Annotated in this window: 53 protein-coding genes, 2 pseudogenes and 1 riboswitch (2 of these 56 cut by a window edge); of the genes and pseudogenes, 28 read left to right on the plus strand and 27 right to left on the minus strand. The window is 61.7% G+C overall.

Annotated features, from left to right (window positions below):
• The 5 genes from JOE62_RS13875 to JOE62_RS13895 form a co-directional block, all read left to right on the plus strand.
• A protein-coding gene (locus JOE62_RS13875) for a CoA-acylating methylmalonate-semialdehyde dehydrogenase (protein WP_204722792.1) crosses the window boundary here: on the plus strand, positions 1–992 show its 3' portion. Its footprint begins 511 nt before the window's first position; the window shows 992 of its 1,503 coding nt (coding positions 512–1,503); its start codon lies beyond the left edge, outside the window; the stop codon is at positions 990–992.
• A 4-nt stretch (positions 993–996) separates the two neighbouring features.
• Positions 997–2,364: an aspartate aminotransferase family protein gene (locus JOE62_RS13880; protein WP_204722793.1), complete on the plus strand. Its 1,368-nt coding sequence runs from the start codon at positions 997–999 to the stop codon at positions 2,362–2,364.
• 57 nt (positions 2,365–2,421) lie between these two features.
• Positions 2,422–3,780, plus strand: coding sequence for an FAD-linked oxidase C-terminal domain-containing protein (locus JOE62_RS16655; protein WP_204722794.1), 1,359 nt, complete (start codon positions 2,422–2,424; stop codon positions 3,778–3,780).
• A gap of 38 nt (positions 3,781–3,818) precedes the next feature.
• Positions 3,819–4,256: a hypothetical protein gene (locus JOE62_RS13890; protein ID WP_204722795.1), complete on the plus strand. Its 438-nt coding sequence runs from the start codon at positions 3,819–3,821 to the stop codon at positions 4,254–4,256.
• A 92-nt stretch (positions 4,257–4,348) separates the two neighbouring features.
• Positions 4,349–4,825, plus strand: a complete 477-nt coding sequence (locus tag JOE62_RS13895; RefSeq protein ID WP_239543386.1) for an HtaA domain-containing protein — start codon at positions 4,349–4,351, stop codon at positions 4,823–4,825.
• Between the two features lie 61 nt (positions 4,826–4,886).
• On the opposite strand, the gene JOE62_RS13900 is transcribed toward JOE62_RS13895, so the two are convergent.
• Both JOE62_RS13900 and JOE62_RS13905 read right to left on the minus strand, forming a co-directional pair.
• Positions 4,887–5,801: a hypothetical protein gene (locus JOE62_RS13900; RefSeq protein WP_204722797.1), complete on the minus strand. Its 915-nt coding sequence runs from the start codon at positions 5,799–5,801 to the stop codon at positions 4,887–4,889.
• A 119-nt stretch (positions 5,802–5,920) separates the two neighbouring features.
• Positions 5,921–6,733: a shikimate 5-dehydrogenase gene (locus JOE62_RS13905; protein WP_204722798.1), complete on the minus strand. Its 813-nt coding sequence runs from the start codon at positions 6,731–6,733 to the stop codon at positions 5,921–5,923.
• Positions 6,734–6,924: 191 nt separating this feature from the next.
• Between JOE62_RS13905 and JOE62_RS16335 the strand changes: the two are divergent.
• The 6 genes and pseudogenes from JOE62_RS16335 to JOE62_RS13935 all read left to right on the plus strand — a co-directional run.
• Positions 6,925–7,032: pseudogene (locus tag JOE62_RS16335) on the plus strand (NAD(+)--rifampin ADP-ribosyltransferase); the annotation flags it as partial.
• 50 nt (positions 7,033–7,082) lie between these two features.
• Positions 7,083–8,204, plus strand: a pseudogene (locus JOE62_RS13915) (copper amine oxidase); the annotation flags it as partial.
• On the plus strand, positions 8,161–8,640 hold the full coding sequence (locus JOE62_RS13920; protein WP_204722799.1) for a hypothetical protein: 480 nt from the start codon (positions 8,161–8,163) through the stop codon (positions 8,638–8,640). The pseudogene JOE62_RS13915 and the gene JOE62_RS13920, both read left to right, overlap by 44 nt.
• Before the next feature lie 276 nt (positions 8,641–8,916).
• On the plus strand, positions 8,917–10,362 hold the full coding sequence (locus JOE62_RS13925) for an NAD(P)/FAD-dependent oxidoreductase (protein WP_204722800.1): 1,446 nt from the start codon (positions 8,917–8,919) through the stop codon (positions 10,360–10,362).
• Positions 10,362–10,730: a cupin domain-containing protein gene (locus tag JOE62_RS13930; protein WP_204722801.1), complete on the plus strand. Its 369-nt coding sequence runs from the start codon at positions 10,362–10,364 to the stop codon at positions 10,728–10,730. Before JOE62_RS13925 ends, JOE62_RS13930 begins: the two co-directional genes overlap by 1 nt.
• Before the next feature lie 20 nt (positions 10,731–10,750).
• Positions 10,751–12,241: a gamma-aminobutyraldehyde dehydrogenase gene (locus JOE62_RS13935; protein ID WP_204722802.1), complete on the plus strand. Its 1,491-nt coding sequence runs from the start codon at positions 10,751–10,753 to the stop codon at positions 12,239–12,241.
• Between the two features lie 10 nt (positions 12,242–12,251).
• On the opposite strand, the gene JOE62_RS13940 is transcribed toward JOE62_RS13935, so the two are convergent.
• The 3 genes from JOE62_RS13940 to JOE62_RS13950 all read right to left on the minus strand — a co-directional run bounded on the left by JOE62_RS13940 (position 12,252) and on the right by JOE62_RS13950 (position 15,611).
• Positions 12,252–13,280, minus strand: coding sequence for a CDP-glycerol glycerophosphotransferase family protein (locus JOE62_RS13940; protein ID WP_204722803.1), 1,029 nt, complete (start codon positions 13,278–13,280; stop codon positions 12,252–12,254).
• A gap of 109 nt (positions 13,281–13,389) precedes the next feature.
• Positions 13,390–14,394, minus strand: coding sequence for a metal ABC transporter solute-binding protein, Zn/Mn family (locus tag JOE62_RS13945; RefSeq protein ID WP_204722804.1), 1,005 nt, complete (start codon positions 14,392–14,394; stop codon positions 13,390–13,392).
• Between the two features lie 68 nt (positions 14,395–14,462).
• The gene (locus tag JOE62_RS13950; protein WP_239543390.1) at positions 14,463–15,611 is read right to left on the minus strand and encodes a YibE/F family protein; all 1,149 of its coding nucleotides are present in this window, start codon (positions 15,609–15,611) and stop codon (positions 14,463–14,465) included.
• 289 nt (positions 15,612–15,900) lie between these two features.
• Between JOE62_RS13950 and JOE62_RS13955 the strand changes: the two genes are divergently transcribed.
• Positions 15,901–17,043 (plus strand): CPBP family intramembrane glutamic endopeptidase, encoded by a 1,143-nt coding sequence (locus tag JOE62_RS13955; RefSeq protein WP_204722805.1) that lies wholly within the window; start codon positions 15,901–15,903, stop codon positions 17,041–17,043.
• 90 nt (positions 17,044–17,133) lie between these two features.
• Here the strand turns inward: JOE62_RS13955 and JOE62_RS13960 are convergent, their stop codons facing one another.
• From JOE62_RS13960 to JOE62_RS13970, 3 genes are all read right to left on the minus strand, one after another.
• On the minus strand, positions 17,134–18,264 hold the full coding sequence (locus JOE62_RS13960; RefSeq protein ID WP_239543392.1) for a baeRF2 domain-containing protein: 1,131 nt from the start codon (positions 18,262–18,264) through the stop codon (positions 17,134–17,136).
• 140 nt (positions 18,265–18,404) lie between these two features.
• The gene (locus tag JOE62_RS13965) at positions 18,405–19,514 is read right to left on the minus strand and encodes an NADH:flavin oxidoreductase/NADH oxidase (protein ID WP_204722806.1); all 1,110 of its coding nucleotides are present in this window, start codon (positions 19,512–19,514) and stop codon (positions 18,405–18,407) included.
• 326 nt (positions 19,515–19,840) lie between these two features.
• Positions 19,841–20,617, minus strand: a complete 777-nt coding sequence (locus JOE62_RS13970; protein ID WP_338085828.1) for an IclR family transcriptional regulator — start codon at positions 20,615–20,617, stop codon at positions 19,841–19,843.
• A 149-nt stretch (positions 20,618–20,766) separates the two neighbouring features.
• On the opposite strand from JOE62_RS13970, the gene JOE62_RS13975 reads away from it, so the two are divergent.
• Genes JOE62_RS13975 through dhaL (JOE62_RS14000) form a run of 6 tightly spaced genes read left to right on the plus strand, consistent with a single transcriptional unit; the run spans position 20,767 to position 25,092 of the window.
• A complete protein-coding gene (locus JOE62_RS13975) occupies positions 20,767–20,976 on the plus strand; it encodes a hypothetical protein (RefSeq protein ID WP_204722808.1) in 210 nt (69 codons plus the stop codon).
• The gene (dhaK, locus tag JOE62_RS13980) at positions 20,973–21,965 is read left to right on the plus strand and encodes a dihydroxyacetone kinase subunit DhaK (RefSeq protein ID WP_204722809.1); all 993 of its coding nucleotides are present in this window, start codon (positions 20,973–20,975) and stop codon (positions 21,963–21,965) included. The genes JOE62_RS13975 and dhaK overlap by 4 nt, the downstream gene beginning before the upstream one ends.
• Position 21,966: 1 nt before the next feature.
• Positions 21,967–22,617, plus strand: coding sequence for a dihydroxyacetone kinase subunit DhaL (dhaL, locus tag JOE62_RS13985; protein WP_204722810.1), 651 nt, complete (start codon positions 21,967–21,969; stop codon positions 22,615–22,617).
• The gene (locus JOE62_RS16660) at positions 22,614–23,351 is read left to right on the plus strand and encodes an HPr family phosphocarrier protein (protein ID WP_204722811.1); all 738 of its coding nucleotides are present in this window, start codon (positions 22,614–22,616) and stop codon (positions 23,349–23,351) included. Before dhaL (JOE62_RS13985) ends, JOE62_RS16660 begins: the two co-directional genes overlap by 4 nt.
• Before the next feature lie 38 nt (positions 23,352–23,389).
• On the plus strand, positions 23,390–24,397 hold the full coding sequence (locus JOE62_RS13995; RefSeq protein WP_239543394.1) for a dihydroxyacetone kinase subunit DhaK: 1,008 nt from the start codon (positions 23,390–23,392) through the stop codon (positions 24,395–24,397).
• Positions 24,398–24,423: 26 nt separating this feature from the next.
• Entirely contained in the window at positions 24,424–25,092 is a 669-nt protein-coding gene (dhaL, locus tag JOE62_RS14000; protein WP_204722812.1) for a dihydroxyacetone kinase subunit DhaL, read from the plus strand.
• Between the two features lie 71 nt (positions 25,093–25,163).
• Here the strand turns inward: dhaL (JOE62_RS14000) and JOE62_RS14005 are convergent, their stop codons facing one another.
• From JOE62_RS14005 to JOE62_RS14035, 7 genes are all read right to left on the minus strand, one after another.
• Positions 25,164–26,573, minus strand: a complete 1,410-nt coding sequence (locus JOE62_RS14005; RefSeq protein ID WP_204722813.1) for an L-serine ammonia-lyase — start codon at positions 26,571–26,573, stop codon at positions 25,164–25,166.
• Between the two features lie 188 nt (positions 26,574–26,761).
• On the minus strand, positions 26,762–28,084 hold the full coding sequence (gene glyA / locus JOE62_RS14010) for a serine hydroxymethyltransferase (RefSeq protein WP_204722814.1): 1,323 nt from the start codon (positions 28,082–28,084) through the stop codon (positions 26,762–26,764).
• Positions 28,084–28,464, minus strand: a complete 381-nt coding sequence (gene gcvH, locus JOE62_RS14015) for a glycine cleavage system protein GcvH (RefSeq protein WP_204722815.1) — start codon at positions 28,462–28,464, stop codon at positions 28,084–28,086. Before gcvH ends, glyA begins: the two co-directional genes overlap by 1 nt.
• Before the next feature lie 60 nt (positions 28,465–28,524).
• Positions 28,525–29,652 (minus strand): glycine cleavage system aminomethyltransferase GcvT, encoded by a 1,128-nt coding sequence (gene gcvT / locus JOE62_RS14020; RefSeq protein WP_204722816.1) that lies wholly within the window; start codon positions 29,650–29,652, stop codon positions 28,525–28,527.
• Positions 29,653–29,665: 13 nt separating this feature from the next.
• Entirely contained in the window at positions 29,666–32,512 is a 2,847-nt protein-coding gene (gene gcvP, locus JOE62_RS14025) for an aminomethyl-transferring glycine dehydrogenase (protein ID WP_204722817.1), read from the minus strand.
• A gap of 164 nt (positions 32,513–32,676) precedes the next feature.
• Positions 32,677–32,774, minus strand: a riboswitch (glycine riboswitch).
• A 102-nt stretch (positions 32,775–32,876) separates the two neighbouring features.
• Positions 32,877–33,665, minus strand: a complete 789-nt coding sequence (locus JOE62_RS14030; protein ID WP_338085799.1) for an SGNH/GDSL hydrolase family protein — start codon at positions 33,663–33,665, stop codon at positions 32,877–32,879.
• A 35-nt stretch (positions 33,666–33,700) separates the two neighbouring features.
• Complete coding sequence (locus JOE62_RS14035) at positions 33,701–34,864, minus strand: serine hydrolase (RefSeq protein WP_204722818.1); 1,164 nt, start codon at positions 34,862–34,864, stop codon at positions 33,701–33,703.
• Between the two features lie 272 nt (positions 34,865–35,136).
• On the opposite strand from JOE62_RS14035, the gene JOE62_RS14040 reads away from it, so the two are divergent.
• Entirely contained in the window at positions 35,137–36,585 is a 1,449-nt protein-coding gene (locus tag JOE62_RS14040) for an APC family permease (protein WP_204722819.1), read from the plus strand.
• Positions 36,586–36,635: 50 nt separating this feature from the next.
• Here JOE62_RS14040 and JOE62_RS14045 read toward each other — a convergent pair whose 3' ends face one another.
• Positions 36,636–37,562: an RNase H family protein gene (locus JOE62_RS14045; protein WP_204722820.1), complete on the minus strand. Its 927-nt coding sequence runs from the start codon at positions 37,560–37,562 to the stop codon at positions 36,636–36,638.
• A 117-nt stretch (positions 37,563–37,679) separates the two neighbouring features.
• On the opposite strand from JOE62_RS14045, the gene JOE62_RS14050 reads away from it, so the two are divergent.
• Entirely contained in the window at positions 37,680–37,988 is a 309-nt protein-coding gene (locus JOE62_RS14050) for a hypothetical protein (protein WP_204722821.1), read from the plus strand.
• A 71-nt stretch (positions 37,989–38,059) separates the two neighbouring features.
• Here JOE62_RS14050 and JOE62_RS14055 read toward each other — a convergent pair whose 3' ends face one another.
• Positions 38,060–39,169, minus strand: a complete 1,110-nt coding sequence (locus tag JOE62_RS14055; RefSeq protein ID WP_204722822.1) for a glutathione S-transferase C-terminal domain-containing protein — start codon at positions 39,167–39,169, stop codon at positions 38,060–38,062.
• 123 nt (positions 39,170–39,292) lie between these two features.
• Complete coding sequence (locus JOE62_RS14060) at positions 39,293–39,868, minus strand: NADPH-dependent FMN reductase (protein WP_204722823.1); 576 nt, start codon at positions 39,866–39,868, stop codon at positions 39,293–39,295.
• Positions 39,869–40,011: 143 nt separating this feature from the next.
• Between JOE62_RS14060 and JOE62_RS14065 the strand changes: the two genes are divergently transcribed.
• Positions 40,012–40,497 carry a MarR family winged helix-turn-helix transcriptional regulator gene (locus tag JOE62_RS14065; RefSeq protein ID WP_204722824.1) on the plus strand — a complete coding sequence of 162 codons (486 nt, stop codon included), beginning with the start codon at positions 40,012–40,014 and terminating at the stop codon, positions 40,495–40,497.
• Here JOE62_RS14065 and JOE62_RS14070 read toward each other — a convergent pair.
• Entirely contained in the window at positions 40,494–42,353 is a 1,860-nt protein-coding gene (locus tag JOE62_RS14070) for an ABC transporter ATP-binding protein (protein ID WP_204722825.1), read from the minus strand. The two genes, JOE62_RS14065 and JOE62_RS14070, sit on opposite strands and share 4 nt — an antisense overlap.
• 106 nt (positions 42,354–42,459) lie before the next feature.
• On the opposite strand from JOE62_RS14070, the gene JOE62_RS14075 reads away from it, so the two are divergent.
• Positions 42,460–42,936 (plus strand): MarR family winged helix-turn-helix transcriptional regulator, encoded by a 477-nt coding sequence (locus JOE62_RS14075; protein ID WP_204722826.1) that lies wholly within the window; start codon positions 42,460–42,462, stop codon positions 42,934–42,936.
• 72 nt (positions 42,937–43,008) lie between these two features.
• Here the strand turns inward: JOE62_RS14075 and JOE62_RS14080 are convergent, their stop codons facing one another.
• Genes JOE62_RS14080 through JOE62_RS14090 form a run of 3 tightly spaced genes read right to left on the minus strand, consistent with a single transcriptional unit; the run spans position 43,009 to position 47,072 of the window.
• Positions 43,009–44,916 (minus strand): SIP domain-containing protein, encoded by a 1,908-nt coding sequence (locus JOE62_RS14080; RefSeq protein ID WP_204722827.1) that lies wholly within the window; start codon positions 44,914–44,916, stop codon positions 43,009–43,011.
• A gap of 3 nt (positions 44,917–44,919) precedes the next feature.
• Positions 44,920–46,026, minus strand: coding sequence for a FecCD family ABC transporter permease (locus JOE62_RS14085; protein ID WP_338085800.1), 1,107 nt, complete (start codon positions 46,024–46,026; stop codon positions 44,920–44,922).
• A complete protein-coding gene (locus tag JOE62_RS14090; RefSeq protein WP_204722828.1) occupies positions 46,023–47,072 on the minus strand; it encodes a FecCD family ABC transporter permease in 1,050 nt (349 codons plus the stop codon). The genes JOE62_RS14085 and JOE62_RS14090 overlap by 4 nt, the downstream gene beginning before the upstream one ends.
• 20 nt (positions 47,073–47,092) lie before the next feature.
• On the opposite strand from JOE62_RS14090, the gene JOE62_RS14095 reads away from it, so the two are divergent.
• The gene (locus tag JOE62_RS14095; RefSeq protein WP_239543398.1) at positions 47,093–47,893 is read left to right on the plus strand and encodes an MBL fold metallo-hydrolase; all 801 of its coding nucleotides are present in this window, start codon (positions 47,093–47,095) and stop codon (positions 47,891–47,893) included.
• A gap of 7 nt (positions 47,894–47,900) precedes the next feature.
• On the opposite strand, the gene JOE62_RS14100 is transcribed toward JOE62_RS14095, so the two are convergent.
• From JOE62_RS14100 to JOE62_RS14110, 3 genes are all read right to left on the minus strand, one after another.
• Entirely contained in the window at positions 47,901–48,959 is a 1,059-nt protein-coding gene (locus JOE62_RS14100) for an ABC transporter substrate-binding protein (RefSeq protein ID WP_204722830.1), read from the minus strand.
• Positions 48,960–49,150: 191 nt separating this feature from the next.
• The gene (locus tag JOE62_RS14105) at positions 49,151–50,476 is read right to left on the minus strand and encodes an FtsX-like permease family protein (RefSeq protein ID WP_204722831.1); all 1,326 of its coding nucleotides are present in this window, start codon (positions 50,474–50,476) and stop codon (positions 49,151–49,153) included.
• Positions 50,473–51,216, minus strand: a complete 744-nt coding sequence (locus tag JOE62_RS14110) for an ABC transporter ATP-binding protein (protein ID WP_204722832.1) — start codon at positions 51,214–51,216, stop codon at positions 50,473–50,475. Before JOE62_RS14110 ends, JOE62_RS14105 begins: the two co-directional genes overlap by 4 nt.
• A 132-nt stretch (positions 51,217–51,348) precedes the next feature.
• On the opposite strand from JOE62_RS14110, the gene JOE62_RS14115 reads away from it, so the two are divergent.
• Both JOE62_RS14115 and JOE62_RS14120 read left to right on the plus strand, forming a co-directional pair.
• Positions 51,349–51,609, plus strand: coding sequence for a glutaredoxin family protein (locus JOE62_RS14115; RefSeq protein WP_204722833.1), 261 nt, complete (start codon positions 51,349–51,351; stop codon positions 51,607–51,609).
• A 64-nt stretch (positions 51,610–51,673) separates the two neighbouring features.
• Positions 51,674–52,318 (plus strand): YqaJ viral recombinase family protein, encoded by a 645-nt coding sequence (locus JOE62_RS14120; protein ID WP_338085801.1) that lies wholly within the window; start codon positions 51,674–51,676, stop codon positions 52,316–52,318.
• Positions 52,319–52,389: 71 nt separating this feature from the next.
• Here the strand turns inward: JOE62_RS14120 and JOE62_RS14125 are convergent, their stop codons facing one another.
• Positions 52,390–53,484, minus strand: a complete 1,095-nt coding sequence (locus tag JOE62_RS14125) for a mechanosensitive ion channel family protein (protein WP_052254100.1) — start codon at positions 53,482–53,484, stop codon at positions 52,390–52,392.
• A 211-nt stretch (positions 53,485–53,695) separates the two neighbouring features.
• Here JOE62_RS14125 and JOE62_RS14130 point away from each other — a divergent pair, with 211 nt between their 5' ends.
• The 3 genes from JOE62_RS14130 to JOE62_RS14140 all read left to right on the plus strand — a co-directional run bounded on the left by JOE62_RS14130 (position 53,696) and on the right by JOE62_RS14140 (position 56,847).
• The gene (locus JOE62_RS14130; protein WP_204722834.1) at positions 53,696–54,241 is read left to right on the plus strand and encodes an AMIN-like domain-containing (lipo)protein; all 546 of its coding nucleotides are present in this window, start codon (positions 53,696–53,698) and stop codon (positions 54,239–54,241) included.
• Positions 54,242–54,336: 95 nt separating this feature from the next.
• The gene (locus JOE62_RS14135) at positions 54,337–55,335 is read left to right on the plus strand and encodes a PhzF family protein (RefSeq protein WP_239543400.1); all 999 of its coding nucleotides are present in this window, start codon (positions 54,337–54,339) and stop codon (positions 55,333–55,335) included.
• Between the two features lie 60 nt (positions 55,336–55,395).
• Entirely contained in the window at positions 55,396–56,847 is a 1,452-nt protein-coding gene (locus JOE62_RS14140) for a DHA2 family efflux MFS transporter permease subunit (RefSeq protein ID WP_204722836.1), read from the plus strand.
• Positions 56,848–56,918: 71 nt separating this feature from the next.
• Here JOE62_RS14140 and JOE62_RS14145 read toward each other — a convergent pair whose 3' ends face one another.
• A protein-coding gene (locus JOE62_RS14145; RefSeq protein ID WP_066141310.1) for a hypothetical protein crosses the window boundary here: on the minus strand, positions 56,919–57,051 show its 3' portion. The gene runs 50 nt beyond the window's last position; the window shows 133 of its 183 coding nt (coding positions 51–183); its start codon lies beyond the right edge, outside the window — the gene reads right to left on this strand; the stop codon is at positions 56,919–56,921.

Below are 57,051 nucleotides of genomic sequence, written 5' to 3' on the forward strand. Positions count from 1 at the left end.
GCAACACCGTGGTGCTCAAGCCATCGGAGAAGGACCCGTCGGCCGCCAACTGGCTGGCCGAGCTGTTCACCGAGGCCGGTCTGCCCGAGGGCGTGCTGAATGTGGTGCACGGCGACAAGGAAGCGGTGGACACCCTGCTGACCGATCCGCGGGTGAACTCGGTGTCCTTCGTGGGTTCCACCCCGATCGCGCAGTACGTCTACTCCACCGGAACCGCCCACAACAAGCGGGTGCAGGCCTTCGGCGGCGCGAAGAACCACATGCTGGTGCTGCCGGATGCCGACCTGGACCTGGCCGCCGACATGGCGGTCAACGCGGGCTTCGGCGCGGCCGGCGAGCGCTGCATGGCGATCTCCGTGGTCGTCGCGCTCGACACCATCGCCGATGAGCTGGTCGCCAAGATCGCCGAGCGCGCCAAGACCCTGCGCGTGGGCGATGGCACCCGCGGCTGCGACATGGGCCCGTTGATCACCGGCGAGCACAAGGCCAAGGTGTCCGGCTACATCGAGGCCGGCATCACCGCCGGCGCGGAGATGGTGCTCGATGGCCGCACCGGCACGGTGGACGCCGATGGCGAAGGCTTCTTCCTGCATCCGACGATGTTCGACCGCGTGGGCACGGACATGTCCATCTACACCGAGGAGATCTTCGGTCCGGTGCTTTCGGTGGTCCGCGTGGAGAGCTTCAACGAGGGCATCGAGCTGATCAACTCCTCGCCGTACGGCAACGGCACCGCGATCTTCACCAACGACGGCGGCGCGGCCCGCCGCTTCGAAGACGAGATCCAGGTGGGCATGGTCGGGGTGAACGTGCCGATTCCGGTACCGGTGGGCTACCACTCCTTCGGCGGCTGGAAGGCCTCGCTGTTCGGCGACCAGCACGCCTACGGACCGGAGGGCTTCAAGTTCTTCACCCGCAACAAGGTGATCACCAAGCGCTGGCTCGACCCGAGCCACGGCGGCATCAACCTCGGCTTCCCGCAGAACGACTAGGACCATGAGCGAGCAAATGACTGAAGAAATCACCGGCGAGCAGATCGCCGCCGGGAAGCGCGCCTACGAGCTGGACCGCGAACACGTCTTCCACTCCTGGCAGGCCCAGGGCCCGTTCACCCCGATGACGATCCTCAAGACCGAGGGCTCGTACGTGTGGGACGGGGAGGGCAACAAGCTCATCGACCTCTCCAGCCAGCTGGTGAACACGAACATCGGCCACCAGCACCCGAAGGTCATCGCCGCGATCCAGGAACAGGCCGGCAAGCTGGCCACCATCGCCCCGCAGCATGTCAACGACGCGCGCTCGGAAGCAGCACGCCTGGTTGCCAAGCACACCCCCGGTGAGCTGAACAAGATCTTCTTCACCAATGGCGGAGCCGATGCAGTGGAGCACGCGGTGCGCATGGCGCGGCTGCATACCGGCAAGCACAAGGTGCTTTCGGCGTACCGTTCCTACCATGGCGGCACGCACCTGGCGGTGAACATCACCGGGGATCCGCGGCGCTTCGCCTCGGATCATGCAACCGACGGGGTGGTGCATTTCTTCCCGGCCTACCCGTACCGCTCCTACTTCAATTCAACGACTCCCGAAGAGGAGACGCAACGGGCGCTCAAGCACCTGGAAGACACGATTCTGCTTCAGGGGCCGGGCACCATTGCCGCGCTCATCCTGGAATCCATTCCGGGCACGGCCGGGATCTACCTGCCGCCTCCGGGCTACCTTGAAGGGGTGCGCGAGCTGACTAGGAAGCACGGCATCGTGTACATCGCCGATGAGGTGATGGCCGGCTTCGGGCGCAGCGGTAAGTGGTTCGCGGTGGATCATGCCGGCGTGGTTCCGGATCTGCTGACCTTCGCCAAGGGCGTGAACTCCGGCTACGTGCCTTTGGGCGGCGTGGCGATCAGCCCGGAAATCTTCGAGACCTTCCGCGAGCGGGTCTACCCGGGCGGTCTGACCTATTCTGGCCATCCGCTGGCGTGCGCGGCGGCGGTAGCCACCATCACCGCGATGGAAGATGAAGGCATGGTGGAGAACGCCAAGCGGTTGGGCGAGGAGATCATCGGGCCGCGCCTGGCGCAGTTCGCGGCCGAGCACCCATCGGTGGGAGAGGTGCGCGGCACCGGGGTGTTCTGGGCGATCGAGCTGGTGAAGAATCGGGACACTCGTGAGCCGCTGGCTGCCTATGGCGGCAGCAGCCCACAAATGAACCAGGTGGTTGCCGCGGCGAAGTCCGCAGGGCTTTTGCCTTTCTCCAACTTCAACCGGCTGCATGTGGTGCCTGCAATGAATATCGAGGACGACGTGCTGATCGAAGCACTGGATCGCCTTGAGCAGGCACTGGCCGTGGCCGACACGTTCGTTCAATAATCCCCTACTGGCAGGACAGCACCGCTGTCCTGCCAGTTCTCTTAACAGGAGTCCACCGTGAATGCAGCCGCCACCCACGCCGTACTCAGCGCCCACCCGCGTGCCTCGCTCGATGAGGCCGAGCGCCAAACAGCCAGTATTGACCGCTCCGGCTATGTGCCCCCGAGCTTCGCCGACGGGGTGATCTTTGCCCAGAGCATCGATGACGTGGTGCTGGCGATGAAGCTGGCCCATGAGCATGGGGCGGAGATCGTGCCGCGCGGAGCCGGCACCGGGCTGGCGGCAGGTTCCAGCGCGCAGGCTGGGCAGATCGTGCTTGATCTGTCCCGGATGGACAAGATCCTCCAGATTGATCCGGTGGAGGCCACCGCGGTGGTGCAGCCCGGGGTGATCAATGCAGCGGTGAACCAGGCGGCCGGTGAGCATGGGCTGTTCTACGCTCCGGATCCGGCCAGCACCGCGATCTGCTCCATCGGCGGGAATATCGCCACCAACGCCGGGGGCATGTGGTGCGCCAAGTACGGGGTGACCCGCGAGTCGGTGCTTAGCTTGCTAGTGGTGCTGCCCGACGGGCAGCTGCTGCGCACCGGGCGGAGGACCATCAAGGGCGTGGCCGGCTACGACATGAATGCTCTGATGATTGGTTCGGAAGGCACCCTGGGCATCGTGGTCGAGGCGCTGCTGCGGCTGCGCCCCAAGCCCAAGCACACCTCCACCCTGGTCGCCTATTTCCCCGATGAAGATGCCGCGGCGAAGGCTGCCTCGGCGGTGATCGCCGAACGGCTGACTCCCTCGGTGCTGGAGCTGATGTGCGGCAAGACCTTGAAGGCGGTGGATGCGGCGCTGGGAACGGATCACCAGTCGCGCGGCGGCGCCTTGCTGCTCGCGCAGACCGATGGCTACGGCGCGCATCTGGAAATGCAGGCGCTGCAGGAGGCGATTGCCCCGCTGGCCGGGTTCATCGAGATTGCGAGCAACCAGGGACAGGCCGAGGCGCTCATCGAGGCCCGGCGGCAGGCCATCCCGAGCATGGAGCTGCTGGGCACCGCCTCGATCTGCGATATCGGCGTGCCGCGGCACCGTTTGGCCGAGGCGTTCGCCGGCCTGCAGCGCATCGAGGACGAGCGCGGAGTTTCGATCTTCACCATTGCCCATGCCGCCGACGGCAACCTGCATCCGATCATCGTGGTGCCCGAAGGACAATCGATCACCAGTGGTGCGCCGAAAGCGGCGCTGGGCGACATGTTCCACCTTGCCCAGTTGCTGGGCGGCACGCTGACCGGCGAGCACGGCATCGGCCTGCTCAAGCAGGATTGGCTGGCCGAGGAGCTGGGCGAGACCTCGCTGGCATTGCAACGGCGGCTGCGCGCGGTGTTCGATCCGCAGGGCATCTTGAACCCGGGGAAGGCGGTCTGACTCTGGAAGTCAGGCGCTGACGTGGGTAGGGTAAGTACATGGATGACTATCTACCAGTAGCCTTCGGCCTTCCGCTCATGTCCGTGGCGTTGTCCGTGGTCCTCCTGCTGATCGCGGTACCCTTGGCTGTACACGCGCTGATCCGGCGCAGGGCGTTCGCCGGCCTGCGTGACGGGGAGCAGACCTATGCCCGGCGCTCGTCCATTCGCACCGAATTCATTTCAGCCGGACTTGCAGCAGTCGCGACAGCCGTCTTCCTGGTCATGGGGATCACCGGCTACAGCACCGCGATGAGCAATCTCGAAGCAAATATCCACAAGGAATACTCGCCGACCAAGCTGGATATCAAGTACTGGAACGGGTCGTGGGCCACTGCGGACATCACCCTCCCCGATGGCACCAGCTACGAGGACGCCCAGATCTCCATGCAGGCCGAATACCGCCCGCTGGTCGAGCCCAAGATGACGAAGGATTAGCTGGCAGAGAACTGCGAACCCGGATCTGACTTCAGTGTGAAATACTGACCACAGCATTTATTCACGCCAATATCCTGTGGAGGGAAAAGACCATGATCGGAAGTGGCGCGCCAGCAGGCGATCCGTTCCAGCCGCATCTTGAATGGCGCCTGAAGGCTTCGTTCGTGAGCTACATTTCTTCCCTCGCCGACGGACGCATCGAGGCCGCCAACGGGGTGTGGCAGGCAGGCAACGCGTTGGCGTTCCCTGTCTCCTCCGCTACCGAGGTTCCGGAGAATGAAATCTGGTTCAACGGCCGTGTTTCCTTCTCCGGGCACGGAGGCATGATGAAGCTGGATCTCATTGAGCCGCGCATCGTGAACCACGATGACCGCATCACCCTCACCATTGACGAGGCCGGCGAGCGCGTAGCCATTGCCGAGCTTACCGAAACCAGCGTTTCGAACGCTTTTGGGTTGGTCAAGACCCGTTTCTCGGCGGTGCTCACCGAGGCTGGCTCGAAGCTGTTCAACGGCCAATATCCTGCCGGACAGCAGATGGAAGAAGTTGAGGTTGTGCTGCGCGGTTAGCAGCTGACCAGCGGTGAGGGCCCGGCGCGCAAGCGCCGGGCCCTCTTGCTTGCTTGACCGGTCAGGCGCTGGGAGCCTCTTCCAAAGAACGCAGGTAGGCAAGCCCTGGATGTCCTTCCAACCCACGTGCTCCACGTACTGCCCAGACTGCGGCTACGGCAGCGTATAAACCACCGGTACCTCCTAGTATCAGCGGCTGGGTATCCGGGAACTGCATGATCATCGTGCCCGTTGAGCTGTCGATGTCCATGCTGCTGGCTCCGTGGAAGTAGAAGCTTAGCCAAACGCCATCTTGGCGTCGGCAGATCACCCGGTGATTCGTGATCACTGCTAACACCTCCTGCTGCTCACGCCACTGTTCCTTTGCCAACGCTTCGGCTTGAGTACGACGCGTTCTGTTTCCCCACGCCATAGCCAGTACGCCAACTGCGACGAAAGTTGGATGCCCCATCAGGAATCCCGAACTCTGCATGTAGGTGACATCGGAACCGTAAAATCGCGCATAGTTGGCGTTGGCGGCGCAAATTACAAGTTCATTCGACTCCGTAACAACGTCCCATGGCGGGTCTTGAGGTCGCCATGTTCCGTCATAAAGGTCGCCCGCCAACTGGGCGGCAGCAATCTGTGCCCGCGCAAGCTCAGCTCTTTCATTCACGATCACCATTTCGGATTTCGTGTAGTGTCCCTTAGAACGGCGAAATGCCCGCCAGGCAAGTCGCATCTTCCCGAACGAAGTCATCAAGAAGAAGAGTCCAACACCGAACAGAATAATCGAGCCGAAAGCCATCCCGGCTAGGGCAGTGTTGTCAATCGTGTTGGTGAGCGAAAACGCATTGAGCAGAAGCAACCAACTGGCGCAGAAGAAGAGTAAGGCAGAAGCCACACGGAATATCCACGGCCGGTGGCGCTTCCAAGCTGAATAGTTGTCGTACTCCATTTCCTTGAGCGTTGATAATTTGCCGCGCAAACTGGCCACCCCCTCTGTTGCCTTGACTCTGTTCAGCTGGTTCCAATCACTTTATTCGTGTCACTGGAAAGTTTTCTACCTACTCCGTCTGCAATTGCCGAAATTGGCGCGGAACCGTAGCCTCGTTCCTACTGCCGTGAGAACTCCGACGCGCGCAGGACTTGTTCTTCGGTCAGCGGGTGCCCGGTGTACTTCTCGAACTGCGCCGCGGCTTGCAGCGCGATGACCTCGGCTCCGGTGATGACCTGCTTGCCGGCGTCTCGCGCGGCACGGATCAGCGGCGTCTGGCTGGGGAAGGCGACCACGTCGAAGACGCTTTGTGCCGAAGCAATATGCTCAGCGGTGAACGACAGCGTTTCGGCGTTCTCGCCGTCCATGCCCAGCGGAGTGACGTTGACCAGGATCTGGTGGCCCGGAACCGGATCTGCCGAAGCGTGGCGGTAACCATACTTGGCGGCCAGCGCTTTGCCTGCGCGCTCATTGCGCGCCAGCACCGTCACGTCGCTGAATCCGGCCTCACGGAAAGCGGCAACCACTGCCTTGGCCATGCCGCCGGAACCGCGCACCAGGACGCTGCTGCGCGCATTCAAACCATGGCGGGCAATCAGGGCGGCGATCGCCTCGAAGTCGGTATTCGATGCCACGAGCCGGCCACCGTGATTCACAATCGTGTTGACCGAATCGATGGCAGCTGCAGAAGGCTCGATTTCGTCTACCAGTTCCATGACTTCTTCCTTGAACGGCATCGAGACCGAGCAGCCGCGAATGCCCAGGGCACGTACCCCGGCGATTGCTCCTGGCAGGTCCTCGGTGGAGAAGGCCTTGTAGATGAAGTTCAGGCCGAGCTCGTCATACAGGTAGTTGTGGAAACGCGTCCCGATATTCGATGGACGCCCGGAGAGCGAAATGCAGAGGGACATGTCTTTGTTCAAAATGGGCACGCGGGGATCTCCAGTGGTGGTGGCCGGTTCATCTCCAATATACGTGCACTGACTGGTGCATCCCGCAAAGCCGCAACGGCAATCAGGGCACGTTTGGGTTGCTCTTTCGCTCTGCCAGTGCATCGGCTAAGCTCAGTGCGCATGAGCCAGGATCTTGACCAGGGACCTTTTTCCACGGCACCAAGGCAGCATTGCGCCCCGGGGATCTGCTATCTCCCGGTTTCCCCTCGAACTATCGGCCCGAAGTCACCATGAACCACATCTACTTCACCGTATTAGCCGATGGCGCAGGATTGGCAGCCGAAATCGCTGCATTGGACGGCACTGCGCATGTGTATGAGGTGGAGCCGACCGGGCCTCCATCGCGGAAATGGTCGTGCCCTACGGGGATCCGTCGCCGGTACGCAGCTGGCAGAACTACTTCGACACCGGCGAATACCTCATCGGGCGCCTGGCCAACTCCCTGGAGCTCGGCTGCGACTGCTTGGGCGAAATCCACTACATCTCACCGGTGGTCACCGATGCCGACGGCAATGCGCAGACGATCGCCAACGGCATCTGCATGCATGAGGAGGACGCCTCGATCCTCTCCAAGCATGCCGATGACTGGTCCGGAGTGAAGTACACCCGGCGCAACCGCCGCCTGGTGATCAGCTTCTTCAGCACCGTGGGCAACTACGACTATGGCTTCTACTGGTACCTCTACCTGGATGGCACCATCGAATTCGAGGCCAAGGCCACCGGCATCGTGTTCACCTCGGCCATGGGCGACGAGCGCTTCTCATCCGAGATGGCTCCGGGGCTGACCGCGCCGTTCCACCAGCACATCTTCGGCGCCCGCCTGGACTTCGCGTTGGATGGCGGTCCGAGCCGCGTCATCGAGGAAGAAGCCGTCCGCCTGCCGATCAGCAAGGAGAATCCGCGCGGCAACGCCTTTACCCGCAGCCATGCTGTGCTTGCCACCGAAAAGCAGGCGGTACGCGAGAACAACCCGACCGCCGGGCGCACCTGGGTGGTCACCAACCCCGAGAAGCAGAACTACCTGGGCAAGCCGGTAGGCTACAAGCTGATGTCCCAGGGACTCCCGACCCTGCTGGCCGCCGAGGGATCCTCCATCCACCGCCGCGCGGAATTCGCTTCCAAGGCCCTGTGGGTGACCAAGCGCCATGACAGCCAGCGCTACCCGACCGGCGACTTCGTGAACCAGAACCCTGGCGTTGACGGCATCGGCTCCTGGATCGAGGACGACAAGAACATCGATGGCGAGCAGATCAGCCTGTGGCACACCTTCGCGCTGACCCACTTCCCGCGCACCGAGGACTGGCCGATGATGCCAGTGGACAAGGTCGGATTCACCATCCGCCCCGAAGGATTCTTCGACCGCTCCCCTGTGCTTGATGTCCCGGCACCGGTCCAGCACGGCTGCTGTGCCACTACGGAATCCGACGGCTGCTGTGGCAGCGGCGACTAGTCTCACTGCCAGGGTTTCCGCCGGGCACCGCGCGCTGGGCATCGGCTCGCTGTGCCTGGCGGCGGCCCACCTGCTGGTGCTGACAGTGCTGCCGCACACGCTGTGGGGGACCCTGGCCTTGCTGGCAATGGCGGTCTGGTGCGTCAAATGCTCCTGGTGCGTGCTGCGCGGCGGCTCTCCCATGAGCCTGCTGGTGATGAGCGCGCTGATGGGTGCTTCGCACGTGGCGATGGTGATCGGGATGCCCTGGTTCACCGGCCATCACGGAGCGCATGCGGGGCATGTCACGCACCATGCGCCGGTGATGCTGGGCATCGCGGCTGCCGAATTCCTCGTGATGTTCGGCGCCGCTTGGCTCAGCCGCCACACCGCAGGCAGCGTCCCACGCCGTGCCGATCAACCGGATAGCTCAGAACCCGCGGCTCTTCCCGCCTAGCCAGACCCGGTCTTGAATGCAACGCTCCGCTGTTCTCAAGGCCGGGTTTCTGCCTGCTTCCGGATCTTGACAACCCCGAGTTGCACGGGCTTAGATGAGTAATGAATCACATTCAATTTGTGTTCAACTTTTCCGAGAAGAGGGATAGCCTTGACCGCCGACAGGCACTCATCTGGCATCCTCGGTGCCCAGCAGACCGCAAAGCCGCAAGGACCATTGGTCGTTCCCCTGCATCGATAGCGTCCACCGAACCAGCTATCTTCGAGGAAAGTACCAATGGCCACCAACAATGAATTGACGTTCGACAGGCATGAAGCCGAAGTCTCCCCCGCCCTGATCGCCCGGGCACTGGCAGATGCCAAGCGCACCAGCTACTGGCTGGACAATAGCCAGCGCCCCACTCCACATCCGGCACTGCACGGGTCAATCGCCACCGACCTGCTGGTTATCGGTGGCGGCTACACCGGATTATGGACCGCGCTGCAAGCCAAGGAACGGGATCCTTCCCGCAAAGTGGTGCTGATCGAGGGGCAGTGCTTGGGCTGGGCCGCGTCGGGTCGCAATGGCGGATTCTGTGAAGCATCGCTGGTCCACGGCGAAGCAAACGGCGCAAACCACCTGCCGGAAGAAAACGAGCTGCTCGCCGAGCTCGGGGCGCAGAACCTCGACGAGTTCGAAGCAACGGTGCAGCGCTACGCCATGGACGTGGACTTCATCCGCCAAGGCTCGATCAACGTGGCCACCGAGCAGCATCAGATCGCTTGGGTGGCCGAGGAAGCTGAAGCCCCGGGCGTCGACTACCTGGACGCCGACGCGGTCAAGCAGCTGATCAACTCCCCGGATTTCTTGGCCGGCTCCCGCGACAATCATTCCACCGCGCTGATCCACCCGGCCAAGCTCGTCTGGGAACTGGCCCGCGTGTGCCGCGAACTGGGCGTTGAATTCTACGAGCACACCCACGCCTTGGAGATGGAGAATACCGGCACGCAGGTCCAGGTGCTCACCGCCGACGGCCAGATCACCGCCCAGCGCGTAGCCCTGGCCACCAACGTCTTCCCCTCGCTGCTCAAGCGCCACCGCGCACGCGTCATCCCGGTCTACGATTACGCGCTGATGACCGAACCGCTCACAGCCCAGCAGCGCACAGCCATCGGCTGGGCGGACATGGTGGGCCTTGCAGATCTGAACAACCGCTTCCACTATGCCCGCCCCACCATCGACGCCGAGGGGAACTTCCGCCTTCTCTACGGCGGCTACGACGCGGTCTACCATTTCGGCGGCAAGGTCCGCTCCAGCTACGACACCAACCAGCGGACCTTCGAAAAGCTGGCCGCGCATTTCTTCGGCAGCTTCCCGGACCTGATGGATGTGAAGTTCTCCCACGCATGGGGTGGCGCCATCGATACCTGCTCGCGATTCTTCACGTTCTTCGATCTGGCCTATGGCGGCAAGGTCGCCTACTGCGCAGGCTTCACCGGCCTCGGTGTGGGCGCCACGCGGTTCGGTGCCAAGGTCATGCTGGATCTGCTCTCGGGGAAGAAGACGGAGCTGACCGAATTGGAACTAGTGCGCACCAAGCCGATCCCTTTCCCTCCCGAGCCTGCCGCATGGGTGGGCGTGAAACTCATGACCAGCCAGCTGGCCAAAGCCGACCGCAATCACGGCGAGCGCTCAGCCTTCTTGAAGCTGATGGACAAGATCGGAATGGGGTTCGATTCCTGATGTCGTCCAAAGATCTTCGAGCCAGTATGGTCCAGGCCGGCGATGTGGAGCTGAGCCACGAACCGATCGGCGAAGACCAGCGGGCTGATGGTCAGGCACCCGCGACCACAGGCTATGCGGTACTGGGCACCCTCGGGAATGCGGAAGTCGGCATCTGGGAAATGTCTGGCGGCGCCATGCGGGATATCGAATCCGACGAATATTTTGTTGTGCTTTCCGGCCGCGCCACCGTGCAGATCCTGGAAGCCGGCGGCTTCGGCGCCCAGGAACTCCGGCTGGTTCCGGGCAGCGTTGCCAGGCTTCATGCTGGCATGAGCACGCTCTGGACCGTCACCGAAACCCTGCGCAAGATCTACTTCACCCTCTGAGCATCCCTAGGAGAATCCACATGGCCTACTACGATAGTTCCCTCGGACACCAGTTCATCAACGGCCAGCAAGTCCGCGGGCTCGGCCCAGTGCTGGAACGCGTGAATCCTGCCACCGGGAAAAAGCTGCTGGACGTCGATACCGCAAGCCTTGAGCAGGTTGACCAGGCAGTGCACGCGGCAGCCGAGGCCTTCACAACCTGGTCCAAGCTCACCCCGGGCGAGCGTGCCGACCACCTGCTGGCCTTCGCCCGCGAACTTGAGCAGCATGCCGATGAGATTGCCGCCGTGGAGACCGCGCAAACCGGCAAGAGCATCCGCATGTCCACCCAGTTCGATGTGCCGGGTTCCATCGACAACGTGAACTTCTTTGCTGGCGCCGCACGCAACCTGCAAGGCTTGGCCGCCGGGGACTATGCCGGGAACACCACCTCGATGATTCGTCGGGAGGCCATCGGCGTGATCGGCTCGATCAGCCCCTGGAACTACCCGTTGCAGATGGCTGCATGGAAGATCCTGCCTGCGATCGCCGCCGGCAACACGATTGTGCTCAAGCCCAGCGAGCTGACCCCGGGCACCTCTGTGCTCTTTGCCCGGGCTGCCAAGGATGCAGGATTGCCTGACGGGGTGGTCAATATTGTGGTTGGCGACGGTCCCAGCGTCGGTGCGCCGTTAGTGCGCCACCAGCTGGTGAAGATGACCTCGTTCACCGGCTCCACCACGGTGGGCCTGAAGATCATGTCCATGGCCGCCGAGAGCGGTACCCGGGTGCATCTGGAGCTCGGTGGGAAGGCCCCGCTGGTGGTCTTCGATGATGCGGATATCGAAGCCGCCGCGCACGGTGCGGTAGCCGGCTCGACGATCAATTCAGGCCAGGATTGCACCGCGGCCACCCGCGCCTATGTGCATTCCTCGGTTTTCGAGCGGTTCACCAGCCGTGTGGCCGAGCTGATGGAGGCCATGGTGGTGGGAGATCCCACCGACCCCGAAACCGACATGGGCTCGATGATCAGCCAAGCGCACCTGCAGAAGGTCTCCTCGATGGTCCAGCGGGCCAAGGATCAAGGAGCGCAGGTACTGGCTGGCGGCCGTCAGCTTGAGGGCGATGGCTTCTTCTACCGTCCTACCTTGGTGGTTGGAGCCGCCCAGGATTCGGAGATCGTGCAGCAGGAAGTGTTCGGACCGGTTCTGGTGGCTCTGCCGTTCAGCACCGACGATGAGGCCATCGAACTGGCTAACGATACCCCGTATGGCCTGGCGGCGAGCGCATGGACCAAGAACGTGGACCGGGCGATGCGTGCCAGCGCGGAGATCCAGGCCGGTTGCGTGTGGATCAACGAGCATATTCTGATCGTTTCAGACATGCCGCATGGCGGCTACAAAGCTTCCGGCATGGGCAAGGACATGAGCCAGTATTCTTTCGATGAGTACACCAACGTCAAGCACGTGATGATCTCCCACGATCCCCGTGCCCACCGTGAATGGCAGGATACGGTTTTCAAGCATCGCTAGGCGCGAAATACTAGAGACTGGAAAGCAGCTGGTTCAGCTTCTTGGTTGCCACCCCCGGTTCGGTGGTGGCAAAGAAGTACTGGGCCAGCTGTTTTTGCGCCCCGGCCACGGGCGAGGCGGCCAGGTCAGCTACCTTCTGGGCCAGGGCGTTCGCGTTGCCCAGCCGCTGGTTCAATGGCAGCCCGGCATGGAGCTTGCTTTCGGGATCCCCCGACAACAGCAGCGGGATGTTCAGCGCTACCGCGTCATAGGCCATCGCCGAGGTGTCGCAGATGGCCACGTCCGCCCACACCAATGACTGCGCAGCATCGCCGATCGGGTCCAACGTGGCGGCATAATTGCTCTTCAGGCCGAGGACTGCCTTCTTCGCTTCAGCGGAAACATCTCCGGTCTTCGGATGAGGTCGGAAACGCACGTCGAAGCGTTCATCGTTACTCAGCTGGGCGAGGATCCGCTCCCCCAATGTGGCCACGGACGAGTAGGCCATGGCCTGGGAATCGCCTTCCCATGTCGGCGCGTAGAGCACCCGGATCTTCTCGGATGGCTCGGGCCATTCCAGGCTGTCGAGCTGCGGGCGGCCGATCTGCACCAGATGCGTTGGGTCGAAACGGGCAATGCTTTCGGTGATGCGCTCGACCGCAGCGGCACCCGCCACGCAGGCGAAGTCGTAGGCCTTGAGCTGGTTGGAGACCATCGACGCCTTTTCACTTTCACCGTGGTTCAGGTGAATGTGCGCCGGCCCATTGAAACGCAGCATCGTGAAGTTCCGCTGGGCGTTATTCACATAGTTGATGGATTTGGCATCCCACTCGCGCAGCTTGTTCTCGATCTGTTCCATGGAACGCGAGAACATGATCGGCAGAGTCGTCGCTTCCAGCGCGTGGCGTGCGCTCAGGGCGTCCATGAGCACCACTCCAATGCTCAGGCCCTGGGCAGCCAACCGCTCAAAGGTCCCCAGCCAGACTCCGAGCTGGTAGAACTGGCCGGGGCCTTCGGCGAAGAACAGCACATGGTCGGCTTGTTCGATTCCCCGGTCCAAGTGGGCGATTTCTGCTCGGACTGACCGCTCCGCGAGGAGGGAGCGTGCTTTTCCTGTCGCTTCAGTTATCTGGGAGGAGAACAATGCCATGCATTTAGTCTACGTAGGTTTAGCCGTTGATCGCGGAAGCCAAGTCGGAAATGTTGGATTCCATCCAGTCGAGGTAGCTGGAGTCATCCTGGATGGTTTCTGCAAAGTCAACCACGGGGATCTGCCCCTGCTCTGCGCTCTTCCTCAGCGCCTTGGTTTCACTGCCTTCAGTCTGCACGTTGTAGGCAAGTACGTCAGCATTGCCTGCGGAAAGAAGGTCTTCGGCCTTCTTCATGGTCATCGGTGCAATGCCTTCGCCCTCTTCAATGGCTTCACTCAGCCCTTCCGGGGTGGCATCTTCCATGCCTGCAGCATGCAACAGGTGGAACGGTACAGGCTCGGTCATCACGAAGCTCTTGCCATCCAGCTTCGCGGTTTCGAGCTGTTGCTCCAGTTTGTCGATTCCTTCGTTGAAGGAAACCGCATTCCGTTGGTACTGCTCGGCGTTGGCGCTATCGGCTTCTGCGAAGGATTCAGCCAGCGCATCAGCCAGTTCGCCCATGGATTCCAGGTCATACCAGATGTGCTCGTTGTAGGCCGCGTGGTCGTGGCCCTCATGCGGATCCTCTTCGGCGTGCTGCGCATGCTCTTCGGCGCTTTCACCCTCATGCCCAGCTGCTTCCGAGTCCTCGGCTACCGGCGAGGAATCCACCGCGTGCACGAGCGTGATCTCGCCAGCCTTGCCTTCTGGAATCGAGGAAACCAGGGAGTCCATGAACTGGTCATACCCTCCGCCATTAGCCAGCACCAACGAGGCATTGGAGATCGCCAGCTTATCTCGGGCGGTTGGCTCGTAGGAGTGCGGATCCTGCGCAGCCGAAGTGATGATCTCGCTGACCTCCACGCTTTCTCCGCCAATGGCACGGGCGATCTGTCCGTAGACGTTCGTCGTGGCCACTACGCTGATCGCAGCAGAATCCGCTTCCGTTGATTCGCTGGCTGTGCTGCTACCGCATCCGGCGAGGATCAGTCCAGCAGCAGGCAGGGCGACAGCCGCTGCGAGCAGCGAGCGGTGGTTCTTCATGGGTGTCTCCATCTAAATCGGATCGCTATTGAGAACTATTCTACATTACATATGAGAATGGTTCGCACCTAGGAGTCGGAACCCACGCGTTGCAAGGAGCGTTTGCCGTGGGCACCGCCGGTGCCGGTCGCCTTCACGACCATGACCGCAATTGCCGTCGTTACCGGAATTGCCAGGACCAATCCAATGGAGCCGATCAGAATGCGGATGACTTCTTCGGCCATGGCGCCGGAGCCCAGGGTGACCCCGAAGCTCTGGTTGCTCAATGCGGCAATGGCCAGGACTGGCAGGGCCGCACCAGCATAGGCGAAAGCAATCGTGTAAACAGTCGAAGCGATATGATCGCGGCCTATGCGCATGCCCCGGAAGAACAATTCCCTGGCAGAAGCCTTGGGCGAGCTCTCGGCCAATTCCCACACGGTGGCCGATTGGGTAATCGTCACGTCATTGAGCACACCCATGCCGCCGACCAGTACACCGCAGATCAGCAAGCCGGGCAAGGATATTTGCGGGGCCACCGTCGACAAGGTGATTGCCGATTCATCATTGGCCCCGGTCAACGCGGCCGCATCGGTCAACCAGAGCACCATCCCTGCCGTCACCGCTAGACCGAAGAGCGTTCCCAGCAGCGCTGTGGATGTCTTCGCGTTAAGTCCATGGGCGAAATACAGCGCGACGAACATGATGGCGGTGGAGCCCGTGAGTCCCACCAAGACCGGATTACCGCCTTCAAGCAAGGCCGGAACCATGAAGACGATCATGAAGGCGATGCCGCCGATCAGTCCGATCATGGCCCGGGTGCCGCGCCAACCGGCGACGAGCACCACCACCACGCCGTAGGCGATGGCCAGCAGGGCCATGGGCAATGTCCGGACGAAGTCAACGAACACGTACGGGCTACCGCTGGTGGTGTCGACCGCGGAGAGATCTAGGTAACGAATGCTGTCGCCCGCGCGCGCATCCCGTGATTGCAGCATTTCCGGCGGGATCTCCAACTGGATTTCAGCGCCACCAGATTCGGGCATCACATAGGTGACCTGGCATTCGAGCACCTTGCCGCCTACTTCTTCCAACCCTTGGGAGGAAGGGCAATCCTGGACGGCGCTGCGCGTAACGGTGCCAACTTCCATCGTCGCTCCGCCGGTAGTATCCATGGCTCCGTTGAGGGCGAACTTGTCGTAGTTGCCTTGCGGCCACAACAGGATGACCATGACCATGGCCAAAGCACCTATGGGCGCAAGCAGAGCCCAAAGGATGATAGAGGCACGCCGTCGGCGCTTGGGATCCTGCAAAATCGGTTCGTCATGGTGATGATGGCCCACGTGGCGCTGCTCCAAATCAATAAAGGCGATTCGTCCTTACCAAGTCTAAGAGCTGGCCCCTGGGAGTTTCATATGGACGCAGTCCGCGTCTTCCCGCGCTGTGCGTGGACGCTCAAAAGGATGACGCGATAAATCCTCCCCAAGGTTCATGCTTTCCAGCATCGCGGAACGAGAGAATTGAACCATGAGCTTGCCAATGAATTTGCCACCCTCGCCGCAGGGCGCCGAAGGTGAAATGAGCTATCCGTTCCATCGCCTGATGAGACGCAGTGCGAACTATCGCTGGTGGCGTCCGCTGGCGTTCTCCGGCGTCGGCATTGGCTTCTACCTCGCAGCTTTGCTCATTGCAATGCTGGCGATGTTCGCCGCACTGCTCATGAACCCGATGACGTGGGCTGCCGATAATCCGGAAGAGGCCCCCGACCAAGTCCTCATGGATCCAATGCTGAATATGGCATCGGCGACGGACTTCTCGATGACCATGGCCTCATTGATCATCATGATCCCTGCGGTCTTTTTCGCTTATTTGCTTATCGGGCCGAAGCCTGTCGGCCTGTTGATTTCGGTCACCGGCAAATTGCGCTGGCGATGGTTCGGCCTGGCGTTGGCTGCCAGCGCCGTTTCGTTCGCCTTGTATTTCGGGGTGAACTTCGGGCTGGGCGCAGTGGGAATTGGCGCGTCCGAGCCCGTGCCTGCCAGCAGCCTGCCCACGGATCCGCTGTTCTATGCCCTGCTGGTTATCCTCTTGACACCGTTCCAGTGCGCAGCCGAAGAGCTCGTCTTCCGTGGTGCGTTCATGCAGGTCATCGGCAGCTGGCTGAAGCATCCCTTGTTCGCCATCCTGCTTCCGGTGCCGCTGTTCACCATCGGCCACCTCTACGACATCTGGGGGCTTCTCGATGTGGCAGCCTTCGCTATCGCGGCAGGCTATCTGACGTGGCGCACCGGCGGCCTGGAAGCGGCGATGGCCATGCACATCATCAACAACACCTTCTTGTTCCTGCTCGGCGCAGTGGGCGTTGTCGATCTGAACGCCACGGAATCCAACCCGGTTTCATTAGTCTTCTCGGTGTGCTTCATGGCCCTGTTGACCTTCATGCTTGTCAAGCTTGCGGACAGGCAGGGCATCGCCCGCACGGCTGGCCCGATCCCGGTAGCAGACCGCCGTCCGATGCTGCAGCCATGGCAAATGAACCAGCCGTCGCTTCACCCTAACCAGCCATACTGGGCTCCTCCGGCATATCGGCCAGAGCAGCAGCCGAACGCCGGCAACCCGCCGGTGGACTCCCCACCAGCGCCTCGGGCACCCGACCCATCGGACCGCTAGGCATCACGCAGCTCAAGCGCAAAAAACGATCCGCACAGGAGCTCCTGTGCGGATCGTTTCGTTTCCTGCAATTTCATCTAGTGTGCTTATTCAGGACTTTGCCCAGCGCAGCAAGGCCGCGATTCCTGCTCCGTCAGGGATCATCGATTCCGGTACGTATCGGATGCTGGCGTCCGTCAGCGCGGTCGCGCGCAAGAGCACTTCCGGCGCTGGCCACTCGCCGACCACCAATTCTGCATGGTCATCTCCGTCTTGATGGGCAATCCACGGTTCTGCGCTCAAGGCCCGCAGGGTATGCTCGCTTTGGTATTGCCCAACCAGCACCATTTCGGCTTGCGCCGATTGGAGTGCAGTGACGACTTCATTCAATCCGACAGCCAATTGAGCTCGGCCGTTGCCGGACTGGGCGGCAACCTTCGACTCCAATTCAGCCAGATCCTTGGCTTTGACCTCCTCCACCAGCTTGGTGATCTGGGCATCGACCTGCTTGGCGTCCGCACCTCCGGTACGCGTATGCGAGTCGATGACTTCTACGTATTCCTTCAGTGCCACCGGAAGTGCCCCGAGCACTATTTCACGAGCCTTGATATCGCCGGAAAGAATGACCAGACGGACGTAGTTCTCGGTGGACATCTCGCTGATTAGGCTGGCGACCTCATCAGCATTTCGACGTACCATCTCATCGGCGGCTGCCTGGGCCTTCGGCTGGTCATATTCGCCGGGCACCTTGCGCGCATGGTGGATTTCCTCGGGCAATCCGACAATGCCACGGCTACCAAGGCGTTCAGGGGACGCAGTGTTATAGAGGTGCACTTCACCTCCGTCCCTGCTGACTTCGGCTACGAGGTAGGAGAACGATCCGCCACGAGCGCGAGCCAGCGCCGTGAAGTTCGGGAATGGACCCACATCCACCGATGGAGTTTGGACCTTGAGTCCTGGAATGATTTCGTTGAGCACGACTTCGCCGTCATGAACGGCGACGAATCTTGCTACGGGTGCTCGCAGGCCCTCGGCTGGTTCCAGTGCGCCGATCAGTGCTTGGACATCGTCCGGCTGTGCCTGCTGGCTCTTGAGCAGCTTGGCGACTTCGTCCGGAAGCCGATCTGCGGCTTCTTGGGCGGCAGTGGTTCCCAACGATGCGTCCACGAGGGCGGTGCTCCACGAGCCGTTTCTCCGATAGAGCGAAGCGTCGATTCCGTTAGAATCCGCGCGTAGTGCCATGCTGACTCCCTTCCGCACGCGAGCCTTGGCCGCGGTGCGACTAGATCCGTGGCACTAACCTAACATCACTATTCAGTGGCTGGAAGAGGTAACCAGAAACTATGTCGTTGTTTGGATGAAATCAGCATGACAGCAAGTGTTTACCAGCGGCCGCGCCAGTACTGCGGAGGGTGTGATTTCTCGGCTCCAAGCAGCTGCGCGGCGTGATTCGGCCACTGCGGATTGCCCAGGGCGGCCCGTCCGATGCTCACGCCATCGGCCTGGCCCGAGACCACGATATGTTCTGCCTGGATGGCGTCGGTGATGACTCCCACCGCGGTGACAAACGCGTCTTCAGGCAGTGCCTGCTTGACTGCCTGCGCCAGCGACACCTGGTAGCCGGGTCCGGTTGGGCCATGGAATGCGCCGATGCCCGCGCTGGAAAGATCAAAGGCACGGACACCAAGCTCATACAATTCTTGGGCCAGCTTGACCGTATCGGCAATGCCCCAGCCTTCCTCGACCCAGTCCTCGCCGGAGAAGCGGATTCCCAGCGGCTTGTGGGCCGGCCAAACCTTGGCGACAGCCTGAACTATTTCGCGTAAGTAGCGGGTTCGGTTTTCATAACTTCCACCATATTCGTCGGTGCGCTTATTGGTCAGCGGAGAGAGGAACTGGTGGATCAAGTAGCCGTGGGCCGCATGGATCTGGATCAGATCAAAACCTGCAGCGTCGGCACGCTGTGCGGCAGCGGCCCAGTCCTGGACCGAAGCAGCGATCTGCTCGGTGCTCATTGCCGTCGAGGGCTTCAAACCGAAAATCTCGCTGGAACTTGCGGTGACCGTATCCCAGCCACCTTCTTCTGCACTGATACTGCCGAGCTTGCCGGCATCTTCTAGCTCTTCGAGCCATCCATAGGTTGAAGCCTTGGCGCCGGCATGAGCCAACTGAACGCCAATGGCAGCGCCGTGCGAACGCACATACTGGGTCACAGGCTTCCACGCTTCAACCTGTGCCTGGTTCCACAGCCCAGCGTCTCGGTCTGAGATTCGACCTTCGGCAGCAACTGCGGTGGCTTCGGTGATGACCAGAGAGAATCCGCCGTGTGCCATGGAGCCCAAATGGGCTAGGTGCCAGGTGGTTGGAACGCCGTTGCGCTCATCAATGACGTACTGGCACATTGGTGGCAAAACAACGCGGTTGCGTAGCGTCAGTCCTTCGCCGGACTTGGTTGGAATGGTTACGGGGCTAAATAACTTGCTTTCAGGCATACCTGATACGACATTGCGCGCGCAAGTATTATTCCCGCGCTTGCAACGAATTTCAAAAAACGCTCAACAGGATCAGCAATAAAGCGTTTTACCTCTGACTCAACGGTCAGAAAAACAGCAACAAGTCCACCCCAACAGCCAGAGTCCGATTTAACGCTCACTCCCGAGCAACGAACTGAAAAGTCAACCGGTTTTCAATTCCACAATTCATCATACTCCCGGTGATTCCGCGGTTTCCCCCAAAGAACCACAGACATGGGCACGAACAATATTCAGTAGATTAGTCACTTATCAAAGTGAAGCAAAAGAACAGCGGGAACCCCTGGCTATTCTCCGGGGTTCACAGCTCGAACCTGCGCTCCCAGCTCCTTGGAAATCGTCCGTGCAGCATCACGAAGATCTTGAACTATTTTCTCGTCGACTGGCCACTGGTTAGCCGGAACCACCAGAGACAGGGCGGCGACAATCATAGAATTCTCACCAAACACCGGCGCCGCCAGAGAGGACTCACCAATGACGGCTTCCTCATTTTCCAGCGCAATTCCGTTAAAGCGCACTTGCTCAAGTTCGGCATTTAGGAGTTCTGGTTCAGTGATCGTACAACCGGTAAGTTCGGTCAACGGGCGGCTGTGCACGTCGAGTTGCATCTCTGGGATGTGCGCAAGCAGGACCTTGCCTAGAGCGGAGGCATGAGCTGGCAGATTGAGCCCCGTTTCAGGCATCTGTTCGGTTCCATCTGGGCGAGGATCATGATGAATGATCAGTACTTCACCAAGCAGGTTCACACCGAGTCGCGCGGCAAAACCTGTGCTCCGCGACAGTTCGTGCATCCATCGCATGGCACGGGCCCGAACATCGAGCGTATCAAGATAGACACTGGAAAGTTTGAGTAGTGCTGGGCCGAGAACGTAGCGATTTCCTGTTGCTTCTTGGGCCACCAATCCATGGGCCTGAAGGGATTTAACTATCCCGTGAACCGTCGATGGCGGGAGCTCTAACGCAGATGCTAATTCCGAGATACCCAGACGTCTTGCGCCCTGGAGTAGACCGAGTATTTTCGCTGCACGGTCAATTGACTGAATCACAGCGCATGCTCCCATCATCCGTTGACTTCGTTGTTCAACATATCCGTTGGAACCCTTGACAACCAAGGAACCCGAACGGCATTATTTGATATTACCGAATTGAATTCGACATTGTCGAATTTTATTTTTCGTCGTTGACGTTCGTTGTTCAAAGGAGAACCGAAGGCATGGGTGAAAACCGTATGCAGCGCCAGAGTTCGACCAAAGTGATCGGTACAGCTCAGCGCGTTCTTGTTGACACACCAATACTTTCTGCTCCTACCTCCTCCCCCAGCGTCCAGCATTTTGCTGACTCAATTCGGGAAACCATTAGGGGCACCGAGGCAAACCTTTTTCACCAGTCACGTCTTTTGACTATGCAGGGCGTGAAGGTATGAACAGACTACAAAATTCAGCGAGCACGCTGATCGCGGATTCGCTTCGAGGATTCAGCGCTGCTTACCCACAGCTGATGGTCGACGTTGAACAGCGCATTATCTTCAGCACCATAAGCCGTGCCGGTCGAGTCGGCATTGTCGCCGGTGGTGGATCTGGTCATGAACCCATGCACGGTGGTTTTGTCGGAGCAGGCATGCTGGACGCCGCTTGTATCGGAGAAATCTTCACCTCACCAACCCCCGACCAGATCCTCTGTGCAGCACTGAAGGTAGACACCGGTGCTGGCGTATTATTCGTAGTCAAAAACTACACAGGGGACGTACTCAGCTTCGAAATGGCTGCAGAATTAGCCCAAGCACAAGGCATTCATGTCGCAACCGTAATCGTTGGTGATGAAGCAACACCCGAGGCTATTAGCGACGGCCCAGGCCGACGAGGAATGGGAACCACCCTGATCGTTGACAAGATCGCTGGCGCTGCCGCGGCACGAGGTTTGCCTTTGGAGCAGGTCCGAGAAATTGCCCAACAAGTCGCGGATTCTGGACGCTCAATGGGTGCGGGACTTTCCAGTTGTAGTCTCCCGGCTCTTGGCCGACCAACCTTCGATCTCCCGGAGGGGCAAATGGAACTAGGAGTCGGCATCCACGGTGAGCCTGGACGACAAAGAGTTCCTTTGCAGTCCGCCACCCAACTTTCCCAAACGATAGTCGAGTCGATTACCGCTGAGAGATCATTTCAAGGCCGGCAAGTGATAGCCATGCTCAGTGGTCTAGGCGCAACACCCCTGATCGAGCTGTATTCAATGTTTGCCGAACTTCACGACCGACTGAGCGAACGCCAAATTCCCGTGGCACGTTCACTTGTCGGTAACTACATGACGAGCCTGGACATGGCAGGGTGTTCTTTAACCTTGGTTCCGGTGACTGACGAATTGCTTGACCTATGGGATGCACCCGTAAACACACCTGCACTGCGTTGGAAGGATTAACATGTCCGAGAATCTGACTTTAGAAGCAATCGAAGGGTGGATGCACCACTTCTCCACCGAGATCATCAACAATGAACCCTGGTTGACCGAACTTGATTCTGCCATCGGGGATGGCGACCACGGAGTTAATATGGTTCGCGGAGCTCAATCAATTTCGTCATTACTTGCTAAGGGGTCACCGGACACTATCCGCGAATCGTTCAATGTCGTGGGTATGACCCTGATTTCTCGTGTTGGCGGAGCCAGCGGCACATTGTACGGAACGTTGTTCCTAGAGATGAGTACTAGCAGCCCGAGCGGAACACAGATTCAGGCCTCAGAATTTCAGGTAGCTTTCCGCGCCGGAGTTAACGCGGTGGTCTCCCGCGGACAGGCAGTCATTGGCGACAAGACCATGATTGACACACTGGAACCCGCGTCGTTAGTGCTCACAGAATCAATAGCGAACGGCGTGGGACTCAACGACTCGATCGCAGCAGCGGTCAGTGCAGCCAATGCGGGCACCCAGAGTACCTTCCCGCTGGTGGCCCGCAAGGGCAGGGCCTCGTATTTAGGCGAACGCAGTGTCGATCATATCGATCCGGGAGCAGCATCTGCGCATATCCTGCTTCATGCACTGCACGCCAGTATTCGGGCAGGATCAGTCCTGTGATTGGCATCGTTCTCGTTTCGCATAGTTTGGCACTCGCGCAATCAACGATGGTACTGGCATTGGAGATGATTCAGGGGCAACCACCACCGATTCGGATTGCTGCAGGAGCTGATGGAGGATTCGGTACCGACGCCACGGCCATCGCTCAAGCCATTGATGATCTGGCCGAAACCCAGGGTGTGGTGGTCATGACCGATCTTGGATCGGCGCAACTGAGTACGACGCTGGCCATGGATCTTCGTACTACCAACCACCCGGTGCTCATCAGCATCGGACCATTTATTGAAGGAACCATGGCAGCGGTGATTGGTGCAAGGTCGGGAAGAACCTTAACCGAAGTTGCCTATGAGGCGGACAACGCGCTGGCGGCCAAATCCACGGTCGGCTCCGGTGCAGCAGCCGATGTTGCTAGCTCGAATATGCCCCGGGGCACCGAGGTAGCCAGCAGCCAAGAGGTACTGATCAACCAATTCGGAATCCATACCCGCACTGCTTCTGCGCTGGTGCAACTGGCAGCCGAGTATCGCTCTGAGATCTGGTTGAGCGATACCACTTCTGGACGAGGACCAGCCAACGCAAGCAGTCTTATTGAGCTTCTTTCCCTCGGAGCCCAGAACAACGACAAAATCCTCATCAAAGCCCAAGGCATTGATGCCACCCAAGCCGTGCAGGCCATAAAAAACTTGGTTCGTCAGGGTTTTGGCCAGCTATCGCCTAACCCCGTCCGACCATAAATCCCATTTCACCACGCAATAGGAATCGGAGCAGTCCAATGCCCAACGCAGTGCGTCGTCACATCATCAACAACCCACAAAATGTCATCGATGAAGCTTTGGAAGGCTTCGCCTTGAGCAATCCTCATCTGGTGAATTTTGATCCAGAAAACAACCTGATTTTGCGCAAGAATCCGGCGCAAGGAAAAGTCGGGCTGGTCTCCGGAGGAGGCTCTGGCCACGAACCATTGCATGCCGGATTTGTCGGTAACGGCATGCTGGACGTCGCAGTCTGTGGCGCAGTCTTTGCAAGTCCCACCGCTGCTCAAGTGCTAGCTGGCACCGTCGGCGCAGACACCGGAGCAGGTGTGGTGCAGATCGTGAAGAACTACACCGGGGACGTTTTGAACTTTAGTATCGCCGGCGAATTGGCTGACGATGAGAACATCGCTGTCGAGCAGATCATCGTTGATGATGATCTGGCCTCGCAGAAAAGTGAGGGTGGGCCCGGACGTCGTGGGACTGCCGCGGTGCTGACCGTCGAAAAAATCTGTGGAGCGCTGGCCGAACGCGGAGCTGACCGTGCAACTATCGCTACGATCGGACGCGATGTAGTTTCTCGTTCGCGCAGCCTGGCCATCGCTTTGGACGCTGGCGCACACCCGGGTGAGTCCACCGCAGCCTTTGAACTTGAACCACATGAGGTCGAATTCGGGATTGGCATTCATGGTGAACGCGGTACCGCACGCATCAACTACGCCAGCGCAGATGAACTAGTTGAACAGCTGGTCACCCCATTAGTGGAAAGTTTGGAAATCAAACGCGGTCAGTCGGTAATCGCGCTCGTGAACGGACTCGGAGGAGCCTACCCACTCGAGCTATCCATCGCTGCCCGCAGGGTGCACGGGCTGCTGAACGCCAGCGGTATCAGCGTCGCTCGTTCACTGGCCGGTAGCTACGTGACCTCACTGAATATGCACGGATTATCGGTGACGCTCACTGTCGCCGATGACGAATTGGTCAAGCTCTGGGATGCTCCGGTACGCACCAGTGCCCTGAGCTGGTAACCACCACTACTTATCAAGGAGAGAACATGACTACGCAAATCAACGGAACTTTGGCTCTGGCTTGGTTCACGTCCTTTGCCCAAGACTTCGACTCGGCTCAGGCAAGTCTGACTGAGTTGGATCGACTTGCCGGTGATGGCGACTTCGGGACGAATATATCCTCGGCCCTGGGTAGGGCCCACGAGGCTCTACCGGCTGAATCCGAGGCCACTTTCACTTCCGTGTTCAAGGGCGCAAGTAGTGGTTTCATGGCCACCGGCGGCACCAGCGGTCCACTATTTGGCATGTGGTTCCGCTCAATTGCCAAGAGTGCCACCGATGAGAGCGCTTCTCTTTCAGACCTCGCGGCAGGTATCGCTGCTGGTCTGGCGACCATCCAGAAACTTGGTGGCGCCAAGGTGGGCGACAATACGATGGTTGACGCGTTAGAACCGGCATCTGTAGCCCTGAGCGCTTCGGCAGAACAGGGCAGCACGCTGGCCGAAGGTCTTCTGGCTGCGGCGCAGGCTGCTCGCAAGGGAGCCGAATCCACCGAAGAATTGATTGCCGCCCGCGGGCGTGCTAGCTACGTGGGCGAATTGGCCCGCGGTGTGCTGGATCCAGGAGCGGTCACCGTTGCACTGTTTTTCCAGGCAGGTGCCAACACTATCGGCGAGCCCCAAGAATGGACGCCCCTGATAACGGCCAAATCCTAAAGCCCCTCAACCACCAAAAACGCAGCGTGCCACCGGAGAAATCCGGTGGCACGCTGCGTAGTTTTAGCGAATTAGCATTCGACCACGTTGACGGCCAAGCCACCCATCGCAGTTTCCTTATATTTGTCGCTCATGTCTTTGCCGGTCTCGCGCATGGTGATGATGACTTCATCGAGGGTGACGTGGTGTTCGCCGTCGCCCATCAGTGCCATCTTCGCCGCATTCACTGCCTTCGAAGCGGCAATGGCGTTGCGTTCGATGCATGGGATCTGGACCAAGCCGCCGATTGGGTCGCAGGTCAGGCCGAGGTTGTGTTCCATTGCGATTTCCGCGGCGTTCTCCACCTGGGCTGGGGTGGCGCCAAGGATTTCGGCCAGGCCACCGGCGGCCATCGAGGAGGCCGAACCGACTTCGCCCTGGCAGCCGACTTCCGCTCCGGAAATCGATGCCTGTTCCTTGTACAGCACGCCGACGGCGCCTGCGGTGAGCAGGAAGCGTACGACTGCGTCGTGCTTTTCCTCCTCGTTCCAGTACTTCGCGCCCGGCGCGTAGTGGGTGGCGTAGAACAGCACTGCCGGGATGATGCCGGCGGCGCCGTTGGTGGGAGCGGTGACAACCCGTCCGCCGGAGGCGTTCTCCTCATTGACGGCCAGCGCGACGAGGTTGATCCATTCCTGCCAGTAGACCGGATCGCGGTCCTTGTCTTCCTTGCGCAGGCGTTCATGCCATTCTGGAGCGCGACGGCGGACCTTCAGGCCGCCGGGCAGCACGCCGGTGCGTTCCAGCGCGGAGTCCTTGCAGCCTTCCATCACTTCGTAGATGTGGATGAGGCCTGATCGGATCTCCTCGCGGGTGCGATAGGTTTCCTCGTTGGCCATCATGATCTCGGCAATGGACAAGCCGGTTTCTTTCACATGTTCCAGCAGTGCGGCTGCTGTCGTGAACGGGTAAGGCTGCTTGTTCAGCTTCTCTTCGAGGTTCTTCTCGATGCGGTCTTCGGCGCCTTCGCGCACGATGAAGCCGCCGCCCACGGAGAAGAAGGTCTCGTTGGCGATTTCGTTGCCTTCGGCATCCAGGGCAATGAACTTTACCCCGTTGGTGTGGCGCGGAAGCACGGTCAGCGGGTGCTGGATCATGTCCTCGACCTTGTAGTCCAGGTCTTTGCGCTGGTCCAGCTGTTCGGCCAAGCGCAGCACGCCGGTGGCTTCCATGTCTGCCAGGCGCTGATCGACCTGTGCTGGCAGCACCGTTTCAGGTTCGAAGCCTTCGAGCCCGAGCATGATGGCGGTGAAGGTGCCGTGGCCGCGGCCGGTAGCAGCCAGGGATCCATAGACGTCCACACGGATATTTTCCAGTGCGTCCAGTTGGCCTTCTCGGATTACTTGGGCAATGAATGCGTGCGCTGCACGCATTGGTCCCACGGTATGGCTGGACGATGGTCCAATGCCAACCGAGAAAAGATCGAATACGCTAACCGCCATGCGGGTCACATCCTTAGAACTTTGGTAATCCGAGAGCTTGGGCCCCGGATCTATGAAGTGTGGTTCCAAATTCCCCCCGGGCCGCTGCAGGTATCGCGGCGGCTGGTGGAACTTTGGATGGTGAGAGACTGCGGGCCCGAAAAGCGCCTAATTCCACCTTCCGGGCCCGCATCTTCACTAGCTTGCTGCTACTCGGAAACCTTTGGCAGGTCCGGGTACAGTGGGTGGGCTTCAGCCAACGCCAGAACACGTTCCTTCAGCTCTGGCAGTGCAGCCGTATTGCCGTCAGCACCAGCAATCAACGCCTGCGCAATAATCTCCGCAACCTCAGCAAACGCAGCCTCGGAAAAACCACGCGTCGCCAATGCCGGAGTACCAATGCGCAGGCCCGAGGTGACCATCGGCGGACGCGGATCAAACGGAACCGAATTACGATTCACCGTGATCTCCACCTGCGCCAGCAAATCCTCAGCCTGCTGGCCATCCAACTCGCTGTCACGCAGATCCACCAGCACCAAATGCACATCGGTGCCACCAGTCAGCACGCTGATGCCCTTGGCAACAACGTCCTCCCGGGTCAAACGCTCAGCCAAGATCTTCGACCCAGCCAAGGTACGCTCCTGGCGCTCCTTGAACTCCGGCGACCCAGCAATCTTGAACGCCACAGCCTTGCCAGCAATCACATGCTCCAACGGACCACCCTGCTGACCAGGGAACACCGCCGAATTCAGCTTCTTCGCAATCTCCGCATCATTCGAGAGAATAATGCCACCACGCGGACCAGCCAACGTCTTGTGCGTCGTGGAGGTCACCACATGAGCATGCGGCACCGGCGACGGGTGCAACCCGGCGGCCACCAAGCCAGCGAAGTGCGCCATATCCACGAACAGGTACGCGCCGACCTTGTCGGCAATCTCGCGGAAACGCTTGAAATCCAGCTGGCGAGGGTACGCCGACCAGCCGGCAACAATCATCTTCGGCTGGTGCTCAACCGCAAGGCGCTCCACCTCATCCATGTCCACCTGGTAGGTTTCCTCATCCACGCCGTAAGGCACGATGTTGAACAGGCGGCCCGAGAAGTTCAGCTTCATCCCGTGGGTCAAATGCCCACCGTGGTTCAGGTTCAACCCGAGGACGGTATCACCCGGACGCACCAGCGCGTGGTACACCGACGCATTAGCCTGCGCACCGGAGTGCGGCTGCACGTTCGCGAACTTCGCCCCGAACAACTCCTTGAGGCGCTCAATCGCCAACGTCTCGATGACGTCGACTTCTTCGCAGCCGCCGTAGTAACGGCGGCCCGGGTAGCCCTCGGCGTACTTGTTGGTCAGCACCGAACCCTGCGCCTGCATAATGGCCTGCGCGGTGTGGTTCTCCGAGGCGATCATTTCCAGGCCGCGCTGCTGGCGAGCCAGCTCAGCGTCAATGCGCTGCGCCACCTCCGGGTCCAGCGATGCCAGCGACTGGGTCAGCGAGCTCGAGGCAACGGTTTCAAAGGTCTGGTTACTCATTACTCGACGTTTCCACCGTTCGCGCTTGCGTAGTCTGCTGCCGAGAGCAGCGGTCCTTCTTCGGTGACCTCAACGGTGAACAGCCAGCCGGCACCGTATGGGTCCTCGTTCAGGATGGCCGGGTTGTCCACGGCTTCCTGGTTGACCTCAACGATGGTGCCGGTCACTGGCGAGTACAGGTCGGAGACCGACTTGGTGGACTCGACCTCGCCGCAGGTCTCGCCTGCGGTCACGGCGCCGCCAACCTCTGGCAGGTCGACGTAGACCACGTCGCCCAGGGCGTCAGCGGCAACCTGGGTGATGCCGATCTTTGCTGGGGACGATGCATCGATCCACTCGTGCTCAGCCGAGTATCGCAATGACGAAAGAACTTTACTCACGGTATTTCCTCTCCCAAGGGAATTAGCGGGCGCTTAGCTTAGCCCTACTGATGTTTAACGTTACTTGGCTCGGGTGTAGAACGGCAGTTCGACTACGACAAATGGCAAAGTCTTACCGCGCAGATCGACCTCCAGCTCGGTTCCGGTCCCAGCGAATTCGGCATCGACGTAGCCCAGTGCCACCGGGTAGCCGAGCGTTGGCGATGGCTGTCCGGAGGTGATTTCGCCAATGACGGCGCCGTCCTTGACGATGGCGTAGCCGCCGCGGCCGGCGCGCTTGCCCAGTCCCTTGAGGCCCACGAGCTTGCGTGGCGGGGTGGTGCCGCGCAGCGCTTCCAGTGCCTCGCGGCCCACGAAGTTCTCTTCCTTCTTGAAGGAAACCACCGGACCGAAGCCCGCATCGAATGGGGTGCGTTCCAGGGACAGCTCGTTGCCGTACAGCGGCATGCCGGCTTCCAGGCGCAGAGAGTCGCGAGCTGCCAGGCCGCAAGGAACCAGCTCGTGGTTCTTGCCTGCCTCAACGGTCTTCTCCCAGAGGGCTGCCGCATCCTCGTTCTCGATGATCAGCTCGAAGCCGTCCTCGCCGGTGTAGCCGGTGCGGGCCAGCAGCACGTCGATGCCGCCGAGCACCAGCTTCACAGCCGCGTAATACTTCAACTCTGCGACGGCCTGGGCGGTTGCCTCATCGGCGGCCAGCTTGCTCACGATCGCCTCGGCGTTCGGACCCTGGACCGCGATCAGCGACTGCCGGCCCGATGCGTCATCGACGACAACATCGAAATCAGCGGCGCGGGCTGCCAGCTCTGCTGCGACCACCGGTGCGTTGCCGGCGTTCGGCACGACGAGGAACTTCTCCTCCTCCAGGCGGTAGACGATCAGGTCGTCGATGATCTTGCCCTCGGCGTTCAGGATCAGCGAGTACTTCGCCTTGCCGACCTTCATGATGCTCAGGTTGCCTGCCAGCGCGGTGTTCAGCGCGACGCCGGCTTCCGGGCCGGTGAGGTAGACCTCGCCCATGTGGGACAGGTCGAACAGGCCGGCGGTGCAGCGCACAGCCTTGTGCTCTGCCAGTTCCGAACCGTACTTCAGCGGCATGTCCCAGCCGCCGAAGTCGGTGAAGTTCGCGCCCAAAGCTTCGTGCTGGGCGTGCAGTGCGGTGTGCTTGAGTGCTCGGGTAGTCTCAGTCATCTCTAACTCTTCCTTAGTCTTCGAAGGCTTCGGGAGCCGGGCAGGAGCAGATCAGGTTGCGGTCGCCGCCGGCACCGTCGATGCGGCCCACGGTCGGGAAGTACTTGTCGAACTTCAGGCTCGCTACCGGGAAGGCTGCCTGCTCCACCGAGTACTTGCGGTCCCAGTTGCTGTTGACCACTGCCGAGACCGTGTGCGGGGCGTTGCGCAGCGGGGATTCCTCGATGCTGTAGGCACCGGAGAGCACCTCGTCCATTTCCTGGCGGATGGTGATCATGGCTTCGATGAAGCGCTCGATCTCGGCCAGGTCTTCTGACTCGGTCGGCTCCACCATCAGGGTGCCGGCGACCGGGAAGGACAGGGTTGGCGCGTGGAAGCCGAAGTCGATCAGGCGCTTGGCCACGTCCTCGGCGGTGACCCCGGTCTTGGCGGTCAGCTCGCGCAGGTCCAGGATGCACTCGTGAGCGACCAGGTCCTGGTTGCCGGTGAACAGGATCGGGAAGTGCTCGCCCAGGCGCTTGGCGATGTAGTTCGCGTTCAGGATCGCGTGCTTGGTGGCTTCGGTCAATCCGTCGCCGCCCATCATCGCGATGTAGGCCCAGGAGATCGGCAGCACGCCGGCCGATCCGAAGGCGGTAGCCACCACCGGCACGCCGTCGCGCTCGGAGTAGGTGCCCGAGGCGTCGCCTGGCAGGAATGGCAGCAGGTGCTCGCCTACGCCGATCGGGCCAACGCCCGGACCGCCGCCGCCGTGCGGGATGCAGAAGGTCTTGTGCAGGTTCAGGTGCGACACGTCGCCGCCGAACTTGCCCGGCTGGGCCAGGCCCACCATGGCGTTCATGTTCGCGCCATCGATGTACACCTGGCCGCCGGCGGCGTGGACCTTGTCGCAGACCTCGCGCACGTCGGCGTCGTAGACACCGTGGGTGGATGGGTAGGTGATCATGATGGCGGCAAGAACGTCCTTGTTGGCCTCGATCTTGGCATCCAGGTCATTGGCGTCGATGGTGCCGTCGGCCGCGGTCTTCACGACGACCACGCGCATGCCTGCCAGCACCGCCGAAGCGGCATTGGTGCCGTGCGCCGATGCAGGGATCAGGCACAGGTCGCGCTGGCCTTCGCCGCGCGAACGGTGGTAGTCCGAGATGGCCAGCAGGCCGGCGTACTCGCCCTGCGAGCCGGCGTTCGGCTGGATGGAGACGCCTGCGTAGCCGGTGATGGCGGTCAGGCGGCCTTCCAGGTCGGTGATCAGCTCGCGCCAGCCGGCGGTCTGCGCGGCAGGTGCGTAGGGGTGGATGGATGCGAATTCAGGCCAGGTGATGGATTCCATCTCGGCGGCCGAGTTCAGCTTCATGGTGCACGAGCCCAGAGGGATCATGGTGCGGTCCAGTGCCAGGTCGCGATCCGAGAGGCGGCGCAAGTAGCGCATCATCTGGGTCTCGGAGGAGATCGAGTTGAAGATCGGGTGGGTCATGAAGTCGCTGGTGCGCACCATCGACTCGGGCAGCTCGAAGCCTTCCGGAGCCGAGAGTTCCGCACCGAAGACCTCCAGCAGGGTCTTGACCACGGCGGAGGTGGTGGTTTCGTCGGTGGAGATGCCCACTTGGGTTTCGCCGACCTTGCGCAGGTTGATGCCTGCTTCGACGGCCTTGTCGATGATGGCATCTGCGTTCTCGACGTTCACCACAACGGTGTCGAAGAAGGTATCCGAGGCCAGGGTGAAGCCGCCTGCGACCAGCGAGCTGGCGACCACGCGGGCGTGGTTGTTGGCACGGGTTGCGATCTGCTTCAGGCCGGCTGGGCCGTGGTAGACGGCGTACATCGATGCGCAGATGGCCAGCAGGGCCTGCGCGGTGCAGATGTTGGAGGTGGCCTTCTCGCGGCGGATGTGCTGCTCGCGGGTCTGCAGCGCCAGGCGGTAGGCGGGAACTCCGGCGTCATCGGCCGAAACGCCCACCAGGCGGCCTGGCATGGAGCGGGTCAGGCCGTCGGCAACAGCCATGTAGGCTGCGTGCGGTCCGCCGAAGAACAGCGGCACGCCGAAGCGCTGGGTGTTGCCCACGGCGATGTCGGCGCCCTGCTCGCCCGGAGGGGTGATCATGGTCAGCGACAGCAGGTCGGCGATCACGGTCACCATGGCGCCGGCTTCCTTGGCGGCGGCGATGATCGAGGCGTGGTCGGCGATCGAGCCGTCATTGCCCGGCTGCTGGAGCACGATGCCGGAGATGTCGCCCTCGGGCAGGCCGGCGGAGAGGTCGGCGACCTCGATCTCGAAGCCCAGCGCGTCGGCGCGGCCCTGCACGACCTTCAGGGTCTGCGGGAAGATGTTGGAGTCCAGGACGGTCTTGCCCTTGGCCTTCTTCTTGTTGGCGCGGCGCATCATCAGCACGGCTTCGGCGGCGGCCGAGGATTCGTCCAGCAGCGAAGCGTTGGCGATCGGCAGGCCGGTCAAGTCCATGACCATGGTCTGGAAGTTCAGCAGGGCTTCGAGGCGGCCCTGGGAGATTTCTGGCTGGTACGGGGTGTAGGCGGTGTACCAGGCAGGGTTTTCCACGATGTTGCGGCGGATTACCGCTGGGGTGATGGTGTCGTAGAATCCCTGGCCGATCATCTGGGTCTTCATGACGTTCTTCGAGGCAAGCGCACGCAGGTGGGCCAAGGCTTCGGTTTCGCTCAGCGCATCAGGGATATCCAGTGCGGAGTCCTGGCGGATACCTGCCGGAACGGCGGTATCGATCAGTGCTTCCAGGCTGTCGTAGCCCAGGGTCTGAAGCATGGTGGCAACGTCGGAAGGACGCGGGCCGATATGGCGGGAGACGAATTCAGTATTCGCTGGTGCCGAAGTCTGCGTGATGGTCATGGTGCGGGTATCTCCATGGGATCTGTCTTGGCGCATGCCAAAGGAAGGTCTTTTTACCTCCCCATCCCTGTTTCATAACCTGAGAGTTTTACGCATCCAGCAAACCAAGCCGGGTACTTGCACCTTCGGTGAACCGGAACGGGCCGGTTTCTTTCCAGAGTTGCCTCATGATGGCGGTACGGGTGCCTGAGAGTTTCCTGGGGAGGAATTGCTCCTACGGCGCCCGTCCATGGTGTGAACGGGACTCTCCCGCCATCCGTCTATGGCGTGTACTGCCGGCCGGAGACCTGCAGCACACCACCATGTTACCCGCCTCGCCCCCAACGTCAAACAGGAGCAGGAACAGGAAAAGTCATAAACGCGTTCAGTTTGCGCCGGCAGTTAAACGGATGTAATCGGGATACTTCGCTGATAAGGAATCTCCCGATGAGGTGCCGGTGAGCCGTCGCTTGATCCACGGAGCCAAATGCTCCCTGGCCCAGCCCAATTCCTGCTTCAGTTTCTCGCCGCGCGAGTTCACCGCCAGCTCCGGCAGCGACGGCTGGTGGATCTTCGCGGACCAGTTCTCCTCGGTGATCTGCCCGGCGCCGAGCACGTTCAGGACCTTGGAGGCCATCAGCGTGTGACCCAGCTCATTCATGTGCAGCCGGTCCGGCGCCCAGTAGCGCAGGTCAGAGAATTCGCGCCATCGCCAGTAGTCGGCGATCAGCGCACCGTATTCGTCCGCGATTTCGCGGACCTTCTCGTTGTAGACGGCAGTGCGCGGACGGGTCTTGGAGAACAGCGGCGAGTCCACGGTGTCGAAACCGGTGAACAGCAGCACCGTGCTTCCGGCTTCGGAAAAGCGGCGCACCATGCCGGCATAGCCGCGCATCAGCGCATCCAGGTCGGCCTTGGGCCGCAGGATGTCATTGCCGCCGGCGTAGATGGAGACCAGGTCCGGGCCCAACGCAAGGGCCTGGTCCAGCTGCTGGTTGATCACCTGGCCGATCTTCTTGCCGCGCACGGCCAGATTGGCGTATTCCCATTCTCCTTCGGCGCAGAGCACCTCGGCCACCCGATCCGCCCAGCCGCGCACCTGGTTAGGGCGGACCGGATCCGCGTCGCCAACGCCTTCGGTGAACGAGTCACCCAGTGCCACAAACTTCTTCACTTCGCTCCTGCTTCGTTCCTTGCCCGGTGGGGCGGCTATGCGTTGTTGCCGGCAGACTGGGCCGCCATGTTCTTCTGCATGATCAGCTGGCGCGCCAGCTGGCTGAGCTTCACCCCGGTGGAGGTCTCCTTGAGACCTTCATTGCGCGAGGGGATAAATCCGAAGCCCAGCTGGTGGGCCGGATCGGCGAAGGCCAGCGAGGAGTTCGCACCGTCATGGCCGTAGGCGAAAATCGAGCCGTAATTGTTGCTTGCGGTGGCCTTCATGAATCCCAGGGCGAAGGCCTGCAGCAGTCCATTGGTCCGGTCATGGCCGTAGACCAGTTCGGTGGATACCTGGGACCAGGTGTCGGCGGAAAGGAATCCGCGCGTGGTTCCCAGTGCCGGAACTGCACCGAAGGAGGCGGCATAGATGGCGGCCAGGCCCTGGGCGTTGGCCACCGCTCCCATGGATGCCGGACCCAGTTCGCGCACCTGCGGCGCGTTGGCCAGTTCGTGCCAGTTGTAGACCGGGCCGGTTTCCAGCGCGAACCCGGAGGCCGAATTCACCGCCAGACCGGCCGGGGAAAACGGGTCGAAGAATTCGGTGGCAGCTTCGGCAGCTGGCAGCACATCGCGGTAGCGCGATTCCAGCGCTGGGTCCTGGCCAATGTAGGCCTCGGCGCCCAGCGGCTTGCGGATGCGCTCCTCGAAGACCTCCTTGAGCTCCTTGCCGGTGACCCGGCGGACCAGTTCTTCCATGAGCACGCCCATGGTGATCGCGTGGTAGCCGACGATATTCTGCCCCAGCGGCCAGACACTGGGCATGGAAGCGAGCACCTTGGCGTACTCGGCGGAGTCCAGGAGGATCTTGCTGGGCACGCCCCCGGGAACGCCCAGCACGCCGGCCTGGTGGCTGAGCACCTCGCCGACGGTGAGCCGGGATTTCCCGTTCTCGCCGAATTCAGGCCAGTAGGTGGCCATGGGCGCATTCGGATCAATCAGGCCATCTTGCACCAGCAGTGCCACGACCAGCGCGCCAAGGCCCTTGGTGCAGGAGAAAACACAGGTCAACGCGTCGCCCGAGAGGTGCTCTCCGACGGTGTGGCTGAGCACCAGTTCTCCGCGGTGGTATACGGCCAGCTGCGCCGAGTAGCCTTCTTCCTCAGCGGCACGCGCTTCCAAAGCCTGGGCCAGGGGCGCGAAATCCTCAGTGATCACCGATTGCATCTAAATCCTTAAAGTGCTTGTTCCTCAACAACCAACCCTAACCGCAGTGCTCCCATTTCCCGAAGGTTCCACATGCTGTACACCACCCAGCATATAGGTAGGTCAGCTCACACCTTTGAAGCAATTAAGCCACTCGCCGACGTAGCAATGCCTTTCGTCCCGCGATTCTGTGAGCCAGCTCAGATCCCGGTTTGCCCACTTCATGCGCTGACCCTAAAGTTGTAACGTTTGCCTACAAATTTGAAGGAGATGATCTCGATCGCATGACTGTGAACAGTGACACGGCCGTTACCGACGGCAAGGAAACAGAACTCCACCGGGTGATTGGCCCGAAGCTGCTGCTATTCCTCATCATGGGCGATATCATCGGCGCCGGCATTTTCGCCATTACCGGCAAGGTTGCCGGCCAGGTGGGTGGAGCCGCGTGGCTGCCGTTCCTGATCGCCTTCGCGATCGCGACCCTCACCGCCTTCAGCTACCTCGAACTGGTCACCAAGTACCCGCACGCAGCGGGTGCCGCCCTGTACATCCACAAGGCCTTCGGCATCCACTTCGTGACCTTCCTGGTGGCCTTCACCGTTGCCTGCTCGGGCATCACCAGCGCCGCCACCTCGGCCACCCTGGTCGGGCGGAACCTGCTGATCGGCATCGGCCAGTTCGTCGAGGGCGTTCCCAACACGCCCGAAGCGGGCATGTGGGCGGCTATTGCGGTGATCGTCATCCTCGCCATCGTCAACTTCCGTGGTGTCGGCGAGAGCGTGAAGTTCAATCTCTTCCTGACCGTCGTGTCGCTGGCCATCATGGCCGCGATCATCGGCATCGGCTTCGCCGTGATCGCCTCGGGCCACGGGGACATCTCCCGTCTGGTGGTTTTCGAGACCCCGACCGATCGCAGCGTCTTCGCCGCAGTGACCATGGGTACCGCCGTTGCGTTCTTCGCCATGGTGGGCTTCGAGGACTCGGTGAACCTGGTGGAGGAAACCAAGAACCCGAAGAAGGTCTTCCCGAAGATCATGCTCATTGGCCTGGGCATCTGCGCGGTGATCTACATGCTGGTGGCCGTCACCGTTATCATGGTGATCCCTACCGGTGATCTGCTGAATCCGAAGAACCCGGACGCCGGCATCCTGCTGGATGTGGTGCGCATTGGCCTGCCGAATTTGCCGGTTGACGCGATCTTCCCGTTCCTGACCGTCTTCGCGGTGGTCAACACGGCGCTGATGAACATGCTGATGGCCAGCCGCCTGCTCTACGGCATGGCCCGCCAGGGCGTGTTGCCGCAGTTCCTGGGCAAAGTGCACTCGACCCGACGCTCCCCATGGGTTGCAATCCTGTTCAGCACCGCGCTGGCCATCGCACTGATTGCCTACGTGAACCTGGATAACGGCAGCAGCATCGTCGGCTCGCTGGGCGGCACCACCGCGCTGCTGCTGCTGTGCGTGTTCGCTGTCGTGAACGTCGCCCTGCTGGTGCTGCGCCGCGACAAGCCGGAGCCTGGCGCATTCCGTGCGCCAACGATCATCCCGATCCTCGGCGTGGTCTTCTGCCTGTTCCTTGCCGGCCCGTGGGCTCGTGCGCGCGAGGACTGGGTACAGTACGAGATTGCCGGCCTGCTGCTGGTGATCGGTGTTGCACTGTGGGCCGTCACTTGGCTGGTCAACCGGATCAGCTACAAGAAGGGCGTCATTGAAACCCGCCCGGGCCAGTACTGATCCCTGGTTCTTGACGTAGCGATGCCCGCCGATTGATTCGGCGGGCATCGCTACGTTAAGCGCGTTTTCTGCGCCGTCTGCTCGACGGTTTCCTGGCGGAAACGAAGCTTCAGGCCCCGTTCGGTGCGCTGCCACCACGACGAGACCACGAGCACCGGGGAATCCGCGGGCTTCATGCGGTAGGCAAGCAGCACCATCTGCGCATCCACTTCACGCGCGGCAAGCACCTGCACCGCACCGGTGCTTGGCAAAGTTGCCCCGGATTCCAGCATGGATCGGACCGTCGCCACATCCAGCAGACCACCATGGCGGGTCACTTCCTGGTACCCAGGATGCAGGAAGTCAGTGAGCTCGGCGAAGCTGGCGCGGATCTGCGGGTCGAGAAAACCCTGCTCCAGCTCGTAGACGGCGGCCGCGATGTCCATGCCGGGTTCTGGCGTGGCAGCGGTTTCTTCCACCGGTGCCGGTGCCGCATCCGCCTCGGCCGGTGAGCTGGAAGGGGCTGATCCACCGGCAGTGTAGCCTGGTCCAGCCTCTACTGCCGTACCCTGCTGGTGCGCGGTGGCTGCTGCGCGGGCGTGTCCGTCTGCTGCTTCATTCAGCTCATGGCCGGCATGGCCCTTAACCCATTCAAAAGTGTATTTGCGCCCCGAGATAGCCTGATCCAGTTCCTTGAGGATGTCCTGGTTCAGTACCGGTTTGCCGTCGGCCTTCTTCCAGCCCTTTTTCTTCCACCCTGGCATCCATTTGCTGATGCAGTTGATCGCGTACTGCGAGTCGCACAGGATCTTCAGTTCTTCGTCTGGCAGGTGCTCGGTGGCCCGGAAGAGCTCGAGCACCGCCTGGAGCTCGCCCATGTTGTTGGTTCCGTGGTCCCAACCGCCAGCGGCCCAGTTGTCCTGGTCCACGTACCAGGCCCAACCTGCTGGTCCGGGATTCCCTAAGGCTGATCCATCCGCCGCTGCAATGATTGTCATGGTTTAATCCTGCCACGTTCACCGCACCTCGGGGTTTCAGGCATAGGGCCATGTCGCCAGCGAATTCCTGCAGAGAGGATCGCAGCATCCCAGCTGATCCACGCGTAGGATTGGGTTGTGAAGAAAATTATGCCTGTACTGGCCACCCTAGCCTTGGCGCTCACCGCTTGCGGCAGCCCGTCGATCGATGAGCTGCGCGAGCAAGATCCGCAGGGCCATACGGCGTGCGTGCACTTTGGCGGGGGCATGGTTGACCCCGAGGGCATGGGCGCGACGAACATGGCGAAAGCCGCTGAGCATGGAGCGAAGGCAGCCACCGGAGAAATCAGCGCCGCCGTGGCCACCGATAACGCCGGCACGCCGAAGATCACCGACTTGGAAGCATTCCAGAAGGCATGCGAAGCGCAGGGCTTCGACTTCGAATAAAGCACAGCGGCCCGGGATCCGCTCCTTAGTATGGAGCGGATCCCGGGCCGCCAGGCTGGTTCTTCCGGAGCCTAGGCAGGGTACAGCGGGTTGTGTCCCGCCTGGACACGTTCCTCGGCACGGACTTCGTCCGGTGCCGTGCCGTTCAGGAATGGGCCGTGCTCTGCCAGTTCTTCCCGGTCAGGGGCTTCGAGCCAGTTCGCCAAGTCCGGTCCCTTCGGAATGATCCCGGTCGGGTTGATGTCTTCGTGGACCACATAGTAGTGGGCCTTGATCTGCTCGAAGTCGATGGTGTCGCCAAAGCCTGGTGTTTGGAACAGATCCCGGGAGTAGCCCCAGAGGTTGGGCATGTCGATGAGCTTGTTGCGATTGGCCTTGAAGTGGCCATGGTAGACCGGGTCGAATCGCACCAGAGTGGTGAACAGCCGCACGTCGGCCTCGGTGATGTAATCGCCCATGAGGAAACGGCGGGTGGATAGCCGTTCTTCGAGGTGGTCCAACGTGGTGAATAGCCTGTCGTAGGCGTCGTCGTAGGACTTCTGGTCCCCCGCGAACCCGGCACGGTAGACGCCGTTATTCACCTCGGTGAAAATCCGCTTGATCAGCGGCAGCATCTCATCGAGCTGGTCATGGGCAACGAGATCCGGTGCGCCTTCACGATGGAATTCCTTCCACTGCGTGGACATGTCCCAGGTGATTTGCGGGTAATCGTTGGTGACAACCGCGCCGGTGGGGATATCGACAATGGCCGGAACGGTGATCCCGCGTGGATAATCGGCAAAGCGCTTGAAGTAGTTTTCCTGGATCCGCTCGGTGCCCAGCACGGGATCCTTGCCCTCCGGGTCCAGATCGAAGGTCCAGCTGCGCGCATCGTGGGTGGGACCGGGCAGTCCGATGGACAGCGCGTCTTCCAGGCCGAGCAGGCGGCGGACTATCAGGGTTCGGTTGGCCCATGGGCATGCGCGGGCAGCCACCAGATGGTAGCGGCCGGCCTCCACCGGCCAGAGCTGGGCACCTTCGGATATCCCTGCGTCGGGATGCCCGATTTTGCTGTGGCTGTCCTTATGCCCATAGTGCTCGGCGCTGGCATCAGCGACGATGCGATCCTGGATGTAGTTGGTGTCCCGGGTGAATTCTCCGCCGGTGACGTAGGAGCCCTTGGTCGAGTATTCGTCGCTCATCGCATTCCTTCCAAAGAATTTTGCGGTCCCGTGCATAAACCATTCATGTCGAGACTATGGCAGTTGGACAAGTTTGGAAATGGCAGGGTGCCGATTGCCAGCACCCGCCATATTCGACCTTCCTTAGGCGTTGACCGAGGCGCTGTCGCGCACGGTAGCCATGGCCTTGCTCCAGGCAAGAAGTTGCTCGAACATCGGCTGCACGCTGCCAGCGGACTGCTCGGTCGGTGCGAAGGTTGAGAAGTTCTCGAAGTCGGTGAACAGCGAGAACATGCCGGTCTTCTGCACATGGGCGAGCTGCAGTTCGGAGAGGATTCCACGCAGGTGCTCCACCGCGCGCGAGCCCATGGCGGAGCCGTAGCCGACCATGCCTGCGGCCTTGTTGTTCAGCTCGGCGTTCAGGTAGCTCAGTGCGTTGGCCAAGGCAGGCTGGACAGAGTGGTTGTACTCGCCAACAATGAAAATGTAGCCATCGAATTCGCTCATCTTGGCGGCGAAGGCCTTGGTGTGCTCGTTCTGGTAGTTCTGGTAGGCGGCCGGGAACGGCTCATCGAGCATCGGCAGGTTGAAATCCACGATGTCCACCAGCTCGTAGTCGGCACCGCCGAATTCCTCGGCCTTGGCCAGAACCCAATGCGCGACAGACTGGTTGACGCGGCCTGGACGGGTGGACCCGGTAACGATAGCGATCTTCGACAATTCAATTCTCCTTGGAGCTCTGCGGCCAACCAATTTAGTTGACACGTCATCATCTCTTGCCAATTCCCACTATACAGGAGATAATTGATGCGTCAACAAAATTTCAACATCCCCGTTGGGCAGAACATGGTTAGGAATAGAGAATGAAGAGCGAAGAGACCCGCTGGCTCACCGATAGCGAGCAGGACCTCTGGCGCACCCTGCGCGAATTCCTCTGGCAGTTCCCCAGCGCCATGGACCGCCAGATGCTCCGCGATTCGAAGATGCAGACCGGCGAATACTCGGTGCTGGCCGTACTCTCGGAAACGACCGAGCCGAGCCTGCGCCCGGCCGACGTGGCCACCGCATTGCGCTGGGATCGCTCCCGCCTCTCCCACCTGCTGCGCCGCATGGAAGCCAAGGGCCTGATCAGCCGCTGCTCGGATGAAACCGACCGCCGCGGCCACCAGATCACGCTGACCGCCGAAGGGCGCCAGACCATCGAAGAGGCCGCGCCAAGCCACGTGAACTTCGTGCGTGAAACCATCTTCGACTCGCTGGACCCATCCGAGCGCGCCGCCTTCGAATCGGCGCTGCCCAAGATCCTGGCTTCCCTGGAGCAGCAGGGCCTGAAGCCGGACGGGTACTAGCTGGCCTTTTGGGCTAGTTCGCTCTGGGCTAGTTCGCTCTGGGCTACCAGCTGGGCGAACTGGCCCCGACGCTGGACCAGTTCATCAAAGGTACCGGATTCGGCAATCCGGCCATCCTCCAGCACCACGATGCGGTCTGCCCGCATCACCGTGCTCAACCGGTGCGCGATGAGCAAGGTGGTGCGCCCCACCGCCAGCTCATCCAGCGCCCGCTGCACCAGTGCCTCGGTGACAGTATCCAGCGCACTGGTGGCTTCATCGAGCACCAGCACCTTCGGCTTGCGCAGCATGGTGCGGGCAATGGCCAGTCGCTGCTGCTCACCACCGGAGAAGCGGTGCCCGCGCTGCCCCACCTGGGTGTCCAGGCCGCGTGGCAGGCTGCGGATCAGTGGCGCAATCTGCGCGGCTTCCAATGCATCCCAGAGCTCTTCTTCCGTTGCCTCCGGCGCCGCCCACAAGAGGTTCTCGCGAATCGAGGCATGCAGCAGGTAGCTTTCCTGAGCCACCACGGAGACTGCCTGCGCGATCCCCTCGGGGTCGAATTCCTTCAGATCAATGCCGTCGAGCAGCACCTGGCCCTCGGTGGGATCAAGCAACCGGGGCAGCAAGGATCCCAGGGTGGATTTGCCCGAGCCGGTCGCGCCAACCACCGCGGTGATGGTCCCGGCTTCCAGCTCCAGATTCAGCTGATCCAGGGTGGCGCGATCGGCTTCGGGGTAGCGGAAGCTGACATTGCGCAACTGCACTTCGCCGCGCAGCTTCTCGGGCTCAATCACCCGCGGGTGCTCGGGTACCGGCAGCGCTTGGTCGGTATCGAGGTATTCGAAGACGCGGCTGAACAGGGCCAAGGCCGAAATCCACTGGACCGAAATCTGCATCAGCCCCATGACTGGACGGAAGATCCCGGCCTGCAGTCCGGTGAAGGCCACCAGGGTGCCGATGCTCATGCCCTGCCCGGTTACGGGCAGGCCAGCCACGATGTAGAGCACCGCGGGGATGGCAGCGAAGATGATGCTCATCGTGGCCATGCGCCAACGCCCGGCCAAGGCGCTTTTCATTTCCAAGTCGATGAGCTTGCGGCTGGAGTCTCCGAAAGCTTGGGCATCGGCGGTGCCGGTGCCCATGATCTTGGAGAGCCGGACCCCGGAGATGCTCAGGCGTTCTTCGATCAGCGAGGTCAAGTTGGACATCTCGCGCTGGCGCTTTCCTGTCACGGCGCGGCGCAGCTTCGCGGTTTGCTTGGCCAGCAGCACAGCTGGCGGCAGGACGACCAGTGAGATCAGGCTCAGCTTCCACGAAATCGCCACCATCGCGCAGGCGGTGGCAACGACCGTGGTCAGGTTCGAGGCAATGCTCGTGGCCGAATTGGTGATCACCGATTGCATCTGCCCCACGTCGTTGACCAGGCGGGACTGCACGTCCCCGGAGCGGGAGTTGGTGAAGAATCCCAGGGATTGCTTCTGCAGGTGCGTGAACAGTCCGGTCCGCAGGCCATGCATCACGCGTTGGCCCATCAGGGTCGCCCGCCAGGTCTGGAGGACTTCCAGGATCGCGGTGGCCAAGGCGATCAGCACCAGTCCCCCGGCGCCCCAGAGCAGCAATCGGACGTTGCTGTTGGGAATGGCGTCGTCAATGAGTTCCCGGATGATGAACGGCTGGGCCAAGCCGATGATCGAGGATGCCACAATCAGCAGCATGACGGCAATCACCGACCCCAGATGAGGACGGAAGAGCCCGGCGATGCGTGCGAGCGACACCGGATGCTCGGAGAGCCACTGCTTGTCCCTTGCGGCATTCGCGGACCGGCCCCGTCCGCCACCGCCTGGATGCGGACCTGGCATTCCCATGGCACTCATAAGCCCCCTCCTCGTCCTGGATTTCTCAAGTCCAGAATAACAGAGGGAACCTCACTATGAGGTTGCTTCTTGAAAATGTCCGCGGAAACACACTATTCTTGAAGACATGCAGAACGACGAGTCCAAGCCTGACTTGGCAGATCTTTTCCTCCACGTTTCGCGCATGCTTCGCGGCAGGTGGCGGGACAGCTTGATTCCCCTGGGAATCACTCCGCACCAATCACGGGTGCTGGCCCTGTTGGCCCGCGCCGAAGACGCAGGGCTGCGCAACTCGCAGCTTGCAGAACGATTGCATATCGCCGCCCGCTCGACCACTGAGGTGGTCGACCAGCTGGAGGCCAAGAAATTGGTCGTGCGCACCCCTGATCCAGCGGACCGCCGGGCCACGCTGATCGCGCTCAGCGCCACGGGCCGCGCCCAGCTCGGGGAGATCACGAAGCTGCGCCGTTCCAGCATGGATGGCTACTTCGACAAGCTCGGCGAGGAGGACCGCGCAGAGCTCACCCGGCTGCTGGCAATCCTCGACCGCGAAAACCCGCGGCCTGCACGCGGCGCGTGCCAGAACCCGGCCAAAGAAAAATAGCGGACCGCTGCCAGAACGAACCAGGGCCCCGGCACAGTGTGCCGGGGCCCTGGTACTGGTTGACGCTGCCGTCTAGTTCTCGGTCTTTCCGCGGCGCCAGTAGCCCATGAAAGCCACCTGCTTGCGGTCCACACCGGCATCGCGCACCAGATAACGGCGCATTTCTTTGACCGTGCCGGCCTCGCCGGCAATCCATGCGTAGAACGGCGCGGTGTTCGCTTGGCCAGTCTCCCACAGGATGTCGGCATCCACATCGATATCTTCCGGCTCGGCATTGGTATGCACCACTCCGGCGGCCGGAATCGCGACCACCTGGCGCAAGGCGGTCTGCAGCAATTCGCCATGCTCGTGGCTGCCGCGGGTCAGCCACTGCACCGAAACGCCCGAGCGGGTGGAGGCACCGAGGATATCGGTGGTCTCCGGAACCTCGATCAGCGCATGGCCGGTCACGTTCGATGGCAGCTCTTCGAGGATCGCGCAGATCGCCGGGGCGGCGGTTTCGTCGCCGGCCAGCACCACCCGGGTTGCCTCGCCGCGGCGGAATTCGATACCGCCGTAGGTGGAGTCGTTCAGGGTCTTGTTCGGGCCCAGCAGCAAGAGCTGGTCGCCGACCTTGGCCCGGTCGCCGAATTCCGTCGCTGGTCCGCCCTGCAGCTGGCCGTCCACAATATGCCCGTGCATCACGAAGTCGATGTCCAGCTCCGCGGTGGCCCCGATATTGTCCCGGTGACCTGCCTCGCGGAAGGCCCGCACCGTATAGGTGCGCATGTAGCCTCGGGTGTCCGGATCAATGGACAGCCAGCGCTTGTACCAGCCCTGCTGCTCGGCCGGGCTGGTCAGCGCCTCCGGGCGCATCGTGGCGATCTCATCGGTCAGCGCGGTTCCGCCTGCCGGCGGCAGCAGCAGCTTGATGCGCATATCCAGCGGGTGGCTGTTGGTGCCGAAGTATTCCAGATCCTCGCCGCTGACGGTGAGCCGGCGGAAGGACGGGGCCAGCTGCTGGCTCTTGACCACGGTGGTGTCGAAGGCCAGGGTCGGCACATGCTCATGGGCCGGGCGCATGGCCTGCGGATCGAGCTGCGCCGCGACTTCGGCAGCTTCTTTCACACTGGCGGCCTGCTTCACCGCGGTGTCCTGCGCAGACGCTTCGCTGCGGTAGATGCCCTTGGAAGCCAGGACCTGTTCGGTGCGCAGCACGCGGTGCCGGCCAATGGGCAGCACCAGCGGGGTGCCTCCCACCGGGTCCGGGATCACGCGGCTTGGCATGCCGAAGACGTCCTTGACCGTCTTTTCGGTGACCACGTCGTTGGGGTGGCCGGCGGCGTAGATCTTGCCGTGGCGCAGGGCCACCAGGTAGTCGGCGTAGCGGGCAGCCAGGTTCAGATCGTGCAGCACGATCACCACGGTGATCCCCCGGCTGCGGTTCAGCTCGCTGACCACGTCCAGGACTTCGAGCTGGTGCGCCACGTCCAGGAAGGTGGTCGGCTCATCGAGCAGCAGCAGGTCGGTCTCCTGGGCCAGGGCCATGGCGATCCAGACGCGCTGGCGCTGCCCGCCGGAGAGCTCGTCCACCGAGCGGTCGGCCAGCTCGGTGGTTCCGGTCAGTTCCATCGCGCGGTTCACCGCCGTCTCGTCCTCGGCGGAGAAGCGCTTGAACAGGCCCTGGTGCGGGTAGCGGCCGCGGCTGATCAGCTCGCGGGCGGTAATGCCGTCCGGCGCTGTCGGCGACTGCGGCAGCAGGCCCAGGGTCTTGGCGACCTCCTTGGCCGGCTTCGAGTGGATATCCGCGCCGTCCAGGAGCACCTGTCCCCCGGCCGGCTTCATCAGCCTGGAGAGGGCGCGCAGCAGGGTGGACTTGCCGCAGCCGTTGGCTCCGACGACGATGCTCACCTGGCCGGTGGGGATATCCAGCGACAGCTCGTCGACGATGGTGACCTTGTCATAGGCCAAGGTCAGATCGCTAGCCTGCAAAGTGGCCATGGGTTATGCCCCGCTTCCAGTTGAGTTGGCGCGCACCAGAATCCAAATCAGGAAGGGTGCGCCGAATGCGCCGGTGATAACGCCCACCGGCAGCGACAGGTCCGCGAACAAGTTCGCGGCAAAGAAATTGGCGATGGTCACCAGCGTGGCTCCGGTCAGGCCGGCCAGCAGGATGTTGATCGGTCCGCGGGTCAGCGCGGCGGTAATCGGGCCGGCCAGGAAGGCGACGAACGCCATCGGCCCGGTGACAGCGATCGGCAGGGCGCCCATGGCCACGGCCACGAAGACCAGCAGGGCACGGGCCCAGCCCACATGCAGGCCCAGGGCGGCCGCGGCGTCCTCGCCCAGCTCCAGCATCTTCAGCTGGCGCAGCACCAGCGGCAGCAGCAAGATGCCGATGGCGCCGAGGGAGACCAGCAGCAGCAGCGCGTTCCCCCAGTTGCTGCTGGCCAGTGAACCGGTCAGCCAGTGCATGACATCGCTGGCGGTGTTCACCTGCGCCTGGGTGAGCAAGTACTGGATCAGCGCCTGCAGCATTGCGCCGATGGCCAAGCCGGCTAGGATCAGCCGGGACCCGGTACGCTTGCCCGCGGCCGAGAGCCAATAGATCAGCGCTGCGACCAGCAGCCCGCCGGCCAGCGAGAAGGCGTTGAGCTTCCAGTCGGTGTAGCCGAGGATGATCATGGCGAAGACGGCGGCCGCCGAGGCGCCGTAGCCCACGCCGATCACGTCGGGGCTGGCCAGCGGGTTGCCCAGCCAGCGCTGGAACAACGCTCCGGAAATGCCCAGGCCAGCACCGGCGAGCACGCCCACGGCGATGCGCGGCAGGCGGTCGGCCATGATGATGAAGCTGGTGCCCGGCACCTTCTCGCCGCCCAGCACCTGGAGCACCTCGGCCGCCGGAAGACGGTCCCGTCCCCAGAACAGGTAGGCGACGATGGCCAGCGCCAGCGCCACGACCATCCACAGGGCGGTGCGGCGCATTCGGGAGCGGCGCCGGGCCGCCAGCGTCGTGCCGGACTGGGCGGCAGCCGGGTTCGCCGGCACGTCCGCTTCCCCGGTGCTGGTCGGCTGGGTCATGGTGGTTGCTTCCATTTCGCTCGTGCTCACAGGCTCACCGACTTCATGCCGCTGCGCATCATGATGATGAAGATCGGTCCGCCGAGCATGGCGCACATGACGCCTACCTGGATTTCGCTGGGCGGGGCGATGACCCGTCCCACCGTATCAGCGACCAGCAGCAGGATCGGTCCGGCGACCAGGCATGCCGGCATCAGCCAGCGGTAGTCGGAACCGACCAGCAGGCGCACCGCATGCGGGATCATCAGGCCGACGAAGGCGATCGGCCCGGCCACCGCGGTGGCGGTGCCGGCGAGGATGACCACCCCGATGGAGCCGATCAGCCGGGCGCGGTTCAGGTTGAAGCCCAGGGCGATCGCGGTGTCATCGCCCATGGACACCGCGTTGGAGACCCTGGCGGTGGACAGCACGATCAGCGCGCCGGCGGCTACCACCGGAATGGCGCCGAGGAAGGTGTCGATGCCGCTGCTGGACAGCGTGCCCACCTGCCACATGCGGAAGCGGTCCACGGTGGCATCGGAAATCATCAGGATCGCATTGGTGATCGCGCCGACGCCCACCGCCATGGCGGCGCCGCCCAAAGCCAGCTTGATCGGGGTGGCGCCGTCGCGGCCCACATTCGCCACGAGGTAGACCAGCGCCATCACCCCGGCGGCGCCGATGAAGGCGGCGACCATGATTCCGCCCAGCGAGCTGACACCGAGGAAGGCGATCGCCAGCACCACTGCCATGGAGGATCCGGCGTTCAGTCCGAGGATACCGGTATCGGCCAGCGGGTTGCGGGTCAGCCCCTGCAGGCCGGCCCCGGCCAACCCCAGGGCGGCGCCCACCACGATGGCCCCGACGGTGCGGGCGAAGCGCGAGGCGACCACGCCCTGGTCTCCATTGGACGGGTCGAAATTCCAGATGGCATCGATGACGGTGCCGATCGAGACGCTGCGCGCACCCAGCAGCAGCGAGGCGAACAGCGCAAGTGCGAGCAGCGCGATCAGCAGCAGCACGGCGCCGAGCTTCCGGGTGGTTTTCGCCGGCCCGGCCCCCGGTGATTGGCGCGTCACGCTTTCAGTCGCGGTCATTGGTTCCTACACTCATGGCTATGGCTCTTCTTCCCTTGCCCACTATTATCGCCCCCGGCATTGGCGTGCTGTGCGCGCCGAATCCTTCTGAAATGACTTTGGACGGGACCAACTCGTATCTGCTGTTCGACCCGGCTGCGGGCGAACTTGCGCCGGGAACACCGGTGGTGCTGATCGATCCGGGCCCCGAGCTCGAAGAGCATCTGCAGGCCTTGGCGGTGTTCGACATCCAGCTGGTGCTCATTACCCATCGGCATGCCGATCACACCGGAGGCATCGATGCGCTTTACCGGATGGCCGCGGCGCCGGTGCGCGCCAAGCTCCCCGAGTACTGCCGGGATGCGCCGGTCCTCGCCGATGGCGAGGTGATCCATGCGGCCGGGGCCAGCATCCAGGTGCTCTCCACCCCGGGACACACCTCGGACTCGGTGTGCTTCATCCGCCAGGGCGAACGCGCCCACCTGTTCACCGGGGATACGGTGCTGGGCCGTGGCACCACCATCCTGGAGCATCCCGATGGCACGCTGGCCGATTACCTGGATTCCCTGCAGCGGCTGCTGGCGCTGCCCGACATGGCATTGCATCCGGCGCACGGCGAACAGCATGAGTCCTCGCATCCGCTGCTGCAGATGTATATCGAGCACCGCCAGTCCCGGCTGGACCAGGTGCGTGCGGCGTTGCAGAAACTCGGCAAGGCCGGGGCGGACACGCAGCCAGCAGAATTGCTGGAGCATGTCTACCCCGACCTCGATGCGCGCCTGGTGGGCGCGGCTACCCATTCCCTGGAAGCGCAATTGCACTATCTGTCAGTGAATCCCTAGCCCGAAGCTACTTCGCGGCAGCCGCGTTTTCGGCAGCCTTCACGATGCCTGGAACCACGTTCTCCAGTGCCCATTCGATGGACAGCGGCGATGCCGCGGATATGGCCAGGGTTGCCTCGTCGGTGCCTGGCAGTGCCACTGCATCGTTCTTCGCGGCAGGGATCTGGCCGTACAGCGGCTGGCCCTTGACGATGTCGTCCATGGTGTTGCCCGCAACTGCCGAGGCGAAGACGATGTCCGAGTCCCACTCGTTGACTTTTTCAGGGGAAACGGTGAAGAAGAAGGTGTCCTTGGCGGCGTTCTTCTGCACGTACTCGGCCTGGGTCATGCCCAGCGCGCTCAGGAAGCGCGGGCGGGTGTCGCCCTCGGAGTAGACGTAGGCGGTGTCCGGAGCCGACAGGTCGGCGGCGATGAAGGTGGTGTCCTTGAGCACTGGATTGTCTTCGCCGACCTTGGCCAGCTTGCCTTCGATCTCTTCGATCAGGGCGTCGGCTTCTTCTTCCTTGCCCAGCATCTGGCCGGCAGCTTCGGTAACCTGCTCCCAGCTGGTCAGGTAGTTCGGCTCGATGGGGCCAACCACCGGAGCAATTTCCTGCAGCTTCTCGTACTGCTCCTTCTTCAGGCCCGAGTATGGGGCGAAGATGACATGCGGCTTGCTGGCGGCGATGCCGGTGTAGTCGATGTCGTCGCCCACCTTGTACTGCACGGGAGCGTTCTCGGAGCCGATGGCGGCGCCCTGCTCTTGAAGCGCGGCGTCCTTCCAGGCGGTGGAGTTGTTCTCGTTCATGCCGTAGGTGTCGGTGTCCATGCCTACCGGCACGGTATCCAGTGCCAGCAGGGTGTCGGCGTTGACCCACGAGATGGTCGCAATGCGTTCTGGGACTTCTTCGATGGTGGTCTCGCCATAGATGTTCTCGATGGTGACCGGGGTGAAGTCTTCTGCAGCCTTGGCAGAGGTGTCAGCCGATGGATCCGCCGAGTTGCTCGACGCGCCGCAGGCGGTCAGGCCGAGGGCGAGGATGACGGATGATGCGGCGAAAATTCCGGCGCGACGTGAATTTTTCATGGGTCGGTAATTCCAGACTATGCGAGGTTACTGTAAGCGTATCGGTCAGCAAGGTTAGGCAAGCCTATCCGCGCCGTATGCCACAATACGCGTTTTTATCAGCATTACGCAACACGAAACGTCTCTAATCACCGACCCGGAAGTGACCCTAACCAAATCGGGTCATTATTTCGGTGTGCTGACCAGAGAATTTATTCTCTACTTGCTAGCAGCTTCTGCGGATCGGCAACAGAAATTGCCGTCCGCACCAGCAGCAATCCGAGCACGACGCAGGCGATGACGGTGATGACCGTCAGCGGCTGGAGCAGGACGGCGGCCCCGGCCAAGGGCAGCACGAGGATTGTGGAGGCGATGGCGAAACTGATCGAGGCAGTCAGCGCCGGGATCATGATCGACTTGGTGCGCGCGGCGTTCATCGTCGTGTAGGGCATGCCCAAGCGGTTCAGCCCCCGATACAGCGGGGCACGGTCCAAGGTGCTGGCGCTTTGCGAAATCGCTGCCGAGGCGGCCACGCAGATGAAGCTGATGGCAAGGGTCACCAGCACGCCGGTGACGATATCTGCCGGCACATGCTCCATCCAGGTGCCCTGGCCGAATTCATTGCCGGGCGATGCCATCAGGGCGGCACCGCTGCCGCCCACCACCGCGACGAAGGAAGCCATGGCCACCCCGGAGACCTGGCGCCATGACTCGGCAGGGCTTTCCAGGATCATGCGGGCCGCCAGCAGCTGCTGCGGAGTGCTGGCCTTGCGCAGCTTGCCCTTGCCCACCTTGGCCACCAGGTACGGGCCGAGAAGGTTCATCACCAGCAAGCCCAGGCCGAAACCGCCAGCTATCACTGCGATGATCGCGGCGATGGACTGCATGAACTGGCCCATGTTCGAGAACAGCGCGTACAGCAGCAGGATGCCGCCGACGGAGATCACCGCGCGCAGCCAGCTGGGCGTGGGCACCGTGCTGCGGGTTGCTACTGCCAGCGGGGTGATGACCAGCTTGCGCAGGCCGGCAGCTGCACTGCCCGCCGAGAGGAGCACGATAGCGGCTACTGCTATCGCCAGCACCCACAGCGGCAAGTAGATGGCCGTGCCAAGCGGCGCACCTTGGAACTGGATCAAGGACGCCAACGGGGCTGCCAGGAAATACAGCGCGATACCGGCGAGCGCACCTGCCAGTGCCGTGCCTGCTGCCTGGAGCACTGCCACGAGGCTGATCTGCGCACCGGTGGCGCCGAGCAAACGCAGCGATGACAGTGCACGGTCATTGGAGCGTGCGGAAAGCCGGGCCGCGGCCGAGCCGAGCACCAGCAGCGGGACCACCAGCAGCACCACGGCGAAGATGGCCAATGGCAGATAGGTCCCCTGGGCTTCGAGCTCGAAACTGGTGAAGGAGTACGCGCCGCCAAGCACAATCAGCAGGATCGCGCTGACCATGGCGTAGGCGCTGGCGGTCAGGATCTGCGGTGCCAGCCGGGATTTCGCCGGCCGGCCGAGCATCCATGAAAGGTGCAGAATATTCACTGCTGGACACCGCCCTTCGCGGCGTTCGACGGGTGTAGGCTGTCGCTGGTCAGCTGGCCGTCCTGCAGCTGCACAATGCGGTCGCAGCGTGCGGCCACGTTGGGATCATGGGTCACCATCACCAGTGATTTTCCAGCACCGACTGTGCAACGCAGCAAAGTATCAAGCACTTCGAATCCCGTGGTTGAATCCAGGGCGCCGGTGGGTTCATCGGCGAAGACCACCATGGCCCCGGTGACCTGCGCGCGGGCAATGGCAACGCGTTGCTGCTGCCCGCCCGAGAGCTGGCCGATGCGGCGTTGCTCCATCCCCGCAAGGCCCAGTTCGGCCAACGCCGATCCGGCGCTGGCAATGGCGGCATTGCGTGGCACCCCGTTGATCATCAGGGCCATGGCCACGTTCTCCTCGGCGGTAAGCTCGGGAATCAGCAGTCCGGATTGGAAGACGAAGCCGAAGGATTCGCGGCGCAGCTTGGTGCGCGCCTTGTCCTTGAGCCCTTGGATATCCTTTGGTGCTCGGCCCGGGAGGCTCAGCATGATGCTGCCGGCATCCGGAAGTTCGATACCGGCCAGTGCATGCAGCAGCGTGGATTTGCCGGACCCCGAGGGACCCATGATGGCCAGCGATTGGCCCAGTGCAATCTGCAGGTCGATGCCGTTCAGTGCGGCGGTGGAGCCGAAGCTGCGGTAGAGTCCGTGAGCGTCGAGGACGGCTGGATGGCCAAGGGAATTTTCAAGCATGACCCAATGTTTTCAATCATGGGTCCTCGCGCGCATCGGCGCAGGGGGCCAAGTCGCCTCCAGCCGGGCTCATCCCCCGGTAGGAGTTGCCGGCACCTTGTTCACAACTACAGCAGGAGCAGTCAGCGGCAAATGAAGCTGGAATTGTATACGCAGCCATTTTGCGCGCCGTGCGTCCGCACTCGGCAAACCGTCGCCCGAGTGCAGGAATTGCTGCCCGCGTTGGAGGTCGAAGAGATCAACGTCGTGGAGCAGGTGACCCGTGGCGAGGAATTGGGAATCACCAGCACCCCGGTCATCCGTCTATTGCAGGATGGCACAGAGAAATTCCGTGCCAGTGAGACGCCGACTATCAATCAGCTGTTGACCGCTATCGCCGGATCCAGCGAGTAGTCTCACGCCGGCTGCGAGGCCAAGGTGCACGATTTTTGTCCCTTCATGGGGAAGAATAGATCAAGTGATTACTGTGCCCGGCGTCCACCATGAATGCTTCGAACGTGTTTTAGCTGACTCTTCCAACCGCATCGAATGGCTGCGGGCACGAGCGCAGGGCATCACGGCAACAGACGTGGCCAAGCTGTCCACCGAGAAGTCCATCAAGAATGCCGCGTGGGACAAGTTGTACGGCAATGGCTTCTCCGGCAATCCCTACACCGACCATGGGCGCAAGCGCGAACCGGTCATTGCCGCCTGGGTCCAGGAGAATTTCAATATCTTTCCTTCCACCCAGCTCTTCCACTCGCAGCAATCGAAGCTGCATCTGGCAACTCCCGATGGCCTTGGTTTTGATGCTTCGAGGGTTCCGGTATTGGCTGAAATCAAGACCACCAATAAGCCGTTCAAAAAGATCCCGAAGAACTATCTGCGCCAGATCCTGTGGCAGCAGCACGTGATCGGTGCCGAACGCACGCTGTTCGTCTGGGAAGAACACGACAATTTCGTGCCGGTGCGCGCGGTTCCAGAATACCTATGGGTGGAACGGGACGATGATTTGATCAGCGATCTGATTAGCAAGGCCGAGTCGCTGATCGACGCATTGCGCGAGGCGACGGCCCGTCAGGAGCGCTACAACGACTACGGGCCTGCGGCGTTACGGCTCTGATTTCACCGGAAAACGGCAATAGCCACTGAAACCAGTTCGAAGGACTGGAATCAGTGGCTATCTCTTTGCCATCAGACCGGGTTGCTCGGGATCATCCGGGGATCTGGCAGGCAGTCAGGGTAGTTTTCCACCAGCTCGGCCAGCAGCTTCTCCCGCAGCATGTTGCGCAGGTTCCACAGGTCCCCGGCGTTGCGCGCAGATAAATAAATGGTCACTGTCTGCAAGCCATTTTGGGCATCCGTCACGAGTAGCTCATTATCCCGTCCGTCCCACCAGTCGGAGGACTCAAGCAGTTCGGTGCTGCGCTGGCGCAGGTAGGCAATCGGCGCATTGAGCTTCAGTTGCAGTGCGACATTTCCGGAAATCTCGGTGCTGCGCCGCGACCAGTTCTCGAACGGCGTGGTGGTGAAATAGGTCGATGGCAGGATCATCCGGCGCCCATCGATCAGATGCACGACGACATAGGAGAGGGTGATTTCCTCGACGGTGCCGCGCTCCCCTTCGACCACCACCGTGTCATCCACGCGAATGGAGTCGGTAAAGGCGACCTGCAAGCCGGCGAAGACGTTGGCCAAAGTTGATTGCACGGCCAAGCCGACGACCACAGATGCCAGACCGGCCGAAGCCAACAGGCCGGCGCCCAGCGCCCTGACCTGTTCGATTGTCAGCAGAACCGCGGCGACGGCAAGGATGCACAGCACCGCAATCAGCACGCGGCGCATCAGGCCGACCTGCGTCTGGACCTTGGCAAGCCTGCGCCCTGGGCCAAATCTCGACTCGAAGCGTGCCATCATTCCGGCTTCAATCACGCGCACCAGCTTGATGATGAACCAGGTGAGGAAGAAGACCAGGACGATAAGGATGGCGAACTGCCAGGGGTTGTACCAGGGACGATCGCTATAGAAGACCGCGAAGGCCGACTTCGCGATGATCGATGTGACCATGCCGAAGAACGGGAATCTGGTGGCTTTCACATCGGCTTCATCCACGCCGATCCGGCGCAGCACGCGGCGTGCCACGCCACTGAAAACGAATGCCAAGATTGCGGCTACGAGCGCACCAATCAGCAGGACAACCCAGAATTGCAACGATTCGGGGAGGAAGCTTGATGCTGTAATGACTTCCTCGACGGTTTCGTCTAGAGGTTCAACGGGGGTAGGAGACATGCTTTAAGCATGTCATAAGGCGCTAAATAAATGCTGTGCGGAACCTTCTTTCCACCCTAGGGCTCGGGAGGTTTCCAGCACCATTGCAGAACCGTCTCAGTGTGGTTCCAATTCCTTTTTGCCCTTGTGCTTCACATGCTCCAGGCCTTTAGTAGATTCACTGGCAGTATGCTCTGCCTGCAGGCGCAAACCAAGAAAGACGGTGATCCCTATGCGCCACGGAAAAATCGGAATCGCGCTGGGCGCGGTGGCGGCAGCCTTGCTCGTGGTGACGCCGGCTTCCGCGGCGGCTCCCGCACCGGCCGCCCAGGCATCCACTTCCTGTCCAACGGTCTATTGGGGTTCTTTGGCCAAAACCGGTTCCTTGTCCACGCATTCCACGGTTCAGGATCTGCGTACCGGACGCCATTTGTGCTTTGACCGGCTGGTCATTGATCTGGCAGGACCGGCTGCCAGCTACTCGGCAAGGTATGTCAGCGAACTGACTGGAATCGGTTCCGGACTGCCGGTGGCCACCACGGGTGGGGCCAACTTGGAAATCCTGGTGCAGGCACCAACAGCTCCGGGGTTCAATCCTGGAGCGAAGGTGAAGAATCTGGGCTATACGACGTTCCGCCAGTTGATCTGGCTGGGCAGCTTTGAAGGCCAGACCAAGGTGGGGATCTCCACCAGGGCCCGGCTTCCGATGCGGGTGTTCACCCTGGCTGGACCTGGCGACGGTTCCCGCTTGGTCATCGATGTTGCGCATCATTGGTAGAGAAGGTTCGCTTGCATGATGCGTTCGCAACTTTTTGCGTGACCTACCACGTAACACCGGGTCAACCTGCTGGTTAATGTGCCACCATGCTAAATATGTCGCGCACATTCTCATATCAGCAGGTTGACGTCTTTGCACCCACTGCTTTCAACGGCAATGGCCTGGGAGTCGTGTTCAATGCTGACAGCCTGAGCGATGTCCAGATGCAGCACTTTGCGCAGTGGATGAATCTTGCTGAAACCGTATTCTTCGTCGAACCGACCGACGAGGAAGCCGACTACGCCATCCGCATTTTCACCCCGAGCACCGAGCTTCCCTTTGCCGGCCATCCCACCCTTGGCGCGGCTCATGCCTGGCTGGAATCCGGCGGGGAAGCCGGCCCGTCCGGCCATCTGATCCAACAGTGCGGCGCCGGCTTGATCCCGGTGCGCGTGGAGCGCGAGAGCAACGACCGGCACTCGCGGCGCTTGGCTTTCCTCGCTCCCCCGCTGACCCGCTCCGGTCCTTTGGAGCCGGATGTCCTGCAATGGGCGATTGCCGGTCTGGGCATTCGCGAGGAAGACGTGGTGGACCACCAGTGGCTGGTCAACGGCCCGCATCCTGCCGGCCTGGTGCTGCGTGACGCCGATATCGTGCTGGGTATCGAACCGGACTACGTGGCGCTCCAGGGGTTGGAAGTCGGCGTGATCGGCCCCTACACGGCCTCCAGCGTCTCGCAGAGCGTGTGGCAACCGCACGGATCGGTCATCCCGCGGATTTCCGGGACCCGTGAAGAACTGCGGCCCTTGGACTTCTCTGACTTCGAGCGTTCCGAGGAGCGTTTCCGCAATGTTGTGCTCCAGCCTCCGGCCGATTATGAGGTCCGTGCCTTCATCCCCGGCGAGGCCGTTCCTGAAGACCCTGCCACTGGTTCGCTGAACGCGGCGTTCGGCACTTGGCTGACGCAATCCGGGTATGCGCCGCAGCGCTATACGGTACGCCAGGGCACCCGCCTGGGTCGTGCAGCGATCCTGCATATCGAAGCGACCGAACGTGGTGTTTGGGTCAGCGGTGATGTCGCCACCCGCATCTCGGGTGATGTGAGCTTCGACTGATTAACCTTCATAGGTTCGCTATCGGTTCCGCATCCGGCGAATAGGGACTAGCCTTGAGCGGTGCCTGATACTGCGAATCCCGAATCACACTTCGACAGAAAAACCGCGTGGCGCGCCCTCTGGGCATTGGTCATCGGCTTCTTCATGATCCTGCTGGACACCACCATCGTGTCCACCGCGATGCCTGCCATCATGAAATCGCTGGATGCCGACATCTCCAGCATCCTGTGGGTCAACAGCGCCTACCTGCTCACCTTCGCCGTGCCGCTGCTGGTCACCGGAAGGCTCGGCGACCGCTTTGGCCCGCGCAACATCTATCTCATCGGCATGGTGGTCTTCTCGCTGGCCTCGCTGTGGTGCGGCCTGTCCGATTCCCTCGGTTCATTGGTGGCAGCACGCGCCGTCCAAGGCCTGGGCGCGTCGATGATTTCCCCGCAGGCCATGACCCTGATTACCAGGCTCTTCCCGTATCAGCACCGCGGCGCGGCCATGGGATTGTGGGGTGCGGTAGCGGGCATCGCCTCGCTGATCGGACCGATTGCCGGCGGCTTGCTGGTGGACTCCGTTGGCTGGGAGTGGATCTTCTTCATCAACCTGCCCATCGCGGTTCTCAGTCTGGCCATGGTCTTCAAGTTCGTTCCCGCTCTTGAAGCCCATGCGCATTCCTTCGACTGGTTCGGCGTCTTCCTCTCGGCGCTGGCCATGTTCTGCCTGGTCTTCGGCATCCAGGAAGGCGACGCCACCAATTGGGAACCATTCATTGGCCCGCTGAATTCGTGGCATCTGATCATCATCGGCATTTTGCTGATGGGTGTCTTCGTCTGGTGGCAGTCGAAGACCAAGTCCGAACCGCTGGTTCCGCTGCGCTTGTTCACGGTGCGCAATTTCTCCCTGGCCAACGTCGCTATCACGTTCATGGGCCTGACGATCGCGACCATCGCCCTGCCCATGGTGTTCTTCCTGCAGAACGTGCGCGGTCTGAGTCCGACCGAATCCGCATTGATGATTTCCCCAATGGCCCTGGTGGCGATCTTCATCGCTCCTCAGCTGGGCAAGAAGGTCAATCAGCTCAGTCCGCGGATCCTGGCAGTGCCCGGGTTCTTCCTGTTTGGCGGTGCCACGGTGGCCTATGCCTTAATGATGCACGCCGATATCCCGCTGTGGGCCCTGCTCATCCCATCGGCGGTCCAAGGCGTCGGTTCAGCCATGATCTGGCCGTCCTTGTCGCTGGCAGCCACCAAGGATCTGACCGCACGTGATGCCGGTGCCGGTTCGGGAATCTACAACACCACCCGGCAAATCGGCTCGGTCCTTGGTTCGGCGCTGATCGCGGTCATGATGGATGCCCGCGTTTCTGCGCAGATCGCGCAAGCGGACTCCAAGGAACCTGCGGTGATCATGGAAGCCATGTCTCTCGGCTTGGGGCAGGCGTTGATGCTGCCAGGCTTCATCGCCGTGGCCGCCGTGCTGGTTGTGTCGTTCCTCAGCGACGGCCAGAAGGCCCGGCGCTAGGCAAAGCGTAAAAGGCAAACGCCTGATCAATGACGTGAACGTCGGTGGATCAGGCGCTTGCCTTATGGCCCTTAGACCTTGTCTTCAGGATCTTCTTCGTTGTCGCCGTGCTTGAACTCGTCGACCTTCTCGCCGATTTTCTCCTGGGCATCAGCTGCGAAGCTCTTGATGTTCTCGCTGGCGTCTCCGGCGAATTCCTTCGCG

Source organism: Glutamicibacter nicotianae (assembly GCF_016907615.1).
GTDB lineage: Bacteria > Actinomycetota > Actinomycetes > Actinomycetales > Micrococcaceae > Glutamicibacter > Glutamicibacter nicotianae.

Excerpts from the sequence above, each read along its gene's own strand:
- JOE62_RS13975 (WP_204722808.1), top strand. The coding sequence starts at position 20,767 with ATGGGTGAAAACCGTATGCAGCGCCAGAGTTCGACCAAAGTGATCGGT.
- JOE62_RS14075 (WP_204722826.1), top strand. The coding sequence starts at position 42,460 with ATGCAGAACGACGAGTCCAAGCCTGACTTGGCAGATCTTTTCCTCCAC.
- gcvT (WP_204722816.1), bottom strand. The coding sequence starts at position 29,652 with ATGACTGAGACTACCCGAGCACTCAAGCACACCGCACTGCACGCCCAG.
- dhaL (WP_204722812.1), top strand. The coding sequence starts at position 24,424 with ATGACTACGCAAATCAACGGAACTTTGGCTCTGGCTTGGTTCACGTCC.
- JOE62_RS13960 (WP_239543392.1), bottom strand. The coding sequence starts at position 18,264 with ATGGCACTACGCGCGGATTCTAACGGAATCGACGCTTCGCTCTATCGG.
- JOE62_RS14115 (WP_204722833.1), top strand. The coding sequence starts at position 51,349 with ATGAAGCTGGAATTGTATACGCAGCCATTTTGCGCGCCGTGCGTCCGC.
- JOE62_RS13995 (WP_239543394.1), top strand. The coding sequence starts at position 23,390 with ATGCCCAACGCAGTGCGTCGTCACATCATCAACAACCCACAAAATGTC.
- JOE62_RS13970 (WP_338085828.1), bottom strand. The coding sequence starts at position 20,617 with ATGATGGGAGCATGCGCTGTGATTCAGTCAATTGACCGTGCAGCGAAA.
- JOE62_RS13955 (WP_204722805.1), top strand. The coding sequence starts at position 15,901 with ATGAGCTTGCCAATGAATTTGCCACCCTCGCCGCAGGGCGCCGAAGGT.
- JOE62_RS13925 (WP_204722800.1), top strand. The coding sequence starts at position 8,917 with ATGGCCACCAACAATGAATTGACGTTCGACAGGCATGAAGCCGAAGTC.
- JOE62_RS13965 (WP_204722806.1), bottom strand. The coding sequence starts at position 19,514 with ATGCCTGAAAGCAAGTTATTTAGCCCCGTAACCATTCCAACCAAGTCC.
- JOE62_RS14110 (WP_204722832.1), bottom strand. The coding sequence starts at position 51,216 with ATGCTTGAAAATTCCCTTGGCCATCCAGCCGTCCTCGACGCTCACGGA.
- JOE62_RS13935 (WP_204722802.1), top strand. The coding sequence starts at position 10,751 with ATGGCCTACTACGATAGTTCCCTCGGACACCAGTTCATCAACGGCCAG.
- JOE62_RS14135 (WP_239543400.1), top strand. The coding sequence starts at position 54,337 with ATGTCGCGCACATTCTCATATCAGCAGGTTGACGTCTTTGCACCCACT.
- JOE62_RS13930 (WP_204722801.1), top strand. The coding sequence starts at position 10,362 with ATGTCGTCCAAAGATCTTCGAGCCAGTATGGTCCAGGCCGGCGATGTG.
- JOE62_RS14055 (WP_204722822.1), bottom strand. The coding sequence starts at position 39,169 with ATGAGCGACGAATACTCGACCAAGGGCTCCTACGTCACCGGCGGAGAA.
- JOE62_RS13890 (WP_204722795.1), top strand. The coding sequence starts at position 3,819 with ATGGATGACTATCTACCAGTAGCCTTCGGCCTTCCGCTCATGTCCGTG.
- JOE62_RS14040 (WP_204722819.1), top strand. The coding sequence starts at position 35,137 with ATGACTGTGAACAGTGACACGGCCGTTACCGACGGCAAGGAAACAGAA.
- JOE62_RS13880 (WP_204722793.1), top strand. The coding sequence starts at position 997 with ATGAGCGAGCAAATGACTGAAGAAATCACCGGCGAGCAGATCGCCGCC.
- JOE62_RS14100 (WP_204722830.1), bottom strand. The coding sequence starts at position 48,959 with ATGAAAAATTCACGTCGCGCCGGAATTTTCGCCGCATCATCCGTCATC.
- JOE62_RS14090 (WP_204722828.1), bottom strand. The coding sequence starts at position 47,072 with ATGACCGCGACTGAAAGCGTGACGCGCCAATCACCGGGGGCCGGGCCG.
- JOE62_RS14065 (WP_204722824.1), top strand. The coding sequence starts at position 40,012 with ATGAAGAGCGAAGAGACCCGCTGGCTCACCGATAGCGAGCAGGACCTC.
- JOE62_RS14125 (WP_052254100.1), bottom strand. The coding sequence starts at position 53,484 with ATGTCTCCTACCCCCGTTGAACCTCTAGACGAAACCGTCGAGGAAGTC.
- dhaL (WP_204722810.1), top strand. The coding sequence starts at position 21,967 with ATGTCCGAGAATCTGACTTTAGAAGCAATCGAAGGGTGGATGCACCAC.
- JOE62_RS13895 (WP_239543386.1), top strand. The coding sequence starts at position 4,349 with ATGATCGGAAGTGGCGCGCCAGCAGGCGATCCGTTCCAGCCGCATCTT.
- gcvP (WP_204722817.1), bottom strand. The coding sequence starts at position 32,512 with ATGACCATCACGCAGACTTCGGCACCAGCGAATACTGAATTCGTCTCC.
- JOE62_RS14080 (WP_204722827.1), bottom strand. The coding sequence starts at position 44,916 with ATGGCCACTTTGCAGGCTAGCGATCTGACCTTGGCCTATGACAAGGTC.
- JOE62_RS14070 (WP_204722825.1), bottom strand. The coding sequence starts at position 42,353 with ATGAGTGCCATGGGAATGCCAGGTCCGCATCCAGGCGGTGGCGGACGG.
- dhaK (WP_204722809.1), top strand. The coding sequence starts at position 20,973 with ATGAACAGACTACAAAATTCAGCGAGCACGCTGATCGCGGATTCGCTT.
- JOE62_RS13945 (WP_204722804.1), bottom strand. The coding sequence starts at position 14,394 with ATGAAGAACCACCGCTCGCTGCTCGCAGCGGCTGTCGCCCTGCCTGCT.
- JOE62_RS13950 (WP_239543390.1), bottom strand. The coding sequence starts at position 15,611 with ATGGTCATGGTCATCCTGTTGTGGCCGCAAGGCAACTACGACAAGTTC.
- glyA (WP_204722814.1), bottom strand. The coding sequence starts at position 28,084 with ATGAGTAACCAGACCTTTGAAACCGTTGCCTCGAGCTCGCTGACCCAG.
- JOE62_RS14045 (WP_204722820.1), bottom strand. The coding sequence starts at position 37,562 with ATGACAATCATTGCAGCGGCGGATGGATCAGCCTTAGGGAATCCCGGA.
- JOE62_RS14005 (WP_204722813.1), bottom strand. The coding sequence starts at position 26,573 with ATGGCGGTTAGCGTATTCGATCTTTTCTCGGTTGGCATTGGACCATCG.
- JOE62_RS14095 (WP_239543398.1), top strand. The coding sequence starts at position 47,093 with ATGGCTCTTCTTCCCTTGCCCACTATTATCGCCCCCGGCATTGGCGTG.
- JOE62_RS14130 (WP_204722834.1), top strand. The coding sequence starts at position 53,696 with ATGCGCCACGGAAAAATCGGAATCGCGCTGGGCGCGGTGGCGGCAGCC.